This is a genomic window from Nostoc sp. DedQUE04 (assembly GCF_034530995.1).
Taxonomy (GTDB): Bacteria; Cyanobacteriota; Cyanobacteriia; order Cyanobacteriales; family Nostocaceae; genus Nostoc.
The window spans coordinates 1-53,946 of sequence record NZ_JAVRCA010000041.1 but is presented as its reverse complement, the minus strand read 5'-3'; the positions used below and the strand labels follow the sequence as shown (position 1 = coordinate 53,946).

Genomic DNA, 53,946 nt, shown 5'->3' with positions numbered 1-53,946 from the left:
AAAGGTGGATGAACGAGTCTTTGATGTGGATTCATCCAGTTCAAAGGTGGATGAACGAGTCTTTGATGTGGATTCATCCAGTTCAAAGGTGGATTAACGAGATTCTAATACCAATTTGAAAAAAGAATGCGACAGATACATACGGACATACCTTTGTTCTGTCTGGCTTTCTTAATGTATGAATTTTGAATGCGTGAATTTTGAATTGGTATAACTCTCCTTTATCGCCAATCCCCAATCCCTAATTCCCACTCACTCAGACAACCGCCAAATCTTAATCGTGTTATCTTCACTACCGCTAACAAGGGTTTTGCCATCGGGAGTGAAGGTAACAGATGTGACGGTGTTGGTGTGCCCTGCTAATGTGAGAATTTCTTCTCCTGTAGCTGTATTCCACAGTTTGATAGTGCGATCGCGGCTACCACTAGCAACAATTTTACCATCGGTACTGAAGGCTACGGATGTGACAGTATTGCTATGTCCCGCTAAGGTGCGAAGTTCTCTTCCCGTAGCTAAATTCCAAAGTTTAATGGTGCGATCGCGGCTAGCACTGGCTAAAGTTTTACCATTTGGGCTAATAGCCACAGTTGTCACTGTTTGAGAATTTCCTTCTAGTGTGCGGATTGGGTATCCCTTTGCTAGATTCCAGATTTTGATCGTCTTGTCAAAACTGCCACTGGCCAGAATCACACCATTAGGACTAATAGCCACTGACCGCACCCAAAATGTATGCCCTGCTAGTGTCCGAATTTGCTCTCCTGTTGCCAAATCCCAGATTTTAATCGTGTTGTCATCACTAGCACTAACTAAAGTCTCGCTATCAGCACTGATGGCTAGGGCATGAACTGAGTCAGAATGCCCTATAAGAGTGCGAATTTGTTTTCGCGTTGCCAAATTCCAGATTTTAATCGTGTTGTCATCACTAGCACTAACTAGAAGTTTGCCATCTGGACTAATTACGACGACATTCACCTGCTGAAAATGCCCTTTGAGTGAAGCGATTAGTTTTCCGGTTGCGAGATTCCAAAGTTTGATAGTGCCATCGTCACCACTGCTGGCTATGGTTTTACCATCAGGACTGATGGCGACAGATAAAACTGAGTTTTCGTGTCCTTGGAGGGTGTTAGCTAAGGAAACTTTACCCAAGCTAATCTGGCTCAAAATCGCATTATTTTTACTAGGACTATTTTGTTGCATCAACCTAGAGACCAAACTGGTTTGAATCTGGCGAAAATTTTTATACCAAGATTCGCTGAATCCAAACAACAGAATGAAAGCACTTACCAAGATTAAAATTCTCAGTAAGGGATAGCTTTTTGGTAAAGCTGGTGCTTTAGTTGGTGGTAATTTCCCAGATGACTTACCCGCAGGTGGCAATGCGAGGAGTTGTTTTGGAGTCAAATCTCTCAGGACTTCTTCGGCTGACTGGTAACGTTCCTGGATATCTTTTTTCAAAAGCTTGTCGATGACAAAATCCAATTCAGGATTTAACGGACTCCGCAAATATTCCCGCCAATTACTTACCCAAGCGTACCCAGATTCCATCCACAACTGAAATGGGGAATTTCCCGTTAGCAGATGAAAGCAGGTAGCCCCCACACCGAACAAGTCGCTGGCGGGGAAAGCTTTCCCATCTCTGATTTGTTCTAGGGGAGAATAACCATGCGAACCAATGGATGTGCCAGATTTCTGCTGAACTTTGGCGGTAAATTGCTTTGAGGAGCCAAAATCAATCAAACTTAATCGCCCATCATTTTTATTGCGGATAATATTTTCTGGCTTGATGTCTCGATGAATAATTTTGCGATCGTGGATAAATTTTAGGATGGGTAGTAAATCTAGCAAAATAGATTGAATGTCTCTAGCGTTATAAGCCTTGCGCTGTTGCAACTCCTTTAACAAATTATCTCCATTAATAAACTGCTGCACCAAATATAGGCAGCCGTCTTGCTCAAAATAAGCTATCAAAGTCGGAATTTGAGGATGTTCCCCAAGGTCTTGTAGTCGCTGCGCTTCTTCGGCGAACAACTCCATCGCCTTTTTTTGCGACCAAGTTCCTTGGAATTTTGGAGCTAATTGCTTGATAACACAGCGTTCATTGAGTTTATCTACGTCTTCTGATAGATAGGTTCTGCCAAATCCCCCCTCATCTGAAAGGACTCGGATCACACGAAAGCGATTTCTTAAAAGTGACACCAGCGGGGTGCTACAACTTTGGCAAAACTTCTTTCCATTGGGATTCAGGGGATTTGAGCAATCGGGATTTAAGCAGCAGATCATGATCTGACAGGCGCGACTGCATGACAACTTAGGCTAAGTTTGTCCCGAACTTTCCCTTAAAATAATTGACTCTCGCTTACTTGTGGTAGATAAACCCTGTTCTGGGGATTGGGGAATTACTTATATAGTTAGCTTTTGTAAATAGTAGTCAGTCTTCCTCATCTGTGGAAAACTACGAGAGCCATAAGATTAATTATTCTATCGATTATATAATAATCTGAATAAAAATATTTTTTTGAACTTTTAAACCTAGTAATTTTGCTTGTATCTTGGCAAGCGACAACTGACTAAGTATTGAATATAAACCTTGATTAATGAATCATTACTGACTATCAAATATAGTTAAAATGCTTACTAAATTTGTTTTAGCTATTTTCAATTGCCCATAATTAATTATTCATTTGATACTTCAGCTAAAAAGGCTGCAACTTACAGCAAATTTCAAGTCGATGTGATACACAAGCTAAGTCTGTTACCCAGGTATAAAGCATGTTTTACTCCTGAATTCTGAATTCTGCTATATGTTATCTTGTTTCCTTGAATCTTGCTCTCCATTTCCGAATGGCATTAGCAGTTCTAGCTACAGGTGGCATGTATACATCATAATTTTCGTGTTGTATAATTTCATGCTGTGTAATTTTGTTTTGTGTAATTTCGTGTTGTGTAATACTTTTATTATTTAATTTTTGGGTAGTTAAACAGTTAGCCAAAGTAGGCAAATAACTTTCACTACTTAAAGCTTTCATCACTTCATCGGCAGTCTTAAACCGCTCCTCTAAAGTAATTTTCACCATTTTTCCTAAAATCTGGGCGAAACTGTTGCTGATATTTACCTGTTTTTGCCAAGATATTTCACCAGTTTTTGGGTCGTAGTCCAATTCTAAAGGACTTTTAGCAGTCAACATAAAAATGCAAGTTACACCCAGTGCATAAATATCACTGGCATAAACTGGACGTAAAGAAAACTGTTCTGGTGGTGCAAATCCCCTAGTACCGATAAAGTTGGTATTGACGGCTTGATTGATTGAGTTTTCACAAACATCAACTAATTTCTCTTTCACCGCACCAAAATCAATCAGCACTATGCGTCCATCATATTCACACCGCAATAAATTCTGAGGCTTAATATCCCGATGAATTACATGATGTTTATGAAGATACTGTAAGACAGGTAATAATTCCTGTAAGAATTGCTTAACTGAGGATTCACTTTTGGGCCCAGTTTGCCGCACTTCTCGCGCCAAAGTCAAACCTGGCACATATTCTTGAATTAAAAAAAACTCCCCATTTGCCTGAAAGTAGTCTAATAACATGGGAATTTGCGAATGACTACCGAGTTGTCCCAAAATTCTTGCTTCTTTTTCAAAGCGCATACATGCCCTTTGCCAACTTTGGGGACTAGTCACTTTTGGACAAAGCTGTTTAATAACACACAGTGGCTTTCCAGGTAATACGGCATTTTTGGCTAAAAATGTTACGCCAAAACCACCTCTACCTAAAATTTGCAGTATTTCATAGCGATCGCGAAATAGCCGTTTGGAACCACACATCTGACTCAACTGAGTTGGTTGTGAAATGCTCTCTTGATAATTCGTTGTTTTTTGAGGAAAACGATTCATTAGTATAAAGTATCTGCTTTTAAATGTTTCTAATTTTATGACAATTCTTTATTGGCAACAGTAAGATTACTGAATCTTTGTCAAATCCTCATTACTCTTCAAAAAGTAAAAATAAATTTTTGTAGAACTAGTCCTTTCACGGATGTGTGACGATCTAATTTGTAGTTTTGTAAAGGTGAAAGTCTGTTGCGTGGGTATTTATAAAAATTTTGTATGAAGATACACATAATAAAACCCTTCTAGTTTAGCAAAAGGGGGACGGCGTAGCCGGAGGTAAAAATATGCAGTTTTACGCTGAGTACATTTATAGATGCAAGGACTTACATTTTTACGTTCGCGGAGCGTCCCGCAGGGATGGGATGTTTTTTTGACTATACAGCAGATTTCAAACTAGTTAGGTACACAACGATTCGTCTGTTACCCAGGTATAAAGCGTATTTTACTCTTGAATTCTGCTGTAAGTACCTAAGGTGGTGGAGTTTGTGAAGAGAAAATATCTGTGAGATTCTCCTCAACCAGCAAATCTGGTGTTTGTATAATAAATGGGAGTTCAGCTCCCATAAGACCTCTTTGGATGCGTTCTAAAGTCTCACTAAAAACGATAAACAGAGGATATACAGTATTAGCTCCCTCACTCAAAATATGACTGTGACGCAGAGGCATCAACCACTCATAATCATTGTCTAGATAAACTTGGGTTTGTCGCCAACGTCCTAACAAATCAGAAAAGTCTTCGTCAGCGCGATGAATAAAGACTAAAATTTCTGCACCAGTTTTGATTTTCCACTCTGGATCGCACATCAAAATTGCCACATCACAGGGTAAGCAAATCGTTTTTAAGGCTGTTGTAGCAGGATTGCGAAGCCGAACAATTGGCAAGGGTATAGTGATGACACTTTCATCTGGACGGCGCAGACTGGGAATCATCTCCAAGTAGGGCCGATATTGCTTTAATAAGGCGATCGCAGCTAGATGATTGCTGTACTCTGCCAAACTCGCTTCGTACTGAGATTTTTGCACAGTCATAGTTTATTAAATAATGAGGAGTGAGGAGTGAGGAGTTAGGAGTTAAGAATAAAATTAATTAGTGATAAGCTAAAAGTTAGGAATAAAAAATTTTAATTCCTAACTCATAACTTTTAACTCTTAACTATTAATCCTTTATCCCAGCTTTTCAAATACTGCAAACATAGGCAGATACATCGCTAGCAAAATGGTTCCAACCATTCCCCCTAGAACCACAATCATCACCGGTTCCAAAATACTGGTCATTGCTTTTACTGCTTGCTCGACTTCATCTTCATAGAAATCGGCAACTTTCATCAACATTCCATCTAATTCTCCAGTTTCTTCTCCGATACTAATCATCTGAATTGCCATAGCCGGAAAAACGGCATCTTTTTGTAAAGCAATGCTAATCATGCCTCCTTGTTGAATCTCCATCCGGGCAGCGTCTATGGCATTAGCAATCACTTGGTTTCCTGATGTGTCTCGGACAATTTCTAAGCAAGTTAAAATTGGTACACCTGAACGAGTCAAAGAACCAAAAGTCCGGCTAAAGCGGGCAACTGAAGATTTTTGAATTAAGTCACCAAACAATGGCATCTTCAAGGAAAAACGATCGATTGTGATGCGACCAACAGGAGTTTTAGAGTATTGTGTAAAAGCAAATTTCAGTCCGATAAGAGCAGCAAGAAGAACTAAAGCACCTGGACTTCTCAGAAATTTACTAGCATCCATCAAGAATTGCGTTAGAGGTGGTAATGTGATTCCAAGTTGTACAAAAATCGTGGCAAAAATCGGAATCAAAAAAATAGTCATACCAAGAAAGATAGCAACTGCGATAAAACCCACGACCGTTGGATAAGACAGTGCTGATTTAATTTGGTTTTGTAAACGAGCAACATCTTCTAATAACTTGGCTAAACGATTTAATACTTCGTCTAGAACACCGCCAACTTCGCCAGCTTGAATCATACTCACGTATAATCCATCAAAACAGTCAGGATGCTTCCGCATTGCCTCTGAAAGATTCATTCCGCTTTGAACATCGGTGCTAATGTCTACAAGGGCTTGTTTCAATTTAGTATTACTACACTGTTCGGAAAGCACCCCCAAACTTCTAACGATCGCAACTCCCGCATTCATCAAAACGGCAAATTGACGCGAAAAAACGGCTTTGTCTTTCACAGAAACCTTAACTAAAGAATTCTGGAAATTTTTGAAGGCAACATCTGGCTGAAATCCCTGAGATTGCTTGAGTTCTTGGATTACAAAACCTTGATCTCTAAGATTAGTACGAGCTTGTACCAAGGATTCGGCAACAATTTTTTCTGTTCGAGATTTCCCTTGCGAATCCCGAACACGGGCAACGAAGTTTGGCATAAAATAAATTCAAAATAGTTGTTATTAATTGGGCATGAGACAATTTTATTTGTGATTTTGGATTGAGGATTTTGGATTAAATTTCAATCTAAAATCCAAAATCTAAAATCTAAAATTATTACTCCCCAGTTCCTTTAATGTGCTTTGGTTGCCGCACCAGGTTTAGCACCTGCTGCCTGCGGTGGTACAGAAGTACCGATGAGACGTTGAATTTCATCAGGCTTAGAAGTCTTAGACATCGCCGCTTCAAAAGAAATCGTTCCGGCTTTGTAAAAATCGGCTAAAACCTTCTCTAGAGTTTGCATTCCCAATTTGCCGCCAGTTTGAATCGCTGAGTAAATTTGAGATGTTTTACCTTCTCGAATCAAGTTAGAAATAGCAGGAGTGACAATCAGAATTTCTTGAGCCATTACCCGACCATACTCACCAGGTTTAGGGCTTTTCTTGGACACTAAGGTTTGGCTAAATACCCCCACCAATGAGTTAGACAATTGCACCCGCACTTGGGTTTGTCTTTCATGGGGGAAAACGTCAATAATCCGGTCAACTGTTTGGGCGGCGGAACTCGTGTGTAGCGTACCGAATACCAAGTGTCCTGTTTCCGCAGCTGAAATCGCCAAAGAAATTGTTTCCAAATCGCGCATTTCCCCTACCAGAATAATATCTGGATCTTCACGCAGGGCTGCTTTCAAAGCATTAGCAAAGCTTTTAGTATCTTCTCCCAGTTGTCGCTGGTGAACCAAGCTTTTAATTGGTTCATAGACAAATTCAATTGGGTCTTCCACCGTTAAAATATGCTCTGCCTTGGTGCGGTTAATCAAGTCAATCATTGCCGCTAGAGTAGTTGTCTTGCCAGAACCTGTAGGGCCTGTCACCAGAATAAGTCCTCTAGGCTTATCGCACATTTCCCGCACGATATCTGGCAGACCTAATTTTTCAAAGTTAGGAATTTTAGAACTTAATGCTCGTAAGCAAGCAGCATAAGCACCACGCTCTTTATAGACATTGACCCGGAAACGAGCCAAACCCTTAACACCATAAGAACAATCCAACTCCCAAGTCTGCTCTAAGGTTTTACGCTGGGTGTTGTTGAGCATACTAAAAATCAGCCTTTGACATTGATCGGCTGTCAATACATGCTCACCTATAGGAGTAAGTTTGCCACTGATGCGGAAGTAGGGAGGTAAACCTGCGGATAAGTGCATATCCGAGCCACCCATCTCAATCAACTGCTCCATCAAGTCTTCAATCATCATTTCCATAGTTCTGCTTCCTTTTAATGTTTTTTATTTGTCATTTGTCATTTGTCCGTTGTCATTTGTCCTTTGTCCTTTGTCCTTTGTTATTTGTCAGTTGTTTAAAGTTATTAAGCATTCACCAATGACTAATGACTAATGACTATTCTTAAAACCGAGCTGTCATACAGTAAGGACAATCCAGCCATTCTTGTTTCAATGTGGCATCACAACTTCGGCAGGTAAGACCTGTCTTACGTTTGGCTTTTAACTCTGCTTCCAAACCAGTATCAGTAAACGTCACTCGTTCTACTTCTTCTAGAGTGGTGGAACCTTCACGCACTAAGTCCAAACTGTAAGCCAGCAAGGTCTTCATGCCCTCTTCTATTGCCACTTCTTTGATGCGTTCTGTAGGTGCATCTTCGTTGATTAGAGTTTGCAGGTTTTCGGTGACTCGCATGACTTCATAAACACCACAACGCCCTTTGTAGCCGACACCATTACATTTTGGACAAAGGTTATTTTTGGCTTTGGCATCTGCGATCGCATCTAATGTCAAGGTGTTAGCTTTATAGAAGGTGACTCCGACATCTGAGGAAGCTGATAGACCATAACGAGCTAGTTCCTCGGTTGTGGGAGTGTAGGGGACACGACATTCAGAACATACACGCCGCACCAAACGTTGAGCTAAAACGCCAATTAGGGAACTAGAAACCATGAAAGGCTCAATCCCCATTTCTCCCAAACGAGCGATCGCTCCTGGGGCATCATTGGTATGTAAGGTAGTTAATACTAAGTGACCGGTCAAGGCAGCTTCAATTGCGGTTTTTGCCGTTTCCTTATCCCGCGTTTCACCCACCAGTAGCACATCTGGATCTTGTCGCAAGAAAGCCCGCAACGCGGTAGCAAAATCTAGCCCTTTTTCCCGAATCACCTGTACTTGAGTAATCCCTGGAAGGCTATACTCAATTGGGTCTTCTACTGTACTGATATTAATACCGGGATCGTTCTTTTCTGAAAGTGCAGAATACAGCGAAGTTGTTTTTCCCGAACCAGTTGGCCCAGTTACCAAAATTAACCCAAAGGGACGGCTAACCATATCCTTGACAATGTTCAAAGTCTCTGGATCGGTAATTAACTTATCTAATCCCAGTTGGGTGGAGGAGTTATCCAAAATCCGCAGTACCACCTTTTCCCCGTAGCGACTGGGTAAGGTATTCACCCGGAAGTCCACCTTACGTCCCTCAAACAGCCGTCGGATGCGTCCATCTTGGGGTAGACGGCGTTCAGCAATGTCTAGATTGGAGATGATTTTAAATCGGGCTGTCACCGCTGGGATGATTTTTTTCGGCATTGAGGGGAAAGCTTCACGCAGTACGCCATCTTTCCGAAAGCGAATGCGTAAGTTTTCTTCTTGCGGTTCAATATGAATGTCAGAAACGCCCTCATGTAAGGCTTTAGCCAGGATTCTGTTGACTAGGTTGATAACTGGGGCATCCTCTGCACCCTTCATCGCTGCCCCTAGATCGGCCTCCATTTCTTCAGGAGCATCCGAAATATCGAGATTTCCGAGATTTTCTAAATCCTGACTAATATCTGTAGAGTTTTCTCGTTCTAGGTGCTTTTGCCGAACAGCCATTTCATCCAAATATTGGTTGATTAGCTGTTGGTAGTCTTCCTGGGTAATCACCATGCGCTGCAATGCCAAGCCTTGGGGGCGCAAGATGCGGTTCAGGTCATCAGAAGCTTCTAGATTATCTGGAGCAACCATCGCCACTAAAACTGAGGGCGGGGTTTGGTCTTCGTGTTTCGATAGTGGTACTAAACGATGGCGACGGCAGATATCCACTGGGATGAGGGTTTCAATCAGGTTCCCCATCATCGTGTTGCCAACGGAATTGACTTCTGGATCGAGGAATTCAACTCCGTATAATATTTTCAGTTCAAATAGTTGCTGTTTTTTGTATTGCCTAAGCAACTCAGGCGATAGTTGTTGCCCAGTGATTGACTCTAATACTTCTGTTAAGGGTCTGCCAGATTTGCGGCTTTCAATTAATGCCTGCCTCATCTGTTCGGTATTGACATAGCCAGATTGCACTAGCTTATTGCCGAAGGGCGAAAACTCTGTTCTGGTAGTTAGAGCGGTACTGCGCCGTTGTGGTGACGAGTAAGTCATAGATGAGCGAATGAGTAGGGGGAACCTCTGCTTAAAGTATTCCCCTACTCTGAGATAGAATTCTCATTTCCCAAAAAAGTCCTGAGTCACGTCGCTTTGCTTTGAATTCAAAATTAAAGATATTTTCAAATAACATAAGGGGCGAGTCACATTCAGCGCTACTATTGCAAACTACTCGTTCGGGTTCCCGCCTTAATAGCGTCTGGGCTAACGTGTTCACCATTTGTCACAATAAGAGGACGGTTACATCACTTCCAGGAACTTGTCGGCAATAAAATCAGCCTCAGTGGCATGTCGTGGATGACGACGGTTGCAAGCTGTGGAGATACACTGCCATAAATAGGATCTGGAATGAATAGACAATGATCGATGAAAATAAACAGATAAACAATACAAGCCAGCAATTGGGTGAACCAACAGAGGTAAAGCAAGCAATGAAGAGTGACTTCCCAGCCCAAGTTAATTTCAATGAATCTGGCAGCGAGGTGACAGAGCAAGTGGCGGGCCAAACAAATGTATCGGGGGATACTGCTACCGTCAATTCAGAAAATAGCGTCGCTGCAACTGAGAAAACTGGAGTGGAAACAGCAGCTTTGGCAGAACTGACTCAACAAATCGAGTCCGTCAAAACGCAACTGGAAGAGCGTAGTACTCAATATATGCGGATCGCCGCTGATTTTGAGAATTACCGGAAACGCACTAGCAAAGAAAAAGAAGACCTAGAGTTGCAGGTGAAGCGGAATACGATTTTGGAATTGCTACCAATAGTCGATAATTTTGAGCGGGCGCGATCGCACCTCAAACCGCAGTCTGAGGGCGAAATGACCATGCACAAAAGTTACCAAGGCGTTTATAAACAATTAGTAGATAGCTTGAAACGCTTGGGTGTATCGCCAATGCGTCCCGAAGGTCAAGAATTCGATCCTAACCTGCACGAAGCAGTAATGCGGGAACCTACGGATGAACATCCTGAAGGAACAGTGTTAGAAGAGTTAGTGCGCGGATATTACTTGGGCGATCGCGTGCTACGCCATGCAATGGTCAAAGTAGCTGCTCCCAAGGAAGATACACCTTTTGCACCAGAAGATCAGTCGAGTTCAGCCAGCAGTTAAGCTGTAGTCGCTCGTCTCGCTGACCTCAAGTGCCTGGGTTATAGCAAAGACGAGCATCGCGTACCTAAAACTTGGACAAGGCTTTGGATAACTCTCTGTGTTTCAACTTCTTTCTTGCTAGCAGCAACAGGCGTTCCACAGATGTTATCCGCTAGCCTTTGTTCTTAGCAAAAAAGTTAGTCCGCGACATATTACAGCAGAAATATTCAGTAAAAATACTGGTAAATATGGGAAAAGTTATTGGGATCGACTTAGGCACTACTAACAGTTGCGTCGCAGTTTTGGAGGGTGGTCAACCACTTGTGATCTCCAATTCTGAAGGTGGACGAACTACTCCAAGTATTGTGGGATTTGGGAAGAGTGGCGATCGCTTGGTTGGTCAATTGGCAAAGCGCCAAGCCGTAACCAATGCTGAAAACACAATTTACAGTATTAAACGATTCATCGGGCGGCGTTGGGAAGATACTGAAGTAGAACGCGCTCGCGTCCCCTACAACTGCATCAAAGGTCGAGATGAGACCGTTGATGTCCAAATTCGCTCAAAAAACTATACGCCCCAAGAATTATCCGCGATGATCCTGCAAAAGCTGAAGCAGGATGCAGAAAACTTTTTGGGTGAGGAAGTTACTCAAGCAGTGATCACCGTACCAGCATATTTCACAGATGCCCAAAGACAAGCAACTAAAGATGCTGGCACAATTGCTGGACTAGAAGTTCTGCGAATCATTAATGAACCAACAGCTGCGGCTTTAGCTTTCGGATTGGAAAAGCAAGACCAAGAGCAGCTAATTTTAGTATTTGACTTGGGAGGCGGTACTTTTGACGTATCGATCCTGCAACTTGGGGATGGCGTTTTTGAAGTAAAGGCGACTTGTGGTAACAACCACTTGGGTGGAGACGACTTTGATAATGCGATCGTCCTTTGGATGATGGAACGTTTCCAAGAACAAGAGAAAATCGACCTTTCCAAAGACAAAATGGCACTGCAACGCCTGCGGGAAGCTGCGGAAAAGGCAAAAATTGAACTCTCCAGCATGGTGAATACCTCCATCAACTTGCCCTTTATCACAGCGGATGACACCGGGCCAAAGCATCTGGAGATGGAACTCAGTCGCTCGAAATTTGAAGAACTCGCCGCGAAATTAATTGAAGCGACCATCGAACCACTGATCCAATCGCTCAAAGATGCGGATCTCAAACCAGAAGCCATAGATCGGATTATTTTGGTAGGTGGTTCTACCCGTATTCCGGCAGTCCAAAACGCGCTAATTAAGTTTTTCAACGGCAAAGCTCCCGATCGCTCCATCAACCCTGACGAAGCCGTAGCATTGGGAGCGGCTATTCAAGCAGGTGTGTTAGGTGGTGAAGTCGATAATCTTTTACTACTGGATGTCACCCCTCTGTCCTTGGGAATTGAAACTTTGGGTGAAGTGTTCACCAAAATCATTGAACGCAACACTACAATTCCTACAAGTCGGTCACAAGTTTTTTCCACCGCCGTTGATGGGCAAACCTCAGTGGAAATTCACATCCTCCAAGGTGAACGGGCGATGTCACGAGATAACAAGAGTCTCGGCAAGTTTTTGCTAGCAGGAATTCCCCCATCGCCCCGTGGTGTACCGCAAATTGAAGTATCCTTTGAAATCGATGTCAACGGCATCTTGAAGGTTTCTGCCCAAGATAAAGGTACAGGTAGAGAACAGAGTATCAGGATTACCAATACAGGTGGTTTGAGTAGCAACGAAGTCGAACGGATGCGCCAAGAGGCCGAACTGTTTTCCGAAGAAGATAAAAGACGTAAAGAACTGGTTGAACTCAAAAACCAAGCAGATAATTTGTTGTTCAGTTATGAATCCACCATCAAGGATAATAGCAACTTTATCGGCGAGCAGATGAAAACCTTGGCTAGTGAAAAAGTTGCACAACTCCAAGCGGCAATGATTGACCCCAGCATTTCCACAGTGGAATTTAAGCAGCGCTTAGACGACTTCCAACAAACCTTGTTTGCAATTGGTGCTGATGTTTATAATCGAGCCAACAGCCAAACTGATGAGATTGAGGGAGGTTCATCTGGTCACTTTACCCCAGAAGTAGACTCACCAATGAATGGCACGCTAATACCACAATTCAACTTTGATTTTGACGAAGAAAGTACCGCTCAGGCTGATTATGAGGCGATAGATTAGGGGTTGGGCATTGGGCATAAGAGGCAGAGGGGCAAGGGGGCGGAGGGGCAGAGGGGCAGAGGGGAAAAACTTACTGCAACTTCTCCTCTGCTCCCCTGCTCCCCCACTCTCCTAATTTGCAAATTTTTATTAAGATATTTTAATATATTTAAATATTTAAATTTAGCGAAGTTTCACAAGACCCCAGCGGTTTGCTAGATTGTAGAAGCAAATTACTTTGGGCTAGGCAATGTGCAAGTTCAGAGCCACTTCCATTGCATAAGGGTGGTTTTCCACACCTAATGGTGTGGCTAGCCCCTCTGGTTGATGGGCGAGGTTTTCCTCTCCTACGTAGCACAATTGTAAAAGAGACAGCCGACTCGGCAGTGAGAAGTCTGGGCAGAGGCTTCCCCTGTTCCTAACTTCTATAGCTTTTGTCGTCTCCCACGAGGAAAGCATCTGTTGCTCAAGATTTGTCGGTGATTTTTGTAAAAGGTAAAGGGTAAAATCAGTTATTAACAAAAATTAATTTTATCTTCTGCCTGCCTTCCGGCAAGCCGCCCTCTAACAGGATAGTGTGTTGCTCTTGCATATCTGTAGGTAAAACACTTAATCCATAGGGTAGCAAGTGACCGTGAATGACGTTCTACTGACTTCTGCTTTCTTCCTTCTAACTTTTACCTTTGCTATATGGCCCGCGACTATTATGAAATCCTGGGTGTCTCTCGTGACACTGACAAAGAAGAAATCAAACAAGCCTATCGCCGTCTAGCCCGGAAATATCACCCAGATGTGAACAAAGAACCGGGGGCGGAGGATCGCTTTAAAGAAATTAACCGCGCTTATGAGGTACTCTCAGAACCCGAAACCCGCGCTCGTTACGATCGCTTTGGTCCAGAGGGTGTATCTGGTGCTGGCGCGGGCTTTCAAGATGTCGGCGATATGGGTGGTTTTGCCGATATCTTTGAAAGCATTTTTAGTGGCTTTGCTGGCGGTATGGGTAATCCCACCCAACAAAGACGCCGCAGTGGGCCTGCGAGGGGTGATGACCTGCGGCTAGACCTGAAGTTAGACTTTCGGGAAGCGATATTTGGCGGCGAAAAAGAAATTCGCATTTCCCATCTAGAAAATTGTGAAGTTTGTAGCGGTTCTGGTGCTAAACCTGGAACCCGCCCTCGGACTTGTTCGACTTGTGGCGGTTCGGCTCAAGTACGGCGTGTGACTAGAACACCCTTTGGCAGTTTCACCCAGGTATCGACTTGTCCCACCTGTAATGGAACAGGGATGGTAATTGAAGATAAGTGTGACGCGTGTGATGGTAAGGGCGCAAATCAAGTCACAAAGAAACTCAAAATTACCATTCCAGCGGGGGTGGATAATGGCACACGTTTGCGGATTTCTAGTGAAGGAGATGCCGGTCAACGTAGTGGCCCTCCTGGGGATTTATACGTTTACTTGTTCGTAAATGAGGACGAGGAATTTCAACGAGATGGGATTAATATTCTCTCGGAAATCAAAGTTAGCTACCTGCAAGCGATTTTAGGTTGTCGGTTAGAGGTAGATACAGTCGATGGGCCAGTAGAACTAATCATTCCAGCTGGAACTCAGCCGAATACAGTGATGAAGTTGGAAAATCGCGGCGTACCTCGTTTGGGTAATCCCGTAAGTCGTGGGGATCACATGCTGAACGTATTAATTGATATTCCCAATAAAATCACCCCAGAGGAGAGGGAACTGCTGGAGAAGCTAGCTAAAATTAAGGGCGATCGGACTGGTAAAGGCGGTCTAGAAGGATTCTTGGGAAATTTATTTAAGTGATGATGCCCTCTTCTGTTTTAACTCCCGATGCTCAACTTGATTTACGCGGCACCCCTTGCCCGATTAATTTCGTGCGGACAAAACTACGTCTGGAGAAAATGCCATTGGGAGGTTTACTAGAAGTCTGGTTAGACCCTGGTGAGCCGATTGAGCAGGTTCCTGATAGTTTGACAATGGCAGGTTATCAGGTAGAACAAATTACAGACTGCACTAGTTATTTTTCTCTGTTAGTGCGCCGTCCAGCTGCTAGCCAATGACAGGGGAAATTTTTGACGTAACTGGACAGTTATTGGGTACGGTGGTAGCTGTACAGGCTAATTTTTACCGAGTACAGATGGATCGAGAGGCAGGGGAGCAGAGGAGCAGGGGAGCAGAAGAGAAACTGGATTTAAATGCCTCTTTGCCCTCGCCTCCTCTTTTGCTTTGTACCCGAAGAACACGTCTGAAAAAAATTGGACAACAGGTGATGGTAGGCGATCGCGTTGTGGTAGAAGAGCCAGATTGGGCTGGAGGAAGGGGAGCGATCGCTGAGGTTTTACCCCGCCAAAGTGAGTTAGATCGTCCGGCGATCGCTAATGTCAACCAAATCCTTTTGGTATTTGCCGTCGCCGATCCACCTTTGGAACCTTATCAGCTGAGTCGGTTTCTAATTAAGGCTGAGTCTACTGGCTTGGATGTACTTTTATGCTTGAATAAAAGTGATTTAATTTCAGCGCCAGAACAACAACAAGTTAGCGATCGCCTGCTCGGTTGGGGCTATCAACCAATATTTATCAGCGTTAAAGATGGTATTAATACTGACCAAGCAGCCAAATACCTGAGCAATAAAATTACCGTAATCGCTGGGCCTTCCGGCGTTGGTAAATCCAGCCTGATTAATACGCTGATTGACTCTCTTCAGCTGCGAGTCGGAGAAGTTTCTGGTAAACTGGCTCGTGGTCGTCATACCACTCGCCATATAGAATTATTTGAGTTACCTAGTGGTGGAATGCTTGCAGACACTCCCGGTTTTAATCAGCCGGATATGGATTGTGTACCAGAAGAATTAATTCATTATTTCCCAGAAGCCAGAAAGCGGTTAGCAGTTGCTAGCTGTCGTTTTAATGATTGTCTGCATCGAGACGAGCCTGAGTGCGTGGTGCGGGGAGGCTGGGAACGATACGAACATTATTTAGAATTTTTGGATGCGGCGATCGCTCATCAAACACAGCTACACCAACAAGCCGATCCAGAATCTACCATGAAGTTAAAAAGCAAAAGCAAAGGCAAAGGGCAGAGTCAATACGAACCCAAGCTAGAAAGTAAAAAATATCGGCGAATTTCCCGCAAGACTCAGTTACAAGACTTGCAGGAATTATATCGAGATGAGGAATAAAGTGTGCGATGTCTACGACGGGCTGCGCCTACACATTTCTATCTATAAACAAAATGTTGTATCGATGTTGGTTCCTCCTAGTCGCTCCATTTGTTTAAAATTGAGCGATATTCCCAATCTTTGTCATCCATATCACCTAAATATATACGACAGTGTTTAGGAACAGCATCATACGCTTGGCGCAAATACTGCTTATTTGTCTCATTTGGCTCATGCTTGTATTGTGTTAATCTCTGTCGGCAAATCTCTCCTGTTGTTAGCTGCCCATTGAGTCGTCGGATCTCGTCTTCAACTTCTTTAACAAACTCTTGCTCCTCAACTCTTGACTTCACTTGATAGGCGGTGAAATTAAGACCAGACACCATCATTGATACTCTTGCTCCTTCAGACAGATGAGTTGTAATCCAACCTTTGCTCACCTTTTCTTTGAAACCATCAAAGTCAACCATCCCCCAGCAATCAATTCTGCCGTCTTTGTAGACCTTAATTTCAGTGACAAAATATTGCTCTCCATTCTTGATAAAGGCTTGCAAAAATACGCCAGGAATGGTTACACCATCAACTATGCGATAGATTGTGTTATGGAAGGACATAATAACAACTCATCGTTATACAGTAGCGGATGACTCATTAAGTTATACGTATTTGCACAACTATTTATTATGCAGAATTTTTTATATAACTGCTCTAAATCAGTTTTGTATGACTAGTTAAGGAACTGCCAAGCCTGATTTGAACATGAAATACTTGCGGTGCTTATTGCGAATATTTACTTCTCCTTTAGCAAACAGTATGTACTGTACTCTTCGCTCGATCTCGGTAGGCCCCTGTGAACGCTTACCATCTGTGTAATGTTCAAATCATAAGATTTTGGCAAATCCTGAGTTTAATTTTTACGTGACAGCAAAAACACGCAGTGGAGGCACAACAATACAATAATATTGGCTGTACCCCTACAAACACTGTATTTAACTCATATTGAAAACTATTCTTACGATCCCCATAAAGTCTTAAAATATTGTTAATTTCAGCCAAACCTCTCGACCTTCAACTTATAAGTATCACCCAAAATCACTATGGCTATCGGCTACGTCGCGCTTGTACTCCACGCACATCTACCCTTCGTTCGTCACCCAGAAAGTGACTACGTGCTGGAGGAAGAATGGCTCTATGAAGCCATCACAGAAACTTACATCCCCTTATTGAAAGTATTTGAAGGCTTAAAGCGAGACGGTATTGACTTTAAAATCACGATGAGTATGACACCCCCTTTGGTGTCAATGCTTCGCGATCCTTTGCTTCAAGAACGCTACGAAGCACACTTAGCTCAACTAGAAGAACTTATAGCACTAGAAGCAGAACATAATGTCAACAACGGACATCTTCGTTATTTAGCCGAACATTACGCAACTGAATTTAGTGAAGCGCGTCAGCTATGGGAACGCTACGACGGGGACTTGGTGACAGCTTTTAAGAAGTTCCAAGACAGTAACAACCTGGAAATCATCACTTGCGGCGCTACTCACGGCTATTTACCGTTGATGAAAATGTATCCACAAGCAGTGTGGGCGCAAATTCAGGTAGCCTGCGAACATTACGAACAAAGCTTTGGACAAGCACCCAGAGGCATTTGGTTGCCGGAATGCGCCTACTATGAAGGTTTAGACCGGATGCTAGCCGATGCTGGGTTACGCTACTTCCTCACTGATGGGCATGGCATCCTTTACGCCCGTCCCCGGCCGCGCTTTGGCACTTATGCCCCAATTTATACAGAAACTGGTGTTGCTGTCTTTGGTCGAGATCATGAATCTTCCCAACAGGTATGGTCTTCTGAAGTGGGTTATCCTGGGGCGGCGGAATATCGGGAATTTTACAAAGATTTGGGCTGGGAAGCAGAATATGAGTACATCAAGCCCTACATCATGCCCAATGGTCAGCGAAAAAATACGGGCATTAAGTATCACAAAATTACGGGACGTGGCTTAGGTCTTTCAGATAAGGCGCTCTACGATCCTTATTGGGCTAGGGAAAAGGCAGCAGAACACGCTGCTAATTTTATGTATAATCGAGAGCGGCAATCTGAGCATCTATATGGTATAATGCAGCGACCGCCAATTATCGTTTCGCCTTATGACGCAGAGTTATTTGGACATTGGTGGTATGAAGGCCCTTGGTTCATCGATTACCTATTCCGCAAGTCATGGTATGACCAAAAAACATATCAAATGACCCATTTAGCAGACTATTTGCGGGAGCAGCCGACGCAGCAAGTTTGTCGTCCTTCGCAGTCTAGTTGGGGTTTCAAGGGTTTCCACGAGTATTGGTTGAATGAGACGAACGCTTGGGTTTATCCGCATTTGCACAAAGCTGCTGAACGGATGATTGAAATCTCGCAACTGGAACCAGAAGATGAGTTGGGGTGGAAAGCATTGAACCAAGCAGCGCGGGAATTGTTATTAGCACAATCTTCCGACTGGGCATTTATTATGCGGACGGGAACAATGGTACCCTATGCAGTCAGACGGACGCGATCGCACCTGATGCGGTTTAATAAGCTCTATGAAGACGTTAAAATCGGCAAAGTTGACAGTGGTTGGTTGGAAAAAGTCGAGTTAATGGATAATATCTTCCCCGAAATCAACTATCGCGTCTACCGTCCGCTATAGTCTCACACAAAGTAATCAACAGCAGTAGGGTGGGCAATGCTCACCCTATATTAGTAGTCAGGAGCGTTTACTTCGGCAAAGCTCAGTACAAGTATTTTACCAACAACAGAACAAGCCTTAGAGCTGATTCGTAAAGAAAATCTAAAGAGAACAGAGCCTTGTTTTACTCAGACTATAAGCTAAATCAATAGCATTTACGTTGTTGTTGATGAGCCGTCTACCCGCAATTGAGAACCAAGAGCGCAAACCCTACCCAAGTGATTTAAGCGATGCCGAATGGTTAATTCTCAAGCCTCTTTTACCCAGACCCAAGGGATTTGGGCATCCGGTAAAAGTAGATTTACGAGAAATTCTGAATGCCATTTTCTACGTACAACGTACCGGGTGTCAGTGGGAAATGTTGCCTCATGACCTTCCGCCTTATACAACGGTGTATGGCTACTTTCAAAAATGGCAACGTAAAGGTATTTGGCAGCAGATTCACGATCAAGTGCGCCATCAACTACGACAAGACGTAGGAAGACATGAACATTCTACCGTTGCGCTCGCGGATTCTCAATCGGTGAAGACGACGGAAAAAAAGGGGAGGTCTACGGCTTTGATGGTGGTAAAAAGGTTAAAGGGCGTAAGCGCCATATCGTGGTAGATTCGCAAGGATTGTTGATTGGTGTTTTAGTGACCGAAGCCAATGCCTCAGAGCGTTTAGGGGCTGTGGTGGTGCTACACGAAGCTGTTGAAGAATTGTCCAAATTGGAAGTTGTTTGGGTAGATCAGGGCTACTCAGGTGAGAACTTTGCTCAAGCCGTTAAACAAGTTTGCGGAGAACAGGTTCGTATTGAGGTGATTCAAAGAAACTCGAAAACATTTGAGCGATTGCCGAAACGATGGATTGTCGAACGTACATTTGGATGGCTTAATCGATTTCGGCGTTTGAGCAAGGATTATGAGTTGTACACAGAGTTAAGTGAAGCAATGATTTATGGCTCATTGATTCGTCTGATGGTCAAGCGAATGGCATCTTAAGCTTTTGTTTATGAATCAGCTCTTAGCCTGTGTAAGGGTTTGTCAAATGCTGTCAAATGCTGTCAAATCTTTATAATTTTATTAACACTGCCGGATTTAGCTAAAGGCTATCTGGATCGATATTTAATTCTCGGAGTTTAGCAGCTAATCTTTGCGCTTTTTGCTCTGTTTGCTGTCGAGCCTCTTCTGCGGCTTGTCGTGCAGCTGCTTCCTCTTCATGAGTTAGGAGTGTTTCACCCGTAGCTGGATTGTGAAAACGCAGTTTTCCTGCTTCTAGGCGTAACTCTAGCCCCAAAACTTCACTGGGTAGAGACACTGTACCATCTGGCAAGATATTGGTTGCCACTGGGAAATAATTTCCATCAACCAACTGTAAACCCTGAAGTTGGGGATTGAGATAATCGCCTGTGGGGTCATATTGGAAATATTCGCGTACTCCCAGAAAGGCATAAATTCCTTTCTTTGCACCTTGATCTTTACTGCGGGTGGTTTTTGAGGTAATCTCTAGAACAAAATCTGGGGTTTGATTATTTTCTTCCCAGGTTTTGTAAGAGCGTCTGTCACGGTTTTCCACTCCAAACACCACAAATACATCTGGAGCGACAACTGATTCTGGATAACCTTTTTCATAGTAAATAAATAGATTACCAGCGACGTATACATCTGGGTGATTTTGAAAATAAATTTCCAGCACAGTGGTAGCGTATACAAGACACTTGCGCTGTAAATCACCTTCAGCCATCGGCTTACCATCCTCATCTGGGTACTCAATCGGGGTAACGGGGATGTACTCTACTGAGGCTGTCATGGTCAGATACCTCAACTTAACTAGGGCTAGATTCCATAATATCGCTGCTTAATCTTCTTTTTTCTCGCCAGCATTTTCTAACTCACATTCTGCAAGCAGATTATTAATACTTTCAGGAAAATCCCCATTCTCTACTTTTTTGCTAAAAACTTGATAACAATCTTTTTTATCGCCTTCTTTCCGAGGATAACCTAACCAAAGAATAATAATAATTTTTGGTTCTTTAAATGCTCTAAAGAATAATCTATATCGTTCAGGTAGCCCCATCTTTTTGAGACGGCTATACTTTTGCAAAGGTTTTTGCAAAGCAAAATGACTAGCAAAAGGGTCTTGAGGAATTTTTTCTTTAATCCCAATATTCAATGCTTTTAAGAATTTGACATCTGAATGTGTAATAAATTCTTCTTTAGGTAACTCATTTTTTAAAAAACGAACCCTATTACGCAATTCTACCCATTGTTCGTTAAACAATGGGTAGAAAAAAATCTGCCAACCATTACAAGTAAATGCAGCCATTAATCTATAACTACATCAGCCAGTAAATCATCCATTTCATCGCTCATTTCTTGGGTATAAGGAACGAGTTTAGAAGGATTTTGCATAGCATCCTTCATGAGAAAGTCAAGAAAAAGGCTCATCATTATGCCCTCGTCTCCATCAGCTTCATCAACATTATCAGTTTCTAATCTAACTAAGAACGTGTTATCAGATAGCACTTCAATATGGCCTGAAGCATTAGCTAAATGGGGATAATCCTTAGAGAATGCGCGAGGTAAGCGAAACCCATCTTGATTTCCTACCTTTGCATGAGTTACGGGATAACTTTTTACAGCCATGAGCTAATTCCTAAGTAGGAAGATACTAGGCATTTAAATATAATACCTAGACACTACAAATTTGATGTGAGAAGTTACGTTATGTTATAACAACTGTTATAACTTACAACTAAACTATAACAGATTCCCTAAAAAAAGACTAGAAGTTAATATAAGAATTTTTGATTAAGTAGATATACTTTTAAAGCAAATTGCATATCGAGACTTAAACATCTTTGAGGAATAAACAAGCTCAAACCCATGCAGGGTAAGGTAAATACACCAAATGCTCAAAAATGGCTCAAACCCAGATATATCAAGAAACCAAGCAAAACAATGTTAAAGTCCCTCTGTATATAGGTTTGAGGCTTTTTTCTTGGTGTTCTTTGTCTAAGTTCCAATATTAACCTCTGAGTGCTATATGCAGACTTGGAAGCATAACATATAAAAAAAGACAGGCATCTTGCCTGTCCTACAAATAATGATTTAGCAAAGAATTTAGAAATTCATTTCAGCAGCTTGAACTTTTTCAACCTGCTTTTTCTTCAGCACGAGCATAACTTGAGCCAACATTACAAGAGCGATGAATGCAATCATCCATTTGACTCTAGATGCGTCTTGCAGTACGATTTCTCCATCTGTTTGACCGAATCCACCAACGTTCGGGTTGCTGGTCAAAGCATCACCAGTCTTAACTGCTTGCCCTTCGGAAACAAGCAGGTCTGGCCCTAAAGGAATCGTATCAACGACAACATCACCTGATTCAGGTTGGATGTTGACTAAATATTTAACGTTACCGTCTGCATCTTCCTCTTTAGCAATCTTGGTAATTGTGCCAGTAGCGGAAGCGTTGTAAACAGCGTTATTGCTCTTTTCGCCAGTGGGATAAACTTGTCCGCGTCCCCGATTACCACCTACGTGAACTGAATATTTACCGAAGTGGATGTTTTTGTCGGTTGCGGGGTTGGGAGAAAGAACTGGGAAGACGATTTCCTGATACTGTTCGCCAGGTAAAGGGCCGACGATGACGACGTTATCTTTGTCTTCGCTGTAGGGTTGGTAGAAAGTGTCGCCAACTTCTTCTTTAAGTTCTTCGGAAAGACGGTCTTCAGGAGCAATCTTAAAGCCTTCGGGTAGCATCAGTACAGCACCAACGTTCAAGCCAACCTTGGAACCATCAGCACCAACTTGCTGGGCAGTGAGATCGTAAGGGATTTTCACCACAGCTTTGAATACAGTGTCAGGTAGCACCGATTGGGGAACTTCCACTTCTGTAACCTTGGCGGCTAGGTGACAGTTGGCACAAACAATTCGCCCTGTTGGTTCGCGGGGGGTTTCGGGATAGGTTTGCTGTGCCCAAAAGGGATAGGCGGCAGCTGATTGAGGAAGTGCTAAATCGCTGGTGAAGTAAAATGTCACAGTAGCGATCGCTATGAGCAATGTTTTTACAATCGCTCTAGCACTGCGAGTTAATCTCGCTGTTAGGAAAACATTTCTCATCTCTATAAGGGCGACAATTGAATTAGTCATTAGTCATTGGTCATTAGTCATTAGTCATTAAGCCCTGAACAAAGGACAAATGACTAAGGACAAAATTATTAACCCCACCAAGGTGCATCACCTGTGCGGAAGTCGGTTTCAGTCCAAGGGGTTAAGACGATTTTGTCGTCGTTTACGTTGGTATGGGCTAAAGCCAGAGACAGAGGTGCTGGGCCCCGAACAACTTTACCAGTTTCGTCATACTGAGAACCATGACAAGGACACTTGAATTTGTTCTCAGCAACGTTCCAGGGGACGACACAACCTAAGTGGGTGCAGATGGCGTTAATGCCATAATCTTTGATCGCCTCTTTGCTGTCTACCACAATATAGGTAGGATCTCCTTTTAGTCCTTGGACTAGGTTGCGATCGCCTGCATTCCGGTTTTCTAGAAATTTAGTGACGCTAACATCGTTACCTAGCTCATCTTTTGCTGTTACACCGCCACCTGCGCCACCTGCTGCTGGTGGAATAAAGTACTTGACAACGGGATACAATGCACCCAGAGCTACTCCAGTGACAGTCCCAAAAGTGAGCAGATTCATGAACTGACGACGCCCCATATCGGGCACGTCTGCTGATTCAGAAAATTGAGCCATAATCTACGCGCTCTTTGTGTATTTTGTTAAGCATTTTGACAAAAGTACTAATACTTGAGCAACTCTTGTCTAAGTCGAAATGCTAGCGCTCACAACGATGCCATAATTCTTTGTTCCAAGATATAAACAGCATCTTTTCTGTTAGCATTACATTTCTTTATATCCTTATCATACTGGAGTCACGGAACTTAACATCATAACTAAATGTAAAATCTGATTGAGAAAAGACTATGACAGGACAGGAATTACGTCAGATATTGCTTGATAAATGGGGATATTCTTATGATGTCCAGTTCCGGCGGGCACAGGGAAAGATATTTTTGCAAGTAATGTGGAAATATCTAGAGCAAGCTTCTTTTCCCTTGAGTGAGGCGGAGTACCAAGAACATCTCGATAGCATTGCCAATTATCTTCATGCCTTGGGTGGGTCAACACAGGTACAAACTTTTATTGCCCAAACACGCGATCGCCCCCGACTTGGCAAGGCTGTCAGCATTCCTCTAGATTTGGGCGAACGTTCTTCAGAATGGATATTGTGACCAATTATTTCATTAACTTTAATCAATTTCTGAGTAATTGCAGTATTTTTTATTCAAAAATACTATAACGTCCTGTATAATCCTTTTCCCTATTGGTAAGGTAAGAAAAAATACACCTCTTCAAGGAAAAAGCTAATGGCTTTTATCTCAACATTTGAAATTCTTCTTAAACCTCAACTTCCAAAGGAACTTACAGATACAAAACCTGAACTTATCCCACTAGCGATAAATATTCTCCAAGGCTATTTCCTGACGATCGCAAGTCCCATAGCCCTCATATCTCGTTAAACTGCTTGATAGCTAGAGCAGTCAAACATACGTTGGATTTTTATTTTTTAGAAGTCTCTAATGCTTTTAAATCATCTAAGGTACAGAGCAAACGAGGCTTTTCAGGGTCAGTCAAATCTAGCTGCTCCCAAGATATTGTATAGCCACTGTGGATCTTATGTGCCCCAAGGAAGTGTAAGATTCTCAACCCAATTGCCCAAGCCGATAGTCTTTCTAAGATAGCAGTGGTTCCAATCAGATATTCCTGAATAACCCATTCTTCACCTTGCTGTTCGGCGCGTACTTCCTCAATGCGTCCGGCGGGTTTGCCAGTTGAATCCAATACTTGTTTCCCTAGTAGCAGTTCCAGATGAATTTCACTTGCCATGTTCTGCCCCTGGAATTCGGCCAATAATGTGTTTCTGAAGCCATTTTTCATAAGCTAATGCTGGAGTTGTGTCAGCTTCAATCTCGACTTCGACATCAATACCAACATTTTGCACTTTTGACCACGGAATTCTCAAGGGTTCACTTTGTTTAGCACCCCAGCTACTTTCAATTGCTGCTACCCACCTGCCTAAACGTGGATGAATACGTCGTGCAAGAATTGTCATACCAGTTTCGATATAAGTGAGTCGTGGCGGTTCTCCATCGCGTAACTCGATGACAATGCCATCGACTTTGCCTAGATGGCGGCGATCGCTGTCAACTAATTGGTTATCAAGTACATCTCTAATAATGTTCATTTTCTATCACTTCCAGTTGATTATTAACGTAAACGCCCACCAGCTATCACCCTCCAAGAATTTCTAGTGGAATAGCAACGATCGCTAACACGAATGTCAGCACAATTGTAAAGATCACAACACTATTACTTATCCAACCGTTGCGATACTTGCCAATATATAATTCATCGTTCATCAATACTAAAAATGGCACAATCACAGGTGGCAAAATCACTGCTGTAATCGCCATTGAAAACAAAGTCAATTGCAATGGGTCGATTCCAAATACCATTAATAAAGAAGCGAGAAAGACAAACACAGTGTAGACCAAACTAAAGCGTGCGGCATCTTTTGGCTTGAGATTTTCGCCCCAATTCCAACCAAAGGTCTGAGCAACAATATAGGCTGTGTCGAGAGTCACTTCCAGTGCTGCACCAAAGCAAGCAATGCCCAAGGATGCTGCAAATAGGACAAAGCCCCAGTAACCAAAAGTTTCTGTCAACATCAACGCTGCTTGTTCGTAGCTATCTACCTCAACGCCTTTGGGTTTGAGTACGAGTGCTGACACAATCAGCACTCCTAGCGATACAATGCTACCAAAACTCATTCCTAAACCGGCAACTGCGCGATTTACACCGATATACCCTTCATCCCATTTATCTTCTACTGCCCCAGATGAGTAAAAGTAAAATAAATAGGGGCTAATCAAAGCACCCAAAATGCCAACTCCAAGATATAAATAATGAGCGGTATCTTGTTGTGGCAGAGTTGGCAACAAACCACTACCAAGTTGTGTTAGAGATGGATGCAACTTAAAAGTAGCGACAACAAAAACTAGTGTCACCAACCCTAATACGGAAATACCATTTTCAATAATGCCAAAGTTGCCGTACCAAATTAGCAACCAAATTGCAAAGGCAACGGGTAAAGCATACCACTGAAAGCTAATACCTGTTAGCAGTTGTAAGGCAATGCAAACACCACCAATTTCAGCTGCTAACACTAGAAAATCAACTATGACTTCGGCAATCAGTGGAATAATATAAAAATTAAACCCAAAACGTTCGCGTACAGCAGCAGCTAAAGTATGCTTGCTAACTGCTGCTAACCGCCCAGACATTTCTACCAAAAAAATCACACAAATTGTACCCAGGATAATCGCCCAGATTAGTTGAAAGCCGAAAATAGATCCAGCCTCTGCTGCTGTAGCGATCGCACCCACATCTAAGAAGCCACCTATACTAGTCACAATCCCCAGCGCAATTTCCAAAACTTTCTTCATGGTTTGTTCTGCTGTGGTAGTTGCGAGTCTAGGGTTCGTCCTTCTTGCGATAAGTCCCCAAGTCGTTGTGCCACTACAGAATAATTTTCTTGTTCAACTGCGATTGACATTTGCTCTGTGATTTTTGCTAACCGTTTGATATGACCCAAAAGTGCTGACTTGTAAGGCTGGGGAATAGCTGTAGATGATTCTATCTCGGCTATGTTGTCGGTTTCTGTTTGCAACTCTTGCTGTGCTTTCTTGAGTGTTTGTTTCGCATAGACCTTTGGCACAGCACCTCGTACCCAAGCATCAGCAACCATTTTGCTTGTAGCTGTCCATGACTTTACAGTTCGTAGTTCTTGTGTAAGCCTATCTGTGGCTGCTTCGCTACAAGCGGTTAATAATGTCAACCCTAATAAATAACCTATAAATATCCTTTTCATCAGATGTCTGTCTTCGTAGTCCTCCTTAGAATCTATTCCAGATGTTATTTACCTGTAAGCTTCACCAGTCCCACACCGCCGAAATAAAGCGCTAAAACTGCTCCCGCTAAAAGACTTTGAGTCAAGGGGTCAGTAGAAGGTGTGAGGACGGCTCCTAAAACCACTGCTCCCATAATCACGTAACGCCAACCAGAAACCATCCGTTCTGACGAGACAATATTCAAATTACCGAGCAACAGTTGAATAATCGGAATTTGAAATGCTAAACCAGTGCTGAATAACAGTAGCAGCACAAATTCAAAATATTTATCAATTGACCAAAGTTGTTCAACTACATCTGCTCCGTAGCTAATGAAGAATTTCAAGGCTGCGGGGATAAGCAGTAAATAGGCAAATACTAAACCCGCCCCAAATAGCACACTCGAACCCAAAACCACAGGCCCCAGTAAACGGCGTTCGCGGCGAGTCAGTCCTGGAAGCACAAACTGGATAATTTGGTAAAGAATGAAAGGACTAGTAAGTACGATGCCAGTGTAGGCGGCAACTTTCAAAGAGACAAAGAAATATTCTCCAGGTGCAAGTTGGAGAAATTTTACTCCTTGTGCTGGAACCTCAAGTAACTGGACAATCGGCTTAACGGCAAAGAAACAGCCAATAATGCCTACTGCTACGGCAATCAACGAATAGAAAATCCGTTGTCGCAACTCTTCTAGATGGTCGAAAAGGGACATTTCGACTTCACCAGGCAACTCATCAAGAGGATCGGTGTCTGAGTTGCCATATCCTTCTGGGTCGAGGTTAGGAACGTTTACAGTATCTACGTCTTGTGAAGGCGTCACTTCGCTTCGCTCCGAATTCAAAATTCAAAATTCAAAATTAACAATGCCATAAATAAATTTAGGGGATTGTATCTTTTTTTTGGTCATCGACCATTTTGCTGACTCAGCACTCTTCATTATTTTATCTGGGGAATGCAGCTACTAAGATATGTTTTTGGGTGCTGTGGGTTTTTTGTCCTGTTTTTTGGGTTTGCATCTGCATAAGTTAGTAGGAAGACATCTTGTAGGCAATGCCTAACCTAAAATAAAAAAGGGTGGAACCGATAAATTAGAAATCATGTCTCTGCGGTTAGTAGTCTGTCTTATTGGTTTTGATAAGTTTGTAGTAAGCACTTGAGTGTTTAGAGAATGAAGGACTAAAGTCCCTACTACGAACTAGCTTACCCATCAATTTCAACTTGACAGACCACTGCGCTGAGTAAATTAGCACAACATCAACATTTAATACTCAGTTTTAAAAATCCGGTTCATCTAGGTGGCATCTATACAGATGGTAATCGGAAATTGTTAGCTGAGGTTGGGTATGAACCGGATAATTTGCATTGCCCTGATGGCATTGCCTGTTTATTTATACAATGTTGGGCTAGGCAATACTTCTAGTAGCGACGTGGCAATTGTTAAAAACAAGTATCCCACAATAGCTGCTCTAATTGCTTACCGTACAAATGCTCAGTTACGCATCTTGCCGTGGCAAATATCGGCTAGAGATGACCAAACTGAAGATTGCCTTCGTGCTGGCACTTGCAAAGATTGATACTAATTCGTAATTCGTAATTCGTAATTCGTAGTTCGTAATTCGTAATTACGGCAGCTCTATCATCAAAGAAAATTAATGGTTGTAGAAAATCAACGTACAGTAGTGGTTACAGGAGCCTCAACAGGAATTGGTCAAGCTTGTGCTTTGCTTTTAGACCAATTGGGCTTTTCTGTTTTTGCTGGAGTGCGTCAAGATGCTGATGCTCAAACACTGAAACAGAAAGGGTCGCAAAGGCTGATTCCGATTTTTTTAGATGTTACTGATGCTGAATCGATCGCAGCTGCGGTTGATACGGTAACAAATGCAGTCGGTGGTGTGGGAATTTTAGGTTTAGTGAATAATGCCGGCATTGCTGTTCCCGGGCCGTTAGAATTATTAGCGATCGCTGAATTTCAACACCAGATGCAGGTTAATGTCACCGGACAATTAGCTGTGACACAAGCATTTCTTGGTCTTCTACGCCAAAGTCGGGGTCGAATTATCAATATGGGTTCCATTGCTGGTAGGAGTCCTACGCCGTTTTTGGGTGCTTATAATGCTTCTAAATTTGCTTTGGAAGCACTCACTGATGTGATGCGGATGGAGTTACGACCTTGGGGAATCTCGGTTTCAATTGTTGAACCTGGTTCTATTGCTACCCCAATCTGGGACAAGTCCCTAAGTCAATCTGAAGTAGCACAGCAGGATTTACCCGAAACGGCACAACATCTCTACGGACAAGCGATGAATATTGTCCGCCAGAAAATGCAGATTATCGCATCTAAGGGAATTTCTGCGGATATTGTGGCTCAAGTTGTTGTCCATGCGCTGACTGCAAAAAAACCCAAGACGCGCTATCTTGTTGGACAAGATGCCAAAATTGGAGCGCTGATCAAGCATATTTTGCCTGACAAGCTACATGACAAGATAATTTTATACTCAATGGGGCTTTAGATTACTGGTTGTCAATACTTCAGAGGTCGTCACTCTGAATGCAAAGGCTGTCATTAACAAAATCATGATTTTCATCACAAAATCATGATTTTCATTCACAAAATCATATTTTCATCAACAAAATTATAGTTTTCATCAACAAAATCATATTTTCATCAACAAAATCATGATTTTCATCAATAAAATCGTGCTGATTTCAGAACGAGAAGCAAAATCTAGTTAAAAAGTGACTCTGAACTCAAGTTGACTTAACCAACGTTTTTATTAAAAGCGATATGCTATAAGGATTGTAGATTATTTTTTTGTAAAATTAACGAAAGCTTGTTAATAAATCAAGCTGACGATCGGTTCAAGAGAGCGACAAAATTGTACTTAACAGTACCTTTTTTTGTGTTGGATATTTTTAATATTCATAAGAGTACCTTATTTAATCTTAGATATTTTTGCTATTTGTACTTATAATAGTATTTTTGCTTACTTTAATTAAGACATCACGATTAAGATGTGCTAGGTCGAACATAAATATAATCAATTATCCTGAATGCTGCTAGTTTAGTTAGTAGTTTGATTAAAATAAGGCATAAATTATCTAAAATCAATATATTTATCTACTAGTAAATTTTTGTATCCCCATTTCTGAGTGAACTTGATTAGTTATGCTCCTAGATTTAGAAAGATTTTATCAAGCTTGCAATCCGAGCAGACCTCTAATTATAGGAAACGCTAGCGATCGCAGGTACTATATCGATTTTGCTGCGGTGCGGGGTGGCAAAATTATCGAAGCTTTGCAGCGCACGATCGCTAGAATATCGCCAGATACACCAACCTGTCAACTATTTACCGGACATCTCGGTTGTGGAAAATCAACGGAGTTGTTACGCCTGAAAGCTGAGTTAGAAGCGCAGCAATTTCATGTAGTTTACTTTGAGTCTACCCACGTCTTAGAAATGGCTGATGTGGATGTGACTGATATTTTGTTGGCGATCGCTGGACAGGTGAGTGAAAGTCTAGAAGCGATGAAAATTAGGCTCAAGCCTCGCTACTTTAGCAAGTTGTTTGGTGAAGTTGTAGATTTCTTGCAGACGCCAATTGACATTGGGGTAGAAGCAGAGTTGTCTGTGGGGATTGCCAAAATTACCGCGAAAACAAAAGAAAGTCCTCAATTGCGACGGCGGTTACGAGATTATTTAGAACCGCGAACCGCAAATATTTTACAGTCAATTAATCAAGAATTACTAGAACCTGCTAACAAAGAATTGAAAGCTAGGAGTAAAAAAGGATTAGTGGTAATTGTTGATAACTTGGATCGAGTCGCAATTCGACCTTTACCATCGGGGCGATCGCTGCCAGAATATTTATTTATTCAGCGTGGCGAACAGTTACGCAAACTGAATTGTCATGTAGTCTATACTATTCCTTTAGCCCTGACTTTCTCCAACGATAGCGCCGAACTTCAGCATCGTTTGGGGGGTGGAGTTGCCCCAAAAATGTTACCGATGATACCTGTGCGTTTGCGCTCTGGTGAGATTTTTCCCCAAGGGCTATCAATGATGCGGCAAATGGTGCTAGCTAGAGCTTTTCCAGACATTTTACCTAGCGATCGGTTAGGCTTAATTACAGAGGTGTTTGATAGTTTAGAAACCTTAGATCGATTGTGCCTGATGAGTGGTGGTCATGTACGCGACTTATTAGGTTTACTGTTTGACTGTCTGCGAGAACAAGATCCACCCTTTGAGCGGGAATGTGTCGAACTGGTAATTCAAAGACAGCGAGATTACCGAGCCAACGCTATCGACCCCCATGAGTGGGAACTAATCTTTCAGGTGGTGCAACAGCAACGAGTTAGAGGTGATATAGAATACCACACCCTCTTGCGAAGTCTATTTGTATTTGAATATCGCGATCATCAGGGAGCTTGGTTTGCCGTCAACCCAGTTTTAGCAGAGACGGAAAAATTTAAATCATGGTTGAACGACACGCACAAGTAGATATCAGAGCAGCTAATGAGCGTGCTTTGCGGAGTTTGGGGAGAGCAATTACCCTTTCTAGCGGTCAATTTTCCCTAGTTTTGGTGTGCTGCAATTATCGAGTTTTGCAAGAGCAAATGTTGCAACGACTCGAAGAACTCTCTTCAGGAGTACACCACATTCAAAAGGTAGTTCTGCCGCATAATGCCAGAAGTCTTTATACAAGCATTCATTTACAACTGCTAACCGAAGCTAATCCGCCATCGGCGTTGATGATTTTGGGTTTAGAGTCAGTAGATGGACTCGACGATTTTCTGAGGTCTATTAATCATATTCGGGATGAATTTCGCAAACGCCACCCATTTCCAATGATTGTCTGGATGAATGAGGAAGTGTTGCAAAAGGTAGTCCGTTTAGCACCAGATTTTGCTAGTTGGGCGGCGACACCGATTCGGTTTGAAATGACAACTCAATCACTGCTGCAATTTCTGCAACAGGAAACTGACTCTTTATTTGCCACAGTGTTAGCAAACGATGCCGCACAACACCAACCTCCTCAACTTGCAAAGCATTATTCCACTGTCGAGCAAGTCTGGGAACATAGTTATGAACTGCACTTTGCCATTAGAGAGTTGCACAATCGTGGTATTACCTTAGAGCCAGAACTACACGCTAGTTTAGAATTTGTTTTTGGTCTAGATAATTATATTAGCGATCGCATCAATACAGGTTTAAGCCATTTTCAGCAAAGCTTGCAAATTTGGCAGAAGTTAGTAGAAATAGAGGATAAAAGAGCAGGGGAAGCAGGGGAAGCAGGGGGGGATGAAGAAGTATTTTCTTCGTCTACGCCTCCTAATCCTCCATCTGCCCTACTGTTGCGACAGGGAATTTTGCTGTTTTATATTGGGCTGTGTTATTGCCGTTTTGCAGAGCAAAATCAAATAGAAAACCGCCGCCATTGGTACACTGCTAAATCTTATTTTCAGCAGTGCTTGAATATTTTGCAGGTGGCTGGGCGTTTAGATATAGTTGCTGGATTTATTAATCAACTTGCTGAGGTTTTGCAATATCTGCAAGAGTGGGAAGAATTGCAGACAGTTGCCCAAAAGTCTCTGGAGTTACATCAAACTTATGGTAGTCAAATCCAATTAGCTTGTGACTACGGTTTTCTGGCGCAAGTGGCTGTGCAGCAGTCGCGGTGGGTACAAGCGAGTATCTTAGCACACGTATCACTGCTGAAATTAGGTGAGGCGCAAAAGCAGAATGACCCTTATAACTGCTTATTTCCATTATTATTGGCGCAGATTTACTATTTAGTTTTGGCGAAAGCACAGCGAAATTTAGGTGAGCTAGTAATCGCTCATGAATACTTAGATAAAGCGACAAAAGAACTACCAGCAGCCTTAGAAAGCAGTGCCCATCAATACGATGCCCATCGTTATATTCGCTTATTGCGGAGACTGCGATCGCTCTACTTTGAAGAAGGGCGATATTTAGAAGCCTATTACATTCGACAGAAACGGCGTTCTGTTGAGCAACAGTATGGTTTTCGGGCTTTTATTGGTGCAGGACGCTTGCAACCTCAAAGACAGGCGACAAACCCAGCATTAATGTCACCTTCTGGAAGTAGCAGCATTGCTTTAGAAATTGCGGCTTCTGGTCGAGAGCGTGATATTAATAACTTAATTGGCAGAATTAGCCGCGCCGATCAAAAGTTGACGGTGATTCACGGCCCATCGGGGGTGGGTAAGAGTTCCACTGTCACGGCGGGTTTAGTTCCAGCACTGCAAAATCGAGCCATTGGCGATCAAATAGCCGTACCTGTGGTACTGCAAGTTTATACCGACTGGGCACGGGAATTAGGGAAATCTTTAAGTGAGGCGATGTCTAGTGATGAATCTCTGGCGATTTATGCTGATATTAAGCTAGAAGCAGCCATTGAAGCGGAAGCTTTGCCTTACTCTGCGACACCGATCGCCATCGGTAGCATTTTACAACAACTCCAAGAAAATGCCGATCGCCATTTGATCACAGTTTTAATTTTTGACCAGTTTGAAGAATTTTTCTTTGGTTATAGCGATCGCAATCAAAAGCAAGAGTTTGATAAATTTATTAGCGATTGTCTCAAAATACCATTTGTCAAAGTCATCCTTTCTTTGCGAGAAGATTATTTACATCGTTTATTAGACTTTAAACATCTTTCGGCACTGGAAGCGATTAATAATAATATTCTCGACAAGCATATCCGCTATCAGTTAAATAATTTTTCGCCAGAATATGCGAAAGCAATTATCCGCAAATTGACCGAGCGATCGCAGTTTAATTTAGAACCCGCTTTAATTGATGCTTTAATCGAAGATTTATCAACAGAATTTGGAGAAGTCCGTCCCATTGAATTGCAAGTTGTGGGAGCGCAAATTCAAGATGAACGCATTACTACCCTAAAAGAATATCAACCATATAGACCGAACAAACTTATCGAACGATATATTAAGGAACTGATTAAAGACTGCGGCCCAGAAAATGAACGAGCCGCTTTACTCGTCTTATACTTATTAACAGATGAAAGCAACAATCGACCTTTTAAGACTCGTGCTGAGTTAGCAGCGCAGCTATCAGAGTTAGAAGATGCTGACAAATTAGATTTAGTATTAGAAATTTTAGTGCGCTCCGGTTTAGTAGTTCTCTTTCCTGATGTACCAGAACGCTATCAACTGATTCACGATTATTTAGTAGACTTGATTCGCTACCTGCAACAACAAGAATCGAGCTTACAGGTACAACTGAATCAGTTGCGCTACAAAGTAGAACAAAGTCAAGCTGAGATTGAGCGACTGAAAAGCGAACTTAGTCAAAATAACCAGCGTTCTAAATTGGTAGATTCTCATCCGCAACAGGGATTAGACTTATTAACGGAATTGCGAGAATTACACAAACGGGAAGAATTAAGTCAGTTAGAAATTGAGCAATTACGAGCTGAACTCAAAGAAAAAGAGTTAACAGCTAAACTTGCAGAAAGTCAAAAGAAACAAAGACTTAGTGAAGCTCAATTAAATCGTTCGCTGAAAATTGCCCTCACCGCTTCTGTTCTCGCCATCTTCGGATTAAGTGTTTCCATAGTGACAGCAGTAGATAGCGAAATTAAAACCCTCAGTGCATCCAGTGAAGCCCTCTTCGCCTCGCAAAAAGGTATTGATGCCTTAAAAGAAGCTTTAAAGGCAGGGAGAAAATTACAACAAACAGTCTGGATAGATTCTTATACAAGAGAACAAGTACAGACGGCGCTTTATCAAGCTGTTTCTGGGGTAAGAGAATATAACCGCTTGGACGGGCATTTATCTGGCGTCAATAGTGCTACATTTAGCAGCGATCGCTCTTTAATTGCTTCAGCTAGTGCAGATACTACAATCAAACTCTGGCGTCCTGATGGTAGCTTAGTTAAAACCTTGTCGGGACATGAAGATGTAGTTAATAGCGTCAGTTTCAGCCCAGATAGTCAAATCATTGCTTCCGCCAGTCAAGACAAGACGATAAAACTTTGGAGTCGAGAGGGTGAACTGCTTGCTACCTTATTAGGACATCAGGGTGTGGTGAATAGTGTGAGTTTCAGCCCAGATGGCCAGATTATTGCTTCAGCGAGTACAGACAAAACAGTGAAACTGTGGAGTCGCGATGGTAAGCTGCTCAAAACCTTGCAGGGACATAATGGTGCAGTCTTGAGTGTCGCTTGGTCAAATGATGGTCAAACCTTAGTTTCTGGGAGTGCTGATAAAACGGCGAAACTGTGGAGTCGCGATGGTAAGCTGCTCAAAACTTTGCAGGGACATGAGGATGCAGTCAAAAGTGTAGCTTGGTCGCCTGATGGTCAAACAATTGCTTCTGCTAGTTTAGACCAGACAATCAAACTGTGGAATGTTGAGGGGAAGCTACTGCGAACCTTATCGGGGCATAGTGCTGGAGTTACCAGCGTCAGTTTTAGCCGCGATGGTAACACGATCGCTTCCGCAAGTACTGATGAGACAATCAAACTTTGGAGTTCTGAAGGTGTGTTGCTGGGAACCCTGAAGGGACATAACAATTGGGTTAACAGTGTCAGCTTCAGCCCAGATGGTCGCACCCTTGCTTCCGCCAGTCGGGACAAAACTATTACACTTTGGCATTGGGACGATGTGTTACTGCGAAAGCCGAAAGCCGATAATGATGACTGGATAACTAGCATCAGTTTTAGCCCAAGCGATCGCACCTTAGCAGCAGCAAGCCGAGACAAAACTGTAAAACTTTTCAGTCGAGACGGTAAACTACTCCGTACATTCACAGGGCATCAAGGTCAAGTTTGGGGTGTAGCTTGGTCGCCCGATGGTCAAGTAATTGCCTCGGCTAGTAAAGATAAAACGGTGAAGCTTTGGAGTGGTGACGGTAAACTGCTCAACACCTTACAAGGTCATAATGATACCGTCTTGAGTGTAGCTTGGTCGCCTGATGGTCAAGTAATTGCCTCGGCTAGTAAAGATAAAACAGTAAAACTTTGGAGTCGCAACGGGAAACTGCTCAATACCTTGCAGGGACATCAAGAAGCGGTGAATTGGGTAAGCTTTAGCCCCGATGGCAAGTTGCTAGCCTCAGCCAGCGATGATAAAACCGTGAAAATCTGGACTATAGAGGGTAAATTGCTATACACATTAATTGGTCATAGCCGTCGAGTCAATGGAGTTGCTTGGTCGCCTGATGGTCAAAGCATTGCCTCAGTTAGTATTGATAGTACAGTGAAGATTTGGAATCGAGACGGTGAGTTGCTAAATAATCTCACGGGCGATGGCGATAGTTTTATCAGTGTCAGTTTTAGCCCCGATGGCAAGACTCTGGCAGCCAGCAGTGATGACAAAGTAAGGATTTGGAACCGAGAAGGAACGTTGCTAATTGCTTTGAAAGGCGATAAAGATGAGTTAACCAGCGTCAGTTTCAGCCATGACGGCAAGACTCTGGCTGCGGGTAGTGGTAATAGCACAGTAATTTTCCGAGATTTAGCAGATATCCAACTGGATAAATTACTGGCACGCGGTTGCGATTTGCTACATGATTATTTGCAGACTAACCAGAAAGTAATGAAAAGCGATCGCGCCTTGTGTTCTAGTAGGTGATTTGAAATTAATCGACTTCATTAATGATTTTCGGGCTTCTTGAACAGCTATATCTATGTTAAATCGATCAAAAAATGAGCTATTAAAGTATTTCTTTCGTAGGATAGCAAGTAAAGATGCAAAAGATTTGGGTTATCTTTATCAAGGTGCATCACTGAACCATCAACTGCTAAGTGGTGATGATCTATCCACCGCTCCTGTGAATCTAGTAAAAAACTGAAATAGGGGCTGACATCTGGATGATTTTTAGTTAACTCTTCATAGCTTTGATAAAAAGGAGGTATCCCAATTCCCATCGGCATATATAAGCCTTTAGGATAATCTGCTACAGCCAATTGAGGAAGCGTTTTTAGATTAATGCCACTAATGAATAATTTATTTTGTTCGCCCGTCTTGGTATCTGTGAATCCTAACTCAATTTCCTGTAAATTTTGTTCCACGCCAATCGGTTTAATATTCCTTAAAATCGCTTTATCAAATTTGCCTATTCTCCAGTATTGATTGCCCCAAGGCTTATTTTGATCGTAAAATCCTGGCGCTCGAAAACTTGCAAACTTAACTTCATTTTTAACGTCGTAAAAATCTCTCCATTTGGTGATGTTGGTCGCTAGCGTAGTTCTAACTTTTCTACTTTGCTCTCCAGATACAATTATCCTCTCATCAAGGGGGAACTGAGTAGCAACTTCTTTTTGATCGATTACATTTCTTAAAAGATTAGTTTTGACTACTGTGCCACTCAGATCTTGCCAGTGTTCTAATTTCCACCAATGCTGCCAATATGAAATCTTATTAATTTTTTCAAAAATATTTTTGTAATGTCCAATTGGGAAAGTAAACCAACTTTGATAATAAAGGGTTTTGTTATTATCCTCTTTAGTAAAAAGTAAAATTTCCCAAAATCCGGCATTTAAGCAATTATTAGCCAAAGCTATCTCTACAATATTTTGCTTTTCAAAACCATCTCCTCCAACAATTTCTATATTTTTGGAATTAGCAGGAAAACTAATCTGTTGCCTATTCCACTCCCTATCTGTAAAAGCGATTATTTCTAAACCTCGATCTTTTTTAACCCATTCAGGTGCTTTAGGAACCAATAGCTCTAAATCAACATTTTTTATAACTATTTTTGCCGTGTTTTTGTCTGTTGCTTCCAGTACGAAATCGAAATGCGTATCATCTTTCTTAATCAGTGTTAATTTTCGATTAGAATATCTTTTAAAATTTTTTCCTAATGGTGCGGGATTGGCTGGATAATCAACATTAGATAATTCTTGTAGTTTTACACTCATCTGATTATCAAATTTATATCTGGATTTAAACCAGAAACCACCTAGTCCCAGCAAACCAAGGCAGAGAATAAGAGTACTAAATAAAATCTGTTTCTTCGTGACTCTGAAATTAACTTTACCGAATTGGGAAATGCCTGCAATTTTTTCTTTTGCAGAGATGTTTTTCATCAGACAAATTCCTTTTTATGAGAATGCTGATTAACAGCATAGCATTCTGCAAAACGGATGTCTTATTTCTCTTTTCAACGAAACTGTTAATAAACGGTTATCTGCAATTAAGGGTTTAATACCAATTCTTATTTTTCCTTGATTGCACTTGCAGCAAACCGCTAAAACGCCTACGCATAGGCTGAAACCTTTATTTATTGGGAAATTGGACTTTTTCAACTTCACCAGAATTAGTCACAATAGAAAAAGTTTCACGCCTCAAAGCAAAACTTTTATCCAACAATGTTGTTTACTTTTCTTAATTGGATAAAGTCGGACTAAGCTGTTGAAGAAACTCAATATTTAAATCTAGCTTTTCTCCTAACCATAGGGAATGAACTGCATGGTCTGCCACAGCATCCCCTGTCTCAGGATGAACGAGAATATCCAATCCCTCACGATTGAGCATTAACCAAGGAACGACTTTCTCAAACTGATTCGGTAAGAAAGCAACTTGATACATCGCTTGTGGATGGGGCCCGATCGGCTTGTCAAACCAGCGTCCGAGTTGCACCTCAAACCTAGCGCCTAATCCTTCACGTACACGCGCAGCTATATCCCGACTCGCAGGATCGAAGTAAACATGAGCATGAAAACCAACGATCTCAATAGTATCTTTTTCCATAGATCCACTTTTCGATCTCAACTCTAATTTTGGGTAGCTGACTTTTTATTTTTTACTATAAATCTACGACGAGCTACGCCCACGCTCAATTTTAGCCCAATACAGTATAGTTAGCGATCGCTTGTTGGAGATTCAATTTACAGAGATCGTTGATTGAGATAACTAACTTTTATGGGGTAGGCAGCATACTGAGCGTTATCGTTAACGCGGCCTCTTGCAGAGAAGTAGCGATCGCGCCATTTTGCCCACCCTAATTATGCAAGTTAAATGTGGAATAGCTTAGTAGTTAGTTAACGCTGAAAGTGCTTGTAGTTTCTTTGACAACTTCATCTCTTTTAGGAGTAACTGAAAGATGCACAACATGCACTGAACAAGGAGCATGGTGCAGAACGTAGTTACTCACACTACCGAGAAATAGTTCCATCAGCCGAGAATGGCCCCGACGCCCCATAACAATTAGGTCAGCGTCACAACTATGGGCTAAATCACAAATAATCCGACCAGGATTACCAACATTTTGTGTAAATTCCGTAGTCACACCTGCTGTGTTTGCTTGGGCACAGAAAGATTGCAACATCTGGATTCCTAGATTTTTAAAGGTATCCCACTGTTGTTGGTATAACTCAAAGCTTTGACTGGTCAATCCTGGATAGTAGTCCATATTAGACAGCATAGGTACATAAGGACTACCCTCTTCTTCAGAAGACAGAACATGAAGTAACATTAAGCTAGCTTGTGTTAACTTTGCTAAATCTAATGCTTCCTCAAAAACCTGTTGCCCTATTTCCGAGCGATCTAATGCAACTAGAATCTTTTTAAACATCATATAGACCTCCGATTTCATTGGTAATTGGTCTTTACGGTTTCGGGTTTCCAGATGCTGGATTGTCAAAAATGACTAATCCCTCAACTATGTTTAGCGACTTTTGAATTTTAAATCTCTTAAAGGTTTTCGCACTATATTTATATTTATAGCAAAACAATTTGAGGAACTTGTGAGGAAAGCCAGCATTTATCTTTGAGCATGAGGGAGCCTCTCATTTTGGAATAAATATCTTTGGGTTTCGAGCCTAAATCCCTTTCTCAAAATTGCTATGCATTAGTCACATTTTTCTTAAGATTGCTGTAAATAAGCCAGGAACAGGATTGTAAAACCAGGCAATCTGCGGATATTTGACAAAAGCAGAAGAATGTAAATGACAAAAAATTTTTAGGCGATCGCTACCCACAAACTGAAGAATTTGAGTGGATAACTATCAATGTTTTTGCTCTTGTTTTAAGTAAGTTATATTTTTGTTGAGAAAGATTTGGGTAATGGATAGCCTAAAAGAAAAGAGGTCAATGTATTACATACAAACGAAAAGAGTAAAGTATTAAACAATCCGGTTGACAATTGTCCACACTTCTCCATCAGAGCGGACATAGGGAACAGAGATTGTCTTAAAGCCAGTAATAAAGGGCTTGTAATAAATCTGCCAATACATTGGACTCAGTTGATTGGCACAAGCCTTAAGAAAACGGACTTCTGCGGCCAGTTCACTTGCTAGTTGATTAATGCGTTCAGCATGAGCCTGAGCTACTTCTTTCGCTTCCTCTAGCTGCTGCTGTTGGATAAGTTGTTTGGATTCACCTTGCCAACGCACTAACTTACCTTGTTTTTGTTTTATCTTGCCTTCTAAAGCGGCGATCGCTGCATCTATGCCTTGGAGTTCAACTGATAATTGGGCATTTTCTCTGGCTTGACGGCGGTAAGCTTCCACCATCGCCTGGGGTGAATCATTCTCGCCAGAGATGACATTATTTTTTATAGTGAGTGCAGCGCGTTCTTCTAAAAGAGCCTGAATTTGAGAATTAAGCGCTGCTATTTCAGCCTGAGTTTGCTCCATAAATCGAGTTTTAAGTGCTGAGTAAAATATTAAAAGCTTTTTGCGCCTTGGGTATCCAGAGAAAGCGATCGCACCTCGGCTGTAATTCCTTCTTCTTGCCAAGCAGCTAACATCGCCGCCTCCACTTCCTTTGAGTGTAACTTATCCGCCAAAGCTAACAGTGTCGGCCCCGCACCACTAATCACCATACCATAAGCACCAGCACTAACAGCTGCAATGTTGAGAGCATCATAACCAGGAATCAAAGCTTTACGATAGGGCTGATGCAACTTATCTTGCAAAGCTGTCTTTAACCATTGTCCGTTACCAGTTTCCAAGCCGCGCAACAATAAGCCCAAATGGGCGGTATTGAAAATCGCATCCGCACGACTTACTTCTGTTGGCAGAACGCCCCGCGCTTTTGAAGTGGAAAGTTCAAAATTAGGAATAGCCACAATTGGCACAACATCTTTATGCCAGGGAACATCACAAATTTCCCAACCTGCGCCACTGGTAGCAGCGAGACGACATCCTCCCAACAAGGCTGGAACTACATTATCAGGATGTCCTTCCATTGCGATCGCTAACTCCATCACCTGCGACTGAGAAAGAGTAGCACCTTCAAGTTGATTAGCCGCAACTAATCCACCAACAATTGCTGTCGCAGAACTACCCAAACCCCGTGCCAAAGGGACATCTAACTTAATCTCTATTTTCACAGTCGGCGGTGTCTGCTCTATATGTTGATAGAACTTGACAAACGCTTGGTAGAGAAGATTACTTTCATCAGTTTGGACTCGTTGGGCTTCTGTACCAGTGACATGAATAATTAACCCACTTTCTTCCAGCCGAGTGAACTTGAACTCGTTGTACAGCTTTAAAGCTGCACCGATGCAATCAAAACCAGGCCCCAAATTAGCAGTTGTGGCGGGAACGGTAACAGTGATGGTAGAAACAACAGACATTGGCAAAACTCACTAATCATCAACTAGCATCCCATGTAAAGGGTTGACTTGCTCATGAATTATATTAATTGTCTCTAAGTAATCAAAATAATTACAAATTACTTTGACTTACCCTGAATCTGCATCCAATTTATCCAATAGTCTTTTTCCATGAATCACTGCTGCAATAGTTAAAGTTTCATCCTGAATTCGATAGATAACTCGATAACTGTATACAAACTTTTCCCTAATAGTATCATCGCCAAACTCTGGTACTATTCGACCTGAGAAAGGAAAGTTACTCAAGTGACGAGTTACATCGATTATTCTTTGAACCACTGCCGCAGCATAAGCAGTTGAGTCACGAGATATATACGTGACTATCGCTTCTACATCCTCTAGTGCTTTAGAAGACCAAACTACTTGATAAGCCATTTGCTCAAACGTTTTTCAGCTTCTTCTTGTGTAATTACTCCTTCTATATCGGCTGCTTCTAATCCACGACTAACTTTCTCAATTACGTATAGATGGTATTGGATATCTTCGATTGAGCAATCGTCTGGCAATTGATTCAGTAGAGATTGAACTTTTTCTTTTGTGGTATTCATAGCTTGATTTTTAGTTTATTAATAAAGCAACTGAACGCTATGGTTGGGTGTAGAGTCCGCCATCATTAATATAACTCCAATATTAAATTGATAGCCTACCCACAGTGAGCGGCTATCAATGCTTTATTATTCCTCAGAAAGATACCTAGCGATCGCTCTTTTCGACAAGTCTATTAGTCAACAAGGTTACTTCAAAGTTCCTAAAACGGGCGCTACTTCAACCTCGGAAATTTGCGGAACCAAGAAACCATTGGCATAAATCTGAGGATTTGTTTGCGAGACTATGGCATAAGACTGGCGAAGATTAGCATTGACTGCGACAGTTTTCACATCGTACATCTGCATCGCCATCTTCGGATAGAAACCAATACCAATAATCATCAGCAGAAAACAGGCGGCGATAAATACTTCACGCGGTCTAGCATCTTCGTAAACTGCATCTTCTGGTACGAGACAGTCTGTACCAAAACAAACTGTTCCCTCATCTTCTCGATTTTCCAAGCCTGCATTATTAATGTCGCATAGCAGCGCTGCATCTTTACCATAAAACACTTCTCGCAGCATGGAAAGTAGATAAATCGGTGTGAGGATAACTCCAACTGCGGCGAGAAAAACTGTGACGGTGCAGAAAGTTGAACTGTAAACGTCACTGCTTGTCATTCCAACAAATACCGAGAGTTCGCCAGCAAAACCGCTCATACCGGGAAGTGCCAGAGATGCCATCGCTCCGATTGTAAACAGGGCAAAGACTTTGGGCATGGCTTGACCAATACCGCCCATATCTTTCATTACCATTGTGTGGGTGCGATCGTAAGTAACACCTGCTAAGAAGAACAGCACTGATGCAATTAAACCATGCGAAATCATCTGCAACATTGCGCCGTTGATTCCCAAATCAGTGAAGGAGGCAATCCCAAGCAGTACAAACCCCATGTGAGAAATCGACGAATAAGCCAAACGCCGCTTCATATTGGTTTGAGCAAAGGAGTTCAATGCACCATAGATAATGTTGACAACACCGAGAATGGCTAGAACTGGCGCAAAATAAATGTGTGCATTGGGAAGCAACTCAAGATTCAGGCGAATCAGTCCATATCCGCCCATTTTCAGCAACACACCAGCTAATATCATCGATACAGGAGATGATGCTTCGCCGTGGGCATCAGGCAACCAAGTATGCATCGGGAAAACAGCAAGCTTGACACCAAATGCAATCAACAATCCTGCATAAAGTAGCAGTTGTAGTCCAAGAGGATATTCCTTCTTAGCCAGGGCGGTTATATCAAACGTCATATCACCGCCGCCGTATAGCCCCATTGCCAAAGCTGCCACCAAAATAAATATAGAAGCAGCTGCGGTATACAACAAAAATTTTGTAGCTGCATAACGACGCCTTTGCCCACCCCAAATGCAGACTAATAGATAGACGGGAATCAGTTCTACTTCCCACATGATGAAAAATAGCAGCAAGTCTTTAGCAACAAACACCCCTACCTGTGCCGAATACAGCACCAGCATCAAAAAATAGAAGAGGCGGGGTCGGCGATCGACTTGCCAAGCTGAAAAAATCGAGAGTGTGGTGACAAATCCGGCTAAAAGCACAAGTGGCGCTGAAAGCCCATCGACTGATACCGCCCAGTTAAAACCTAACTGAGGTATCCAGGCATAATTTTCCACCATTTGAAAACTAGCACTGCTGGCATCGTAATGCTTCCAAAATGCGTAGCACATTAATGCAAAATCTGCAATACCTACACCTAGTGCATACCACCGCACGAGTTTACCATCTTTATCAGGCAACACAGGGATAAGCAGGGAAGCAACAAGTGGCAGTAAGACAATTGCGGTAAGCCAGGGAAATCGATCCGCTATCATGTATGTATAGAAAAATACTTATTTAGTCAATTATGTCATTCTACTAAACTTTGTAACGATTTCTTCATAAATCTTTGTCCCAGTTAACTGCTTTGACCAAAAAACAATTTACTGGAGACTGAGAAAGAAATATTTTTATTTGTTAAGTGTTCTTGTGTACACAGTCGATGATGGTTTTACTTGCTTACGGTACTAATCCGGCCCGCAACGCACGGACAGCAGCTTGTGTCCGGTCAGCAACACAGAGTTTATTGAGAATACCTCGAACATGAGTTTTGACAGTACCGACTGTTAAATAGAGCCTTTTGGCAATTTCTGCATTGTCACAGCCAGCGACAATCAACTCTAAAACATCCATCTCTCTATGAGTTAAAGGATAGCTGACTATACTTTTCTCAACATCTGGGTCAATACCTTCAATCAAAACTCTTTTTCCAGATGCGTTTTTGTTGCCATCGGTGAAATCTTGACGTATTTGTTGTAGTACAACGTCTGCGATCGCTGGATCGATCCATGAGCTACCTGCATAAGTCGTTTGCACAGCTTCTACTAGTTTCTCAGTTTCTATATCCTTCATACAATAAGAATCTGCACCTGCTGCAAATGCTGCTAAAACTGCTTGTTCGCTATTTTGCATCGTTAAAATTAGCAGCTTTGTTGTATAGTCCTCATTTTCTGCCTGATATTGCCTAAATGTGCGTGTTAGCTCAATACCATCCATGTCAGGCAAACCAATGTCAATAGTAGCAACATCCGGCTTGAGAGTTTTCAGAAGCTTGATACCGTCGGCTGCATTGGCTGCTTCACCAACAATGTTAAACTCTGGCTGGGTTTGTAAAGCAGACCGCAAGCCGATTCTTGTCAGGTTGTGATCTTCAATCACAAGGATCTTGATTTCACTCATAGTTGCTTAACTTTACTGTTATTTTTCTAAAGTACAGATTAAAATAATCTCGTTCTTCTATTCGGGATCTTATACAAAAAGCAATGCGTTTGGTATTATTCCCTGAACTTCATCTACCATTAGACATAGATAACCTTATATCGTAAGCTTTTCTAAGGCAAGAGTTTCGATATGACAATATAATTCAATCAAAAAAATTCAATCAAAAAATATTTTTATACATAAACCCAGTGCCCGATGTGTTATGTTATACAAATTTTCTGAAGAAATCTGATAGCAAGTAAAAGTAGGTGATTATTAAGTAATTATCCTTGCGTTGAGCGGTATTATGCACATAAAAGCGACTAAAATAACTCACTCTAGCACTCAGGCACTCATATTAATTGGAGAATTTAGGCGACTAATATACTTATGAGAAGAGTATTTTATAAAATAAATAATACACATTATTAAGACAAGAACAGTGTAATTACGTAAAAAAAGGTATTAAACTCAGAAAACTCTAAAAGAAAATGTTAATCCTTAATAATCTCAGCGCTGGTGAAGTAAGCTATTACTAGATTTGCTAGGGATAGCCAAGCACTTCTTTTTTATTTAGCCATGTCTTTACCTAAAACTGTCAAAAAAGATAAAATTCTCGTTGTTGATGATATTTTTGACAATCTACTGGTCTTAGAAGCAGTCCTAGAAGATGAGGACTATGAAATTAGCTTGGTAGAAGATAGTAAGATTGCTCTGGCTATGGTTGAAGAGTCACCGCCAGACATAATTCTCTTAGATGTGATGATGCCGGAGCTAGATGGCTATGAATTCACTCGGCGCATCCGACAGAATCAGGCGTTGCCATTTATCCCGATTCTGCTGCTTACGGCTCACTATGAGTCTAGCGTAGTTGAAGGACTAGACGCTGGTGCAGATGACTTCATTCGCAAACCATTCGATCCTGATGAACTCCATGCAAGGGTGCGATCGCTCCTGCGCCTCAAGCATAGTATCGACGAACGAGATCAGATGGCGAACCTCCGTGCAGATTTTGTCTCCCGTTTTACTCACGACTTACGTATCCCTCTAGTAGCCTCTAACCGCGTATTAAAATTATTGCTGGAAGGCAGGTTTTGCGATGTTTCGCCACAATTGCAAGAAATAATTAATACCATGATTGGCAGCAATCAAGACTTGCTGGAAATGGTAAATACCTTGTTAGAAGTTTATCGTCATGAAGCGGGCTGTAAAACCTTAAAAATTTCTGCCTGCAATATTCAGGAATTAGTTAGTGAAGTTTGCCAAGAATTAACTCCTTTAGCTGAAGAAAAAGGATTAGCTGTAAACATCGATCTAAGTGAAACTGCAAGCCCCATTATGGGCGATCGCTTAGAACTGCGGCGAGTTTTGACAAATATTATCGGCAATGCTATCAAATTTACAGACAAAGGTTCTGTAAATATTCACTGTTATCTGACTCCGATCGCTGTGAATATTGATATCCAAGATACAGGGCCAGGAATTTTTAAACCAGATCAGGCAATATTATTCGAGCGATTTCGTCAAGGAAAACACCAACGTTCTGGTAGTGGCTTGGGATTATATCTTTCTCGCTGTATTATCGAAGCACATCAAGGCACAATCGATGTGACATCTGAACCAGGCAAGGGTAGTACATTTACTATCCACCTACCTTTAGCTGACGAAAACTAAAAGTAGGCGACAAAAAATTATTACCCTAATAACGCTGTTAGTACAATAGAATTAATAGAATTACCTTGTGATGTTGGGATGTCTGTTAAAAGATAGGTAAATAGAATATTAATTATGAATTAGCACCTTTGAGAAAATCAGTAATAGATTGAGAAAATGCTTTGCGATCGTTATTTTCAAAATGGCTGAAAATCTTAGGTAAAAAACAGAGTGAATAAGGGGAGAAGGTTCAGTAAATAATTATTTCACTTAAACCTTCTTCCTAAATAAAATTTCACCTATTACATTACCATCAAAATCTAACTACTTGAACAAATTTTTACAGCGAGGAAAACCTCTATCACGCTGTACTAGTCTAAAGTCTTTTTAACTTCATCTTTGATATTCTCAGTGGTGTGACGGACTTGGGCTTCAGCTTGTTTAGCTTTACCTTCAGCTTTATCTTTAGGATCGCCAGTTACTTCGCCAATTGCTTCTTGTACTTTTCCTTCGACGTTTTTAGCAAAAGCTTTTGCTTTATCTTCGATACTCATCTTTTTTGCTCCTAAAGTAGGTTAAGTGTTGATTATTTATTGCTTGCTTGAAAAGCGCTGCAATATCTATAGATTACTTTTAAATAACTTTTGCTTCTTCTATCTGACGATGTTTTTATGACAAATATTTGTGTCCATTGTACATAGTTATTTAACCTTGAAAATCATCTTTGGAAATTCAGGTAATATCCAAAAGAGGGAAAGGTATCATTATATTGTTCTATCTTTAGACAAAATCATTTATAACTTCAGGTAGATAGTGATGTTGATAACCCGCAACTTGGCTTATTACCACTGGATATGGTAAATATGTCAACAGGGTGCGGAGGCTTTCAAATTGGTGGTAGATAGTGCAGTATTAGCGAGTCCGTGTACTCAATTCTGGGTAAATGAGAGGAGATGCTTCAAAATACTTCGTCTTTAATCACTAAATGAGGTTAGTTAAATGTCTGAACTTACGGATGAACTTCAATATATTTTGAATTGGTTAAAATCTACCAATCATGATTTCTTTGATTGTTACAATCCAGGTTTAACTCGCCAGCAGATTGACGAAATTACAAAGGATTTACCATTCCGATTATCTGAAGAAGTATACGAACTTTATCAATGGCGCAATGGAACCGCCGATTTTGGTTATAACAATGGCTATCTACCACTCTATTTTTTGTTTCCTGAGCAATTAAGAGCCGATATCATTTGTTCTTTTTGTTCCTTGCAAGATTCAGTTTATATTTACAAAAGTATCGGATAAGCTACTAGCTATGATGATGCATATTGGAACCAAAAATGGTTTCCTATTGCTGCGTATGAGACTAAAAGAAGCCTTTATGTAGTTGGCGATCTCGATCCATCTCCGGTTTATCTTTGGGATGTTGGTTGCCTTGAGGATTCAGTAAGAATATATAAAAATCTGACCAGTATGATATCTGTAATTGCAGAGTGTTGTGAGTTTGGTTTATATCAACTCATACCAGATGAAGATGGAGAGGAAGATAATATGATAATCCGAATAGATGAAGAAAAGCTAGAACTTGAAAAAGAGATATATCGAAAATATAACTCATAATTTAAAAAAATATGAAGTCTTGCAAATGTTGGGTTTCGTTCCTCAAACGCCACTTGCTACCTGAAGGGAACGCTAAAAGCGCAGCTTGCTTCCCTGTAAGGGTACAAGTCGGGAAACCGCAAGGGCGCAGTGGCCCCAACTTACGTAGTTTAAGGTTTTTGGGGCTAACGCAAGCGTATTGAGTTATATATTAGTCACATCTTTCTTAATAGTCACTTATTAACTTGCAATCCGCTGTATATTGCTTCTGCAACTCTGACTAATTAAGCAAGTACTAGAAATAACTAACACTAAAAATAGTGGAAATCTCAGTAAATACTGTAGGAGCAGTAGCTTGCAGAATAAGGATTTTGTCACAAAATTTAGCAGAAATCAACATAATTTTTCAGGTTTTAACTGAAGAATAATTTAGCTAGTGCAAGAAGGCATAGATAAGTCTCAGTAGCGGCTTTGAAGTACCTAATAGAACTGGTGATTAATTTCTGCTCAAAGACAGCAGGAACAATTCTCCACATTGATTTCTAGCTTCTTACTTGTAGTATTTATGAAGATATTTATGCAATCAAATTCTAGTACTCAACCAACTCCCAACTTCCAATATATAGACTACAAAATGCCAACTGATTCGTCTGTTAACATTTTCATCGGATATTCTATCTTGATTCCAATGATTGTGTTTGTTGGGTTTAATATCTATAAGAAATACCAGACTGCTGTTTTTTGCCGACAAGTTGCTTATTTAGAGAAACTGTGGCATTTGAATATTAAAAAAGAGCTTGAAGAAAAATAATAATGAAGTACTTATTTCTAGTTTGGGTGCTTATATTCTCTTTAGTCGCTCCTAGCGCGGCGATATCTGATAACAAGCCGCTTCTTGATGAAAGCTTATACCAACACGTTGACGCTGAAGTAAAACAGCCATACTACTTAATATCTGGACTTGGCACAATCCACCATCCAGTTTCTACTTCTAATCCCCAAGCCCAAAAGTTTTTCGATCAGGGATTAAATTTAATTTACGCTTTCAATCATGATGAGGCAGTGCGTTCTTTTCAATACGCTGCCAAACTCGATCCCCATTTAGCGATCGCATATTGGGGTGTTGCTTTAGCCTTGGGGCCCAACATTAACTCGGCAATAGACCCCAATCGGGAGTTAGCTGCTTACCAAGCAGTACAGCAAGCTTTGGCCCTTTCTACCCAAGCTTCCACCCAAGAACGAGACTACATTAACGCCTTAGCAAAACGTTACTCTCAAGATGCCGATGCTGATTTGTATCAACTAGCGGTAGATTACGCCAAAGCAATGGGAAACCTAGTCAAGCGCTATCCTGATGATTTGGATGCAGCGACACTTTACGCTGAAAGCCTGATGGTTCTGCATCCTTGGCAGCATTGGACTAAAGATGGTAAGCCACAGCCAGATACAGAAAAAATTGTGGCTGTTTTAGAATCAGTTCTCAAACGTAACCCGAATCATGCAGGAGCTAATCATTACTATATCCATGCAGTGGAAGCCTCACCTTCTCCAGAACGGGCCCTTGTCAGTGCTAACCGACTCGGAACTCTAGCGCCAGCAGCAGGACACTTGGTACACATGCCAAGTCATATTTATTTTCGTGTGGGAGATTATCAAGGGGCAATGCAGGCAAACAAGCAGGCGATCGCTCAAGATGATATTTACATCAAAAAATATCAAGTCCAGGGCACTTACCCCATGATGTACTACAACCACAACGTACATTTCCTCATGGTGGCCAGTAGCATGGCAGGAAGATATGAAGATGCTCTGAAATCCGCAGATAAATTAGTTGCAAACGCTACTGCAATTGACCCGTATGCACCAATGCTTGAGGGATTCCTCGGCAGCAAAATGCTGATTCAGACACGCTTTAGTGATTGGGATGCCATCTTAAAAACTCCTGCTCCCGAAGCTAAATTGCCCACTACCACAGCACTTTGGCATTTTGCTCGCGGTATGGCGATCGCAGCCACAGGTAAACTTGAAGATGCAGTAAGTGAAAGTCGGGCATTACTAGCTGCCAAACAGGGAATTTCCACCGAGGCAACTATTGGATTTAGTCCTGCCAGTAATATTTTAGACATTGCCTCAAAAGTTCTAGACGCCAAAATTGCTAGAGAAAATCATGATTATGAATCTGCCATCCAATTACTAGAAAAAGCAGTAGTAGCAGAAGATGCCCTTAATTACGTGGAACCACCAGACTGGTACTTTCCGACGCGGGAATCTTTGGGTGCTGTGCTTTTGGCTAAGGGTGACTATAGAGAAGCTGAGAAAGTCTTTCGTGCCGATTTAAAAAAATATCCCCATAATGGACGTTCTCTATTTGGCTTGCAGGCAACTTTGCAGGCACTAGGCAAAGATGAGGCCGCTCAACTTGTCAAAGCTGAATTAGAGACTGTTTGGAAAGGTGATGTTCGGCAACTTAAGATTGCAACTTTGGTTAATTAGCCGAACATGAATGTTACGCCACTTACTCTCCTTTTCCAAAAAAAGAGGCTAGCGCCAAAGAAAAAGACTCGCGATGCTTGCTGCTATAAGCATCGCAGTTGCTTTTATAGCAGGTTTTCCCAAAGAGTACAAGTCACAATAGTTTTATATTTGTTGCCTGACTTTGCCTTTCGTATTAAAATCTTGAAGTAATGCTTCATGGTGAATGCAGTCAAACGTTCAATTCGGATATTAAAGATGCGCCCCTGCATGTCTGATTTTCTATATCACCCTACAGAATTTATTTTATTCCATTTCCAACCCCTTTTTGCGGTGGATTGTACTTAGGGTATGTGGGGGCGGGCGATCGCTTAGGTGCGATCGCATCACTGGTTAACTATCTAGTGGATGCAAAGAGTTGGCTCGTATGTCATCCTAGATTTATGAGAGTTAATTCAGCGATGTCTTTGGTTTTAGTATTGAAAGGCTTTTTCCTTTTAGTATTTACAGACTTCTGAGAGAAATTAAAATCTCTACACAGTGATGATTTTGGAGAGAATCGATGTCAATTTATGTAGGTAACCTCTCTTATGACGTTACACAAGAAGATTTAAGTGGTATTTTTGCAGAATATGGTACTGTAAAGCGCGTTCAAGTACCTACTGACCGTGAAACAGGTCGTCCGCGCGGCTTTGCTTTTGTGGAAATGGGAACTGAAGCTGAAGAAACTGCTGCCATTGAAGCTCTTGACGGTGCTGAGTGGATGGGTCGTGACCTGAAAGTGAATAAGGCTAAACCCAAGGAAGACAGAGGTGATAGAGGTTCCTTTGGTGGTGGTAACAGAGGAGGATACGGCAACCGCGGCGGTGGCGGTGGCGGTGGCGGACGATACTAACCTTGGAAATAAAAACTTACCAAGAGTCTTAAGGTCAGACAAACAAGAGTCTGTCTTTTTTTTGTAATGTTACCGCCTGCATAGCCATTGATGAAGTCAACTTAGTAGGAGAAATAATGACCCAAGTAATTGTAGGTGACAATGAACACATTGAGTCAGCCTTACGACGATTTAAACGAGAAGTTTCCAAGGCGGGAATTTTTCCAGACATGAGAAAGCATCGTCATTTTGAAACACCCTTAGAAAAACGCAAGCGCAAAGAAGTTGCCAAGCACAGACAAAGTAAGAGAAGTTTTCGTAATTAAGGGCTGAGATACAGCAGAATTCAGAATTCAGAATTCTGAATTCTGAATTTTGAAGTCAAACAGGCTTTATACCTTGCTTTGAGACGCGAGCTTGTGTACTTCACCTTCCTTGAAATTCGCTGTAAATATGAATGAATTCCCTCATAGATTCTATGAGGGTTTTCCTTTTGTCTATTTTAAAATCACGAAACCTAAAGAAACGCTAAAATCAAGTCAGCCTTTGTATTGTAGCGGTTGTGTCCCACATCACTCAGAGTGCGGTTCACTGCATAAATCCTGATTGTCAACGTCCTTATCCTCAGCCTTGGGGAAACAAATTTTGCAACAGCTGTGGCGCACCGCTAGAGTTGTTAAACCGCTATGTTCCACTTCAGCCCTTGGGATCGGGAGGATTTGCTCAAATCTACACAGTTTGGGATGAAAAAACTCAAACAGAGAAAGTGTTGAAAGTATTAGTAGAAGATTCGCCCAAGGCACTGGAGTTATTTACCCAAGAGGCGGCAGTTTTATCCGGTTTGCACCATCCAGGTGTCCCCAGAGTTGATGCCGAAGGGTATTTTCAGATACAACTGTTTAACCCCAAACCGCACCAACTGCCTTGCCTGGTAATGGAAAAAATCAATGGGCAAACTTTAGAGGAAATATTAAAAAAGTTTCCCCAAGGGTGTCCAGAGAGTTTGGTTTTAAACTGGTTTGCCCAAGCAGTGCAGATTTTACAAGAATTACACAAACGTCAGATTCTTCACCGAGATATCAAACCTTCTAATTTAATGCTGGGTACATCTTCGTCATCTTTAACCCCGTCTCCAGGGCAAGCAGAGGGCGATCGCCTGGTGTTAATTGATTTTGGCGGAGCGAAACAATTTAGTGCCTCTAAGCTGCGTTCTGTGTCTAGTTCCACGCGATTATTTTCTTCTGGCTACAGTCCACCAGAACAAGTTACTGGAGGTATTGTTGGGCCAAGTGCCGATTTTTATGCTCTTGGTCGAACGATGATTGAACTATTAACAGGCAAATACCCGCTAGAGTTGGAAGATCGGCAAACGGGTAAATTGCAATGGCGAACTGTGGTGAATGTCAACCCGCAACTAGCAGATTTGCTGGATGAGATGGTGCAGGAGGATGTCCGATCGCGTCCAGCGAATGCAGCTATAATTCAAAAACGTTTGGCGAAGATTTCTCAACCATTACCGCCACCAGGGTTATTTGCCCAACTGCAAGACAACATTAAGCAAGCCTCAACGCAAGTTTCCCAGAGATTTACCCTGATAACACAAGCTATCGAACAAGTTTTAGCTAACTTTAGCCTAGCTCTCACCAAAACCGTTATTTTTATCGCTCAGACAATCATCAAAATTTTCCGAGCTTGTTTGGCGACGATTTGGGCGATGCTCCTCAGTAGTATAGGCGCTTGTTTTGGTGCGATCGCTGGTTTTATTTTGGCCTATCACACCAGCTTAGGGCCTCAGATTGTAGAATTTATTGGGAGTCAGCTAAATCAATTAGTACCAAATACTCAGCCCGTCTTTGGGGCAGATATTTTGGTGTTCGTCGCCGCAGGCTGGGGAACCGCATGGGGATTGACAGTATCTGGTTGTTTTGGTCAACGGCGGCGGTTTTTAGTGGCATCCCTGATGGGAATAATTAGCTATGGCTTTGGCTGGTTCATTTTGCAATTAATCACCCCAAAAGATAGCGGCGAGGGCTTAATGGCAGTGATTTTAGTGGCAGTTTGCCTACTCACGTTGAGTTTAGGACTTCGCAGCCATCATGTAGTGTACGCTGTGTTCGCGGCCTTTGGCAGTGCGATCGGCTATGCACTTTTGATTCTTTTGAAGTTAGGTGCACCTCCAATTTTCCAATTTACCAGTCAACCAGCCTGGTCAGAGTTACAGTTACCTCTAATTTTTTTTGGCTCTATAGGCTTCTTTATCAGCTTCTGGTTAGGAGTGAGTTATTACCTAATTGTCCCTGGACTGCGCCTTTTAGGATGGCGATGAAGAAGGCAGGGGGGCAGGGGAGTAGGGGGCAGGGGAGACAAGGGGACAAGGGGACAAGGGGACAAGGGGACAAGGGGGAATTATTGAACAAGTCTTTTCCTTTTTTCTTGTCTACCTTGTCTCTTCCCCATGCCCCATGCCCCATGCCCCATGCCCCATGCCCCATGCCCAATGCCCAATGCCCAATGCCCAAT

General features: G+C 41.9%; 48 protein-coding genes. 21 read left to right on the top strand and 27 right to left on the bottom strand.

Annotated elements, in window-relative coordinates; genetic code table 11:
• Positions 1 to 252 precede the first annotated feature (252 nt).
• The 6 genes from RM049_RS24550 to RM049_RS24525 form a co-directional block, all read right to left on the bottom strand.
• On the bottom strand, positions 253 to 2,280 hold the full coding sequence (locus RM049_RS24550; RefSeq protein ID WP_322706013.1) for a serine/threonine-protein kinase: 2,028 nt from the start codon (positions 2,278 to 2,280) through the stop codon (positions 253 to 255).
• Positions 2,281 to 2,804: 524 nt separating this feature from the next.
• Positions 2,805 to 3,899, bottom strand: a complete 1,095-nt coding sequence (locus tag RM049_RS24545) for a serine/threonine-protein kinase (protein ID WP_322706012.1) — start codon at positions 3,897 to 3,899, stop codon at positions 2,805 to 2,807.
• Between the two features lie 465 nt (positions 3,900 to 4,364).
• Positions 4,365 to 4,925 (bottom strand): hypothetical protein, encoded by a 561-nt coding sequence (locus tag RM049_RS24540; protein ID WP_322706011.1) that lies wholly within the window; start codon positions 4,923 to 4,925, stop codon positions 4,365 to 4,367.
• Between the two features lie 135 nt (positions 4,926 to 5,060).
• Complete coding sequence (locus RM049_RS24535) at positions 5,061 to 6,284, bottom strand: type II secretion system F family protein (RefSeq protein WP_322706010.1); 1,224 nt, start codon at positions 6,282 to 6,284, stop codon at positions 5,061 to 5,063.
• Between the two features lie 134 nt (positions 6,285 to 6,418).
• Complete coding sequence (locus tag RM049_RS24530; RefSeq protein ID WP_322706009.1) at positions 6,419 to 7,546, bottom strand: type IV pilus twitching motility protein PilT; 1,128 nt, start codon at positions 7,544 to 7,546, stop codon at positions 6,419 to 6,421.
• 142 nt (positions 7,547 to 7,688) lie between these two features.
• A complete protein-coding gene (locus tag RM049_RS24525; RefSeq protein WP_322692951.1) occupies positions 7,689 to 9,695 on the bottom strand; it encodes a GspE/PulE family protein in 2,007 nt (668 codons plus the stop codon).
• A 362-nt stretch (positions 9,696 to 10,057) separates the two neighbouring features.
• Between RM049_RS24525 and grpE the strand changes: the two genes are divergently transcribed.
• Both grpE and dnaK read left to right on the top strand, forming a co-directional pair.
• Positions 10,058 to 10,807, top strand: coding sequence for a nucleotide exchange factor GrpE (grpE, locus tag RM049_RS24520; protein WP_322673113.1), 750 nt, complete (start codon positions 10,058 to 10,060; stop codon positions 10,805 to 10,807).
• Positions 10,808 to 11,034: 227 nt separating this feature from the next.
• Entirely contained in the window at positions 11,035 to 12,993 is a 1,959-nt protein-coding gene (gene dnaK, locus RM049_RS24515) for a molecular chaperone DnaK (protein ID WP_322706008.1), read from the top strand.
• A gap of 222 nt (positions 12,994 to 13,215) precedes the next feature.
• On the opposite strand, the gene RM049_RS24510 is transcribed toward dnaK, so the two are convergent.
• Positions 13,216 to 13,494, bottom strand: a complete 279-nt coding sequence (locus RM049_RS24510) for a hypothetical protein (protein WP_322706007.1) — start codon at positions 13,492 to 13,494, stop codon at positions 13,216 to 13,218.
• Positions 13,495 to 13,662: 168 nt separating this feature from the next.
• Here RM049_RS24510 and dnaJ point away from each other — a divergent pair, with 168 nt between their 5' ends.
• The 3 genes from dnaJ to rsgA are packed head-to-tail and all read left to right on the top strand — an operon-like array spanning position 13,663 to position 16,165.
• Positions 13,663 to 14,790, top strand: a complete 1,128-nt coding sequence (dnaJ, locus tag RM049_RS24505; protein ID WP_322673116.1) for a molecular chaperone DnaJ — start codon at positions 13,663 to 13,665, stop codon at positions 14,788 to 14,790.
• Positions 14,790 to 15,047: a sulfurtransferase TusA family protein gene (locus tag RM049_RS24500; RefSeq protein WP_322682735.1), complete on the top strand. Its 258-nt coding sequence runs from the start codon at positions 14,790 to 14,792 to the stop codon at positions 15,045 to 15,047. The genes dnaJ and RM049_RS24500 overlap by 1 nt, the downstream gene beginning before the upstream one ends.
• Positions 15,044 to 16,165, top strand: coding sequence for a small ribosomal subunit biogenesis GTPase RsgA (gene rsgA / locus RM049_RS24495; RefSeq protein ID WP_322706006.1), 1,122 nt, complete (start codon positions 15,044 to 15,046; stop codon positions 16,163 to 16,165). The genes RM049_RS24500 and rsgA overlap by 4 nt, the downstream gene beginning before the upstream one ends.
• 77 nt (positions 16,166 to 16,242) lie before the next feature.
• On the opposite strand, the gene RM049_RS24490 is transcribed toward rsgA, so the two are convergent.
• The gene (locus RM049_RS24490; RefSeq protein ID WP_322688915.1) at positions 16,243 to 16,758 is read right to left on the bottom strand and encodes a hypothetical protein; all 516 of its coding nucleotides are present in this window, start codon (positions 16,756 to 16,758) and stop codon (positions 16,243 to 16,245) included.
• A gap of 483 nt (positions 16,759 to 17,241) precedes the next feature.
• On the opposite strand from RM049_RS24490, the gene RM049_RS24485 reads away from it, so the two are divergent.
• Both RM049_RS24485 and RM049_RS24480 read left to right on the top strand, forming a co-directional pair.
• On the top strand, positions 17,242 to 18,831 hold the full coding sequence (locus RM049_RS24485) for a glycoside hydrolase family 57 protein (protein WP_322682738.1): 1,590 nt from the start codon (positions 17,242 to 17,244) through the stop codon (positions 18,829 to 18,831).
• Between the two features lie 208 nt (positions 18,832 to 19,039).
• A protein-coding gene (locus RM049_RS24480; RefSeq protein WP_322706005.1) for an IS5 family transposase occupies positions 19,040 to 19,854 on the top strand; the annotation gives its coding sequence in 2 pieces (ribosomal slippage) (positions 19,040 to 19,406 and positions 19,406 to 19,854; 816 coding nt in all).
• A gap of 100 nt (positions 19,855 to 19,954) precedes the next feature.
• Here RM049_RS24480 and RM049_RS24475 read toward each other — a convergent pair.
• The 5 genes from RM049_RS24475 to petC all read right to left on the bottom strand — a co-directional run bounded on the left by RM049_RS24475 (position 19,955) and on the right by petC (position 23,615).
• A complete protein-coding gene (locus RM049_RS24475) occupies positions 19,955 to 20,662 on the bottom strand; it encodes a Uma2 family endonuclease (RefSeq protein ID WP_322706004.1) in 708 nt (235 codons plus the stop codon).
• Positions 20,663 to 20,710: 48 nt separating this feature from the next.
• On the bottom strand, positions 20,711 to 21,178 hold the full coding sequence (locus tag RM049_RS24470) for a type II toxin-antitoxin system YhaV family toxin (protein ID WP_322706003.1): 468 nt from the start codon (positions 21,176 to 21,178) through the stop codon (positions 20,711 to 20,713).
• Positions 21,178 to 21,498 (bottom strand): hypothetical protein, encoded by a 321-nt coding sequence (locus tag RM049_RS24465; RefSeq protein WP_322682741.1) that lies wholly within the window; start codon positions 21,496 to 21,498, stop codon positions 21,178 to 21,180. The genes RM049_RS24470 and RM049_RS24465 overlap by 1 nt, the downstream gene beginning before the upstream one ends.
• 477 nt (positions 21,499 to 21,975) lie before the next feature.
• Entirely contained in the window at positions 21,976 to 22,977 is a 1,002-nt protein-coding gene (gene petA, locus RM049_RS24460) for a cytochrome f (protein WP_322706028.1), read from the bottom strand.
• A 98-nt stretch (positions 22,978 to 23,075) separates the two neighbouring features.
• Positions 23,076 to 23,615: a cytochrome b6-f complex iron-sulfur subunit gene (gene petC, locus RM049_RS24455; protein WP_292774200.1), complete on the bottom strand. Its 540-nt coding sequence runs from the start codon at positions 23,613 to 23,615 to the stop codon at positions 23,076 to 23,078.
• A 230-nt stretch (positions 23,616 to 23,845) separates the two neighbouring features.
• Here petC and RM049_RS24450 point away from each other — a divergent pair, with 230 nt between their 5' ends.
• Both RM049_RS24450 and RM049_RS24445 read left to right on the top strand, forming a co-directional pair.
• The gene (locus RM049_RS24450; RefSeq protein ID WP_179063611.1) at positions 23,846 to 24,154 is read left to right on the top strand and encodes a DUF3067 family protein; all 309 of its coding nucleotides are present in this window, start codon (positions 23,846 to 23,848) and stop codon (positions 24,152 to 24,154) included.
• Between the two features lie 135 nt (positions 24,155 to 24,289).
• Entirely contained in the window at positions 24,290 to 24,442 is a 153-nt protein-coding gene (locus tag RM049_RS24445) for a hypothetical protein (RefSeq protein WP_322706002.1), read from the top strand.
• A gap of 40 nt (positions 24,443 to 24,482) precedes the next feature.
• Here RM049_RS24445 and RM049_RS24440 read toward each other — a convergent pair whose 3' ends face one another.
• The gene (locus RM049_RS24440) at positions 24,483 to 24,809 is read right to left on the bottom strand and encodes a hypothetical protein (protein ID WP_322706001.1); all 327 of its coding nucleotides are present in this window, start codon (positions 24,807 to 24,809) and stop codon (positions 24,483 to 24,485) included.
• Positions 24,810 to 25,008: 199 nt separating this feature from the next.
• Between RM049_RS24440 and RM049_RS39385 the strand changes: the two genes are divergently transcribed.
• Positions 25,009 to 25,080 carry an MJ0042-type zinc finger domain-containing protein gene (locus RM049_RS39385; protein WP_409884254.1) on the top strand — a complete coding sequence of 24 codons (72 nt, stop codon included), beginning with the start codon at positions 25,009 to 25,011 and terminating at the stop codon, positions 25,078 to 25,080.
• A 133-nt stretch (positions 25,081 to 25,213) separates the two neighbouring features.
• Here the strand turns inward: RM049_RS39385 and RM049_RS24430 are convergent, their stop codons facing one another.
• The 3 genes from RM049_RS24430 to tatC are packed head-to-tail and all read right to left on the bottom strand — an operon-like array spanning position 25,214 to position 27,692.
• The gene (locus RM049_RS24430) at positions 25,214 to 26,428 is read right to left on the bottom strand and encodes an Nramp family divalent metal transporter (RefSeq protein WP_322705999.1); all 1,215 of its coding nucleotides are present in this window, start codon (positions 26,426 to 26,428) and stop codon (positions 25,214 to 25,216) included.
• A complete protein-coding gene (locus RM049_RS24425) occupies positions 26,425 to 26,853 on the bottom strand; it encodes a hypothetical protein (protein WP_322705998.1) in 429 nt (142 codons plus the stop codon). Before RM049_RS24425 ends, RM049_RS24430 begins: the two co-directional genes overlap by 4 nt.
• 44 nt (positions 26,854 to 26,897) lie before the next feature.
• A complete protein-coding gene (tatC, locus tag RM049_RS24420; protein WP_322705997.1) occupies positions 26,898 to 27,692 on the bottom strand; it encodes a twin-arginine translocase subunit TatC in 795 nt (264 codons plus the stop codon).
• A 523-nt stretch (positions 27,693 to 28,215) separates the two neighbouring features.
• Between tatC and RM049_RS24415 the strand changes: the two genes are divergently transcribed.
• The 4 genes from RM049_RS24415 (at position 28,216) to RM049_RS24400 (ending at position 36,487) form a co-directional block, all read left to right on the top strand.
• Complete coding sequence (locus RM049_RS24415; RefSeq protein WP_322675223.1) at positions 28,216 to 28,446, top strand: hypothetical protein; 231 nt, start codon at positions 28,216 to 28,218, stop codon at positions 28,444 to 28,446.
• Between the two features lie 78 nt (positions 28,447 to 28,524).
• Positions 28,525 to 29,382, top strand: coding sequence for an SDR family oxidoreductase (locus RM049_RS24410; protein ID WP_322688922.1), 858 nt, complete (start codon positions 28,525 to 28,527; stop codon positions 29,380 to 29,382).
• 656 nt (positions 29,383 to 30,038) lie between these two features.
• On the top strand, positions 30,039 to 31,370 hold the full coding sequence (locus tag RM049_RS24405; RefSeq protein ID WP_322705996.1) for a P-loop NTPase fold protein: 1,332 nt from the start codon (positions 30,039 to 30,041) through the stop codon (positions 31,368 to 31,370).
• Entirely contained in the window at positions 31,346 to 36,487 is a 5,142-nt protein-coding gene (locus tag RM049_RS24400; protein WP_322705995.1) for an eIF2A-related protein, read from the top strand. The genes RM049_RS24405 and RM049_RS24400 overlap by 25 nt, the downstream gene beginning before the upstream one ends.
• A 53-nt stretch (positions 36,488 to 36,540) precedes the next feature.
• Here RM049_RS24400 and RM049_RS24395 read toward each other — a convergent pair whose 3' ends face one another.
• From RM049_RS24395 to RM049_RS24355, 9 genes are all read right to left on the bottom strand, one after another.
• Positions 36,541 to 37,944, bottom strand: a complete 1,404-nt coding sequence (locus RM049_RS24395; protein ID WP_322705994.1) for a hypothetical protein — start codon at positions 37,942 to 37,944, stop codon at positions 36,541 to 36,543.
• Positions 37,945 to 38,242: 298 nt separating this feature from the next.
• The gene (locus tag RM049_RS24390; protein ID WP_322705993.1) at positions 38,243 to 38,608 is read right to left on the bottom strand and encodes a DOPA 4,5-dioxygenase family protein; all 366 of its coding nucleotides are present in this window, start codon (positions 38,606 to 38,608) and stop codon (positions 38,243 to 38,245) included.
• A gap of 286 nt (positions 38,609 to 38,894) precedes the next feature.
• Complete coding sequence (locus tag RM049_RS24385) at positions 38,895 to 39,431, bottom strand: universal stress protein (RefSeq protein WP_322675248.1); 537 nt, start codon at positions 39,429 to 39,431, stop codon at positions 38,895 to 38,897.
• 550 nt (positions 39,432 to 39,981) lie between these two features.
• A complete protein-coding gene (locus RM049_RS24380) occupies positions 39,982 to 40,494 on the bottom strand; it encodes a hypothetical protein (protein WP_322675229.1) in 513 nt (170 codons plus the stop codon).
• A gap of 29 nt (positions 40,495 to 40,523) precedes the next feature.
• Positions 40,524 to 41,438, bottom strand: coding sequence for a homoserine kinase (gene thrB, locus RM049_RS24375; RefSeq protein WP_322675230.1), 915 nt, complete (start codon positions 41,436 to 41,438; stop codon positions 40,524 to 40,526).
• 108 nt (positions 41,439 to 41,546) lie between these two features.
• Positions 41,547 to 41,852, bottom strand: a complete 306-nt coding sequence (locus tag RM049_RS24370) for a type II toxin-antitoxin system RelE/ParE family toxin (RefSeq protein ID WP_322705992.1) — start codon at positions 41,850 to 41,852, stop codon at positions 41,547 to 41,549.
• Positions 41,837 to 42,025 carry a hypothetical protein gene (locus RM049_RS24365; protein WP_322675232.1) on the bottom strand — a complete coding sequence of 63 codons (189 nt, stop codon included), beginning with the start codon at positions 42,023 to 42,025 and terminating at the stop codon, positions 41,837 to 41,839. The genes RM049_RS24370 and RM049_RS24365 overlap by 16 nt, the downstream gene beginning before the upstream one ends.
• Positions 42,026 to 42,211: 186 nt before the next feature.
• A complete protein-coding gene (locus tag RM049_RS24360; RefSeq protein ID WP_322705991.1) occupies positions 42,212 to 43,900 on the bottom strand; it encodes an NAD(P)H-quinone oxidoreductase subunit 4 in 1,689 nt (562 codons plus the stop codon).
• Between the two features lie 184 nt (positions 43,901 to 44,084).
• Complete coding sequence (locus RM049_RS24355) at positions 44,085 to 44,804, bottom strand: response regulator transcription factor (RefSeq protein ID WP_322675234.1); 720 nt, start codon at positions 44,802 to 44,804, stop codon at positions 44,085 to 44,087.
• A gap of 600 nt (positions 44,805 to 45,404) precedes the next feature.
• Between RM049_RS24355 and RM049_RS24350 the strand changes: the two genes are divergently transcribed.
• Positions 45,405 to 46,499, top strand: a complete 1,095-nt coding sequence (locus tag RM049_RS24350; RefSeq protein WP_322705990.1) for a hybrid sensor histidine kinase/response regulator — start codon at positions 45,405 to 45,407, stop codon at positions 46,497 to 46,499.
• 350 nt (positions 46,500 to 46,849) lie between these two features.
• Here the strand turns inward: RM049_RS24350 and RM049_RS24345 are convergent, their stop codons facing one another.
• Complete coding sequence (locus RM049_RS24345) at positions 46,850 to 47,032, bottom strand: CsbD family protein (RefSeq protein WP_322675236.1); 183 nt, start codon at positions 47,030 to 47,032, stop codon at positions 46,850 to 46,852.
• Positions 47,033 to 47,477: 445 nt separating this feature from the next.
• Between RM049_RS24345 and RM049_RS24340 the strand changes: the two genes are divergently transcribed.
• The 6 genes from RM049_RS24340 to RM049_RS24315 all read left to right on the top strand — a co-directional run bounded on the left by RM049_RS24340 (position 47,478) and on the right by RM049_RS24315 (position 53,752).
• Positions 47,478 to 47,786: a hypothetical protein gene (locus RM049_RS24340; protein ID WP_322705989.1), complete on the top strand. Its 309-nt coding sequence runs from the start codon at positions 47,478 to 47,480 to the stop codon at positions 47,784 to 47,786.
• A gap of 871 nt (positions 47,787 to 48,657) precedes the next feature.
• Complete coding sequence (locus RM049_RS24335) at positions 48,658 to 48,891, top strand: hypothetical protein (RefSeq protein ID WP_322688929.1); 234 nt, start codon at positions 48,658 to 48,660, stop codon at positions 48,889 to 48,891.
• Between the two features lie 2 nt (positions 48,892 to 48,893).
• Positions 48,894 to 50,573, top strand: a complete 1,680-nt coding sequence (locus RM049_RS24330) for a hypothetical protein (protein ID WP_322705988.1) — start codon at positions 48,894 to 48,896, stop codon at positions 50,571 to 50,573.
• 541 nt (positions 50,574 to 51,114) lie between these two features.
• Positions 51,115 to 51,447 (top strand): RNA recognition motif domain-containing protein, encoded by a 333-nt coding sequence (locus RM049_RS24325; protein WP_094351322.1) that lies wholly within the window; start codon positions 51,115 to 51,117, stop codon positions 51,445 to 51,447.
• A gap of 116 nt (positions 51,448 to 51,563) precedes the next feature.
• Complete coding sequence (gene rpsU / locus RM049_RS24320) at positions 51,564 to 51,752, top strand: 30S ribosomal protein S21 (RefSeq protein WP_012407716.1); 189 nt, start codon at positions 51,564 to 51,566, stop codon at positions 51,750 to 51,752.
• A 236-nt stretch (positions 51,753 to 51,988) separates the two neighbouring features.
• Positions 51,989 to 53,752 (top strand): serine/threonine-protein kinase, encoded by a 1,764-nt coding sequence (locus RM049_RS24315; RefSeq protein ID WP_322705987.1) that lies wholly within the window; start codon positions 51,989 to 51,991, stop codon positions 53,750 to 53,752.
• Positions 53,753 to 53,946: the final 194 nt, after the last annotated feature.

Bases quoted from the DNA above. Each gene is read 5' to 3' on its own strand.
- petA (WP_322706028.1), bottom strand. From the start codon at position 22,977: ATGAGAAATGTTTTCCTAACAGCGAGATTAACTCGCAGTGCTAGAGCG.
- RM049_RS24430 (WP_322705999.1), bottom strand. From the start codon at position 26,428: ATGAAGAAAGTTTTGGAAATTGCGCTGGGGATTGTGACTAGTATAGGT.
- RM049_RS24410 (WP_322688922.1), top strand. From the start codon at position 28,525: ATGGTTGTAGAAAATCAACGTACAGTAGTGGTTACAGGAGCCTCAACA.
- RM049_RS24360 (WP_322705991.1), bottom strand. From the start codon at position 43,900: ATGATAGCGGATCGATTTCCCTGGCTTACCGCAATTGTCTTACTGCCA.
- RM049_RS24325 (WP_094351322.1), top strand. From the start codon at position 51,115: ATGTCAATTTATGTAGGTAACCTCTCTTATGACGTTACACAAGAAGAT.
- RM049_RS24475 (WP_322706004.1), bottom strand. From the start codon at position 20,662: ATGACAGCCTCAGTAGAGTACATCCCCGTTACCCCGATTGAGTACCCA.
- RM049_RS24405 (WP_322705996.1), top strand. From the start codon at position 30,039: ATGCTCCTAGATTTAGAAAGATTTTATCAAGCTTGCAATCCGAGCAGA.
- RM049_RS24415 (WP_322675223.1), top strand. From the start codon at position 28,216: ATGAACCGGATAATTTGCATTGCCCTGATGGCATTGCCTGTTTATTTA.
- RM049_RS24385 (WP_322675248.1), bottom strand. From the start codon at position 39,431: ATGTTTAAAAAGATTCTAGTTGCATTAGATCGCTCGGAAATAGGGCAA.
- RM049_RS24330 (WP_322705988.1), top strand. From the start codon at position 48,894: ATGAAGTACTTATTTCTAGTTTGGGTGCTTATATTCTCTTTAGTCGCT.
- RM049_RS24365 (WP_322675232.1), bottom strand. From the start codon at position 42,025: ATGAATACCACAAAAGAAAAAGTTCAATCTCTACTGAATCAATTGCCA.
- RM049_RS24490 (WP_322688915.1), bottom strand. From the start codon at position 16,758: ATGTCCTTCCATAACACAATCTATCGCATAGTTGATGGTGTAACCATT.
- rsgA (WP_322706006.1), top strand. From the start codon at position 15,044: ATGACAGGGGAAATTTTTGACGTAACTGGACAGTTATTGGGTACGGTG.
- RM049_RS24370 (WP_322705992.1), bottom strand. From the start codon at position 41,852: ATGGCTTATCAAGTAGTTTGGTCTTCTAAAGCACTAGAGGATGTAGAA.
- RM049_RS24500 (WP_322682735.1), top strand. From the start codon at position 14,790: ATGATGCCCTCTTCTGTTTTAACTCCCGATGCTCAACTTGATTTACGC.
- RM049_RS24445 (WP_322706002.1), top strand. From the start codon at position 24,290: ATGGCTTTTATCTCAACATTTGAAATTCTTCTTAAACCTCAACTTCCA.
- RM049_RS24470 (WP_322706003.1), bottom strand. From the start codon at position 21,178: ATGGCTGCATTTACTTGTAATGGTTGGCAGATTTTTTTCTACCCATTG.
- RM049_RS24350 (WP_322705990.1), top strand. From the start codon at position 45,405: ATGTCTTTACCTAAAACTGTCAAAAAAGATAAAATTCTCGTTGTTGAT.
- RM049_RS24540 (WP_322706011.1), bottom strand. From the start codon at position 4,925: ATGACTGTGCAAAAATCTCAGTACGAAGCGAGTTTGGCAGAGTACAGC.
- RM049_RS24395 (WP_322705994.1), bottom strand. From the start codon at position 37,944: ATGAAAAACATCTCTGCAAAAGAAAAAATTGCAGGCATTTCCCAATTC.
- RM049_RS24545 (WP_322706012.1), bottom strand. From the start codon at position 3,899: ATGAATCGTTTTCCTCAAAAAACAACGAATTATCAAGAGAGCATTTCA.
- grpE (WP_322673113.1), top strand. From the start codon at position 10,058: ATGATCGATGAAAATAAACAGATAAACAATACAAGCCAGCAATTGGGT.
- RM049_RS24450 (WP_179063611.1), top strand. From the start codon at position 23,846: ATGACAGGACAGGAATTACGTCAGATATTGCTTGATAAATGGGGATAT.
- rpsU (WP_012407716.1), top strand. From the start codon at position 51,564: ATGACCCAAGTAATTGTAGGTGACAATGAACACATTGAGTCAGCCTTA.
- RM049_RS24485 (WP_322682738.1), top strand. From the start codon at position 17,242: ATGGCTATCGGCTACGTCGCGCTTGTACTCCACGCACATCTACCCTTC.
- petC (WP_292774200.1), bottom strand. From the start codon at position 23,615: ATGGCTCAATTTTCTGAATCAGCAGACGTGCCCGATATGGGGCGTCGT.
- RM049_RS24530 (WP_322706009.1), bottom strand. From the start codon at position 7,546: ATGGAAATGATGATTGAAGACTTGATGGAGCAGTTGATTGAGATGGGT.
- RM049_RS24345 (WP_322675236.1), bottom strand. From the start codon at position 47,032: ATGAGTATCGAAGATAAAGCAAAAGCTTTTGCTAAAAACGTCGAAGGA.
- thrB (WP_322675230.1), bottom strand. From the start codon at position 41,438: ATGTCTGTTGTTTCTACCATCACTGTTACCGTTCCCGCCACAACTGCT.
- dnaK (WP_322706008.1), top strand. From the start codon at position 11,035: ATGGGAAAAGTTATTGGGATCGACTTAGGCACTACTAACAGTTGCGTC.
- RM049_RS24390 (WP_322705993.1), bottom strand. From the start codon at position 38,608: ATGGAAAAAGATACTATTGAGATCGTTGGTTTTCATGCTCATGTTTAC.
- RM049_RS24525 (WP_322692951.1), bottom strand. From the start codon at position 9,695: ATGACTTACTCGTCACCACAACGGCGCAGTACCGCTCTAACTACCAGA.
- RM049_RS24440 (WP_322706001.1), bottom strand. From the start codon at position 24,809: ATGGCAAGTGAAATTCATCTGGAACTGCTACTAGGGAAACAAGTATTG.
- RM049_RS24550 (WP_322706013.1), bottom strand. From the start codon at position 2,280: ATGATCTGCTGCTTAAATCCCGATTGCTCAAATCCCCTGAATCCCAAT.
- RM049_RS24535 (WP_322706010.1), bottom strand. From the start codon at position 6,284: ATGCCAAACTTCGTTGCCCGTGTTCGGGATTCGCAAGGGAAATCTCGA.
- RM049_RS24340 (WP_322705989.1), top strand. From the start codon at position 47,478: ATGTCTGAACTTACGGATGAACTTCAATATATTTTGAATTGGTTAAAA.
- RM049_RS24380 (WP_322675229.1), bottom strand. From the start codon at position 40,494: ATGGAGCAAACTCAGGCTGAAATAGCAGCGCTTAATTCTCAAATTCAG.
- RM049_RS24400 (WP_322705995.1), top strand. From the start codon at position 31,346: ATGGTTGAACGACACGCACAAGTAGATATCAGAGCAGCTAATGAGCGT.
- RM049_RS24465 (WP_322682741.1), bottom strand. From the start codon at position 21,498: ATGGCTGTAAAAAGTTATCCCGTAACTCATGCAAAGGTAGGAAATCAA.
- RM049_RS24425 (WP_322705998.1), bottom strand. From the start codon at position 26,853: ATGAAAAGGATATTTATAGGTTATTTATTAGGGTTGACATTATTAACC.
- RM049_RS24335 (WP_322688929.1), top strand. From the start codon at position 48,658: ATGCAATCAAATTCTAGTACTCAACCAACTCCCAACTTCCAATATATA.
- dnaJ (WP_322673116.1), top strand. From the start codon at position 13,663: ATGGCCCGCGACTATTATGAAATCCTGGGTGTCTCTCGTGACACTGAC.
- RM049_RS24355 (WP_322675234.1), bottom strand. From the start codon at position 44,804: ATGAGTGAAATCAAGATCCTTGTGATTGAAGATCACAACCTGACAAGA.